47 protein-coding genes and 1 tRNA gene are annotated in these 42009 nt (G+C 61.1%); 16 read left to right on the forward strand and 32 right to left on the reverse strand.

From position 1 onward, the window contains the following. Positions 1 to 5: 5 nt before the first annotated feature. Positions 6 to 221: a hypothetical protein gene (locus GJA_RS20135; protein ID WP_038495842.1), complete on the forward strand. Its 216-nt coding sequence runs from the start codon at positions 6 to 8 to the stop codon at positions 219 to 221. 10 nt (positions 222 to 231) lie between these two features. On the opposite strand, the gene GJA_RS20140 is transcribed toward GJA_RS20135, so the two are convergent. The 5 genes from GJA_RS20140 to GJA_RS20160 form a co-directional block, all read right to left on the reverse strand. Then, on the reverse strand, positions 232 to 1047 hold the full coding sequence (locus GJA_RS20140; protein ID WP_051781184.1) for a competence/damage-inducible protein A: 816 nt from the start codon (positions 1045 to 1047) through the stop codon (positions 232 to 234). A 318-nt stretch (positions 1048 to 1365) separates the two neighbouring features. Continuing rightward, positions 1366 to 2193: an EI24 domain-containing protein gene (locus GJA_RS20145; protein ID WP_038495845.1), complete on the reverse strand. Its 828-nt coding sequence runs from the start codon at positions 2191 to 2193 to the stop codon at positions 1366 to 1368. Next, complete coding sequence (locus GJA_RS20150) at positions 2193 to 3188, reverse strand: sterol desaturase family protein (RefSeq protein WP_038495848.1); 996 nt, start codon at positions 3186 to 3188, stop codon at positions 2193 to 2195. Before GJA_RS20150 ends, GJA_RS20145 begins: the two co-directional genes overlap by 1 nt. Beyond that, complete coding sequence (locus GJA_RS20155; RefSeq protein ID WP_051781466.1) at positions 3185 to 3946, reverse strand: polysaccharide deacetylase family protein; 762 nt, start codon at positions 3944 to 3946, stop codon at positions 3185 to 3187. Before GJA_RS20155 ends, GJA_RS20150 begins: the two co-directional genes overlap by 4 nt. Positions 3947 to 3993: 47 nt before the next feature. Beyond that, positions 3994 to 4965: a YVTN family beta-propeller repeat protein gene (locus tag GJA_RS20160; RefSeq protein WP_038495853.1), complete on the reverse strand. Its 972-nt coding sequence runs from the start codon at positions 4963 to 4965 to the stop codon at positions 3994 to 3996. Between the two features lie 213 nt (positions 4966 to 5178). On the opposite strand from GJA_RS20160, the gene GJA_RS20165 reads away from it, so the two are divergent. From GJA_RS20165 to GJA_RS20175, 3 genes are all read left to right on the forward strand, one after another. Then, positions 5179 to 5535 carry an FKBP-type peptidyl-prolyl cis-trans isomerase gene (locus GJA_RS20165; RefSeq protein ID WP_038495855.1) on the forward strand — a complete coding sequence of 119 codons (357 nt, stop codon included), beginning with the start codon at positions 5179 to 5181 and terminating at the stop codon, positions 5533 to 5535. Next, complete coding sequence (locus tag GJA_RS20170) at positions 5535 to 5741, forward strand: hypothetical protein (RefSeq protein WP_242404588.1); 207 nt, start codon at positions 5535 to 5537, stop codon at positions 5739 to 5741. Before GJA_RS20165 ends, GJA_RS20170 begins: the two co-directional genes overlap by 1 nt. 215 nt (positions 5742 to 5956) lie before the next feature. After that, on the forward strand, positions 5957 to 6211 hold the full coding sequence (locus GJA_RS20175) for an acyl-CoA-binding protein (RefSeq protein ID WP_038495860.1): 255 nt from the start codon (positions 5957 to 5959) through the stop codon (positions 6209 to 6211). 73 nt (positions 6212 to 6284) lie between these two features. On the opposite strand, the gene proX is transcribed toward GJA_RS20175, so the two are convergent. From proX to GJA_RS20195, 4 genes are all read right to left on the reverse strand, one after another. After that, positions 6285 to 7316: a glycine betaine/L-proline ABC transporter substrate-binding protein ProX gene (gene proX, locus GJA_RS20180; RefSeq protein ID WP_038495863.1), complete on the reverse strand. Its 1032-nt coding sequence runs from the start codon at positions 7314 to 7316 to the stop codon at positions 6285 to 6287. A gap of 14 nt (positions 7317 to 7330) precedes the next feature. Then, positions 7331 to 8455: a glycine betaine/L-proline ABC transporter permease ProW gene (gene proW, locus GJA_RS20185; protein WP_081905509.1), complete on the reverse strand. Its 1125-nt coding sequence runs from the start codon at positions 8453 to 8455 to the stop codon at positions 7331 to 7333. After that, the gene (gene proV / locus GJA_RS20190; RefSeq protein ID WP_038495866.1) at positions 8452 to 9687 is read right to left on the reverse strand and encodes a glycine betaine/L-proline ABC transporter ATP-binding protein ProV; all 1236 of its coding nucleotides are present in this window, start codon (positions 9685 to 9687) and stop codon (positions 8452 to 8454) included. Before proV ends, proW begins: the two co-directional genes overlap by 4 nt. A 530-nt stretch (positions 9688 to 10217) precedes the next feature. Further along, positions 10218 to 10502, reverse strand: coding sequence for a polyhydroxyalkanoic acid system family protein (locus GJA_RS20195; RefSeq protein WP_038495869.1), 285 nt, complete (start codon positions 10500 to 10502; stop codon positions 10218 to 10220). Between the two features lie 234 nt (positions 10503 to 10736). Here GJA_RS20195 and GJA_RS20200 point away from each other — a divergent pair, with 234 nt between their 5' ends. From GJA_RS20200 to GJA_RS20220, 5 genes are all read left to right on the forward strand, one after another. After that, a complete protein-coding gene (locus GJA_RS20200) occupies positions 10737 to 12284 on the forward strand; it encodes a gluzincin family metallopeptidase (RefSeq protein WP_242404589.1) in 1548 nt (515 codons plus the stop codon). A 30-nt stretch (positions 12285 to 12314) separates the two neighbouring features. Further along, complete coding sequence (locus tag GJA_RS20205) at positions 12315 to 12605, forward strand: protealysin inhibitor emfourin (protein ID WP_038495872.1); 291 nt, start codon at positions 12315 to 12317, stop codon at positions 12603 to 12605. Between the two features lie 256 nt (positions 12606 to 12861). After that, complete coding sequence (gene fdxA, locus GJA_RS20210) at positions 12862 to 13185, forward strand: ferredoxin FdxA (RefSeq protein ID WP_038495875.1); 324 nt, start codon at positions 12862 to 12864, stop codon at positions 13183 to 13185. A 134-nt stretch (positions 13186 to 13319) separates the two neighbouring features. After that, on the forward strand, positions 13320 to 14375 hold the full coding sequence (locus GJA_RS20215; protein WP_038495878.1) for an NAD(P)/FAD-dependent oxidoreductase: 1056 nt from the start codon (positions 13320 to 13322) through the stop codon (positions 14373 to 14375). 225 nt (positions 14376 to 14600) lie between these two features. Then, positions 14601 to 15821 carry a polyhydroxyalkanoate depolymerase gene (locus GJA_RS20220; RefSeq protein WP_038495883.1) on the forward strand — a complete coding sequence of 407 codons (1221 nt, stop codon included), beginning with the start codon at positions 14601 to 14603 and terminating at the stop codon, positions 15819 to 15821. Positions 15822 to 15871: 50 nt separating this feature from the next. On the opposite strand, the gene GJA_RS20225 is transcribed toward GJA_RS20220, so the two are convergent. Both GJA_RS20225 and GJA_RS20230 read right to left on the reverse strand, forming a co-directional pair. Then, positions 15872 to 16567 carry a DOPA 4,5-dioxygenase family protein gene (locus GJA_RS20225; protein ID WP_038495886.1) on the reverse strand — a complete coding sequence of 232 codons (696 nt, stop codon included), beginning with the start codon at positions 16565 to 16567 and terminating at the stop codon, positions 15872 to 15874. Between the two features lie 239 nt (positions 16568 to 16806). Continuing rightward, entirely contained in the window at positions 16807 to 17595 is a 789-nt protein-coding gene (locus GJA_RS20230; RefSeq protein ID WP_242404590.1) for a substrate-binding periplasmic protein, read from the reverse strand. Positions 17596 to 17811: 216 nt separating this feature from the next. On the opposite strand from GJA_RS20230, the gene rsxB reads away from it, so the two are divergent. Together rsxB and nth are read left to right on the forward strand one after the other, a co-directional pair. After that, the gene (rsxB, locus tag GJA_RS20235) at positions 17812 to 18522 is read left to right on the forward strand and encodes an electron transport complex subunit RsxB (RefSeq protein ID WP_081905511.1); all 711 of its coding nucleotides are present in this window, start codon (positions 17812 to 17814) and stop codon (positions 18520 to 18522) included. After that, positions 18519 to 19166: an endonuclease III gene (gene nth, locus GJA_RS20240; protein WP_038495892.1), complete on the forward strand. Its 648-nt coding sequence runs from the start codon at positions 18519 to 18521 to the stop codon at positions 19164 to 19166. The genes rsxB and nth overlap by 4 nt, the downstream gene beginning before the upstream one ends. A gap of 16 nt (positions 19167 to 19182) precedes the next feature. Here nth and proB read toward each other — a convergent pair whose 3' ends face one another. The 5 genes from proB to rplU form a co-directional block, all read right to left on the reverse strand. Then, positions 19183 to 20301, reverse strand: coding sequence for a glutamate 5-kinase (gene proB / locus GJA_RS20245; protein WP_038495896.1), 1119 nt, complete (start codon positions 20299 to 20301; stop codon positions 19183 to 19185). A 13-nt stretch (positions 20302 to 20314) separates the two neighbouring features. Beyond that, positions 20315 to 20746: a DUF4345 family protein gene (locus GJA_RS20250; RefSeq protein WP_051781185.1), complete on the reverse strand. Its 432-nt coding sequence runs from the start codon at positions 20744 to 20746 to the stop codon at positions 20315 to 20317. A 34-nt stretch (positions 20747 to 20780) separates the two neighbouring features. Next, positions 20781 to 21890: a GTPase ObgE gene (gene obgE / locus GJA_RS20255; RefSeq protein WP_038495898.1), complete on the reverse strand. Its 1110-nt coding sequence runs from the start codon at positions 21888 to 21890 to the stop codon at positions 20781 to 20783. Positions 21891 to 21998: 108 nt separating this feature from the next. Then, positions 21999 to 22271 carry a 50S ribosomal protein L27 gene (gene rpmA / locus GJA_RS20260; RefSeq protein WP_038495901.1) on the reverse strand — a complete coding sequence of 91 codons (273 nt, stop codon included), beginning with the start codon at positions 22269 to 22271 and terminating at the stop codon, positions 21999 to 22001. A 41-nt stretch (positions 22272 to 22312) separates the two neighbouring features. Beyond that, complete coding sequence (gene rplU / locus GJA_RS20265) at positions 22313 to 22624, reverse strand: 50S ribosomal protein L21 (protein ID WP_038500602.1); 312 nt, start codon at positions 22622 to 22624, stop codon at positions 22313 to 22315. Positions 22625 to 22926: 302 nt separating this feature from the next. Here rplU and ispB point away from each other — a divergent pair, with 302 nt between their 5' ends. Further along, positions 22927 to 23916, forward strand: coding sequence for an octaprenyl diphosphate synthase (gene ispB, locus GJA_RS20270; RefSeq protein WP_038495904.1), 990 nt, complete (start codon positions 22927 to 22929; stop codon positions 23914 to 23916). Positions 23917 to 23994: 78 nt separating this feature from the next. Here the strand turns inward: ispB and arsH are convergent, their stop codons facing one another. Genes arsH through GJA_RS20285 form a run of 3 tightly spaced genes read right to left on the reverse strand, consistent with a single transcriptional unit; the run spans position 23995 to position 25463 of the window. Beyond that, positions 23995 to 24738 (reverse strand): arsenical resistance protein ArsH, encoded by a 744-nt coding sequence (arsH, locus tag GJA_RS20275; RefSeq protein ID WP_242404591.1) that lies wholly within the window; start codon positions 24736 to 24738, stop codon positions 23995 to 23997. Then, positions 24686 to 25117, reverse strand: coding sequence for an arsenate reductase (glutaredoxin) (gene arsC, locus GJA_RS20280; protein ID WP_038495910.1), 432 nt, complete (start codon positions 25115 to 25117; stop codon positions 24686 to 24688). The genes arsH and arsC overlap by 53 nt, the downstream gene beginning before the upstream one ends. 25 nt (positions 25118 to 25142) lie before the next feature. Next, positions 25143 to 25463: an ArsR/SmtB family transcription factor gene (locus GJA_RS20285; RefSeq protein WP_038495913.1), complete on the reverse strand. Its 321-nt coding sequence runs from the start codon at positions 25461 to 25463 to the stop codon at positions 25143 to 25145. A 142-nt stretch (positions 25464 to 25605) separates the two neighbouring features. Here GJA_RS20285 and GJA_RS20290 point away from each other — a divergent pair. After that, a tRNA-Pro gene (locus tag GJA_RS20290) sits at positions 25606 to 25682 on the forward strand. Between the two features lie 121 nt (positions 25683 to 25803). Here GJA_RS20290 and GJA_RS20295 read toward each other — a convergent pair. Further along, positions 25804 to 26238, reverse strand: a complete 435-nt coding sequence (locus GJA_RS20295; RefSeq protein WP_038495916.1) for a GNAT family N-acetyltransferase — start codon at positions 26236 to 26238, stop codon at positions 25804 to 25806. Between the two features lie 115 nt (positions 26239 to 26353). Here GJA_RS20295 and GJA_RS20300 point away from each other — a divergent pair, with 115 nt between their 5' ends. After that, positions 26354 to 26830, forward strand: a complete 477-nt coding sequence (locus GJA_RS20300) for a hypothetical protein (RefSeq protein ID WP_144241603.1) — start codon at positions 26354 to 26356, stop codon at positions 26828 to 26830. A 257-nt stretch (positions 26831 to 27087) separates the two neighbouring features. Here GJA_RS20300 and GJA_RS20305 read toward each other — a convergent pair whose 3' ends face one another. Further along, complete coding sequence (locus GJA_RS20305) at positions 27088 to 27981, reverse strand: alpha/beta fold hydrolase (RefSeq protein WP_038495922.1); 894 nt, start codon at positions 27979 to 27981, stop codon at positions 27088 to 27090. Between the two features lie 106 nt (positions 27982 to 28087). On the opposite strand from GJA_RS20305, the gene GJA_RS20310 reads away from it, so the two are divergent. Beyond that, positions 28088 to 28990, forward strand: coding sequence for a LysR substrate-binding domain-containing protein (locus GJA_RS20310; protein WP_038495924.1), 903 nt, complete (start codon positions 28088 to 28090; stop codon positions 28988 to 28990). Between the two features lie 11 nt (positions 28991 to 29001). Here GJA_RS20310 and GJA_RS20315 read toward each other — a convergent pair whose 3' ends face one another. The 11 genes from GJA_RS20315 to GJA_RS20365 all read right to left on the reverse strand — a co-directional run bounded on the left by GJA_RS20315 (position 29002) and on the right by GJA_RS20365 (position 40728). Next, positions 29002 to 29388: a hypothetical protein gene (locus tag GJA_RS20315; protein WP_038500605.1), complete on the reverse strand. Its 387-nt coding sequence runs from the start codon at positions 29386 to 29388 to the stop codon at positions 29002 to 29004. Between the two features lie 26 nt (positions 29389 to 29414). Next, positions 29415 to 30029, reverse strand: coding sequence for a PqiC family protein (locus GJA_RS20320; protein WP_038495927.1), 615 nt, complete (start codon positions 30027 to 30029; stop codon positions 29415 to 29417). Beyond that, on the reverse strand, positions 30026 to 31645 hold the full coding sequence (locus tag GJA_RS20325) for a PqiB family protein (protein ID WP_038495929.1): 1620 nt from the start codon (positions 31643 to 31645) through the stop codon (positions 30026 to 30028). Before GJA_RS20325 ends, GJA_RS20320 begins: the two co-directional genes overlap by 4 nt. After that, positions 31638 to 32939, reverse strand: a complete 1302-nt coding sequence (locus tag GJA_RS20330) for a paraquat-inducible protein A (RefSeq protein WP_081905512.1) — start codon at positions 32937 to 32939, stop codon at positions 31638 to 31640. Before GJA_RS20330 ends, GJA_RS20325 begins: the two co-directional genes overlap by 8 nt. A gap of 98 nt (positions 32940 to 33037) precedes the next feature. Next, a complete protein-coding gene (locus GJA_RS20335; protein WP_038495932.1) occupies positions 33038 to 34369 on the reverse strand; it encodes an amidase in 1332 nt (443 codons plus the stop codon). 4 nt (positions 34370 to 34373) lie between these two features. After that, entirely contained in the window at positions 34374 to 35051 is a 678-nt protein-coding gene (locus GJA_RS20340) for a DUF2848 domain-containing protein (RefSeq protein ID WP_038495935.1), read from the reverse strand. Between the two features lie 25 nt (positions 35052 to 35076). Further along, positions 35077 to 36369 carry an MFS transporter gene (locus GJA_RS20345; RefSeq protein WP_038495938.1) on the reverse strand — a complete coding sequence of 431 codons (1293 nt, stop codon included), beginning with the start codon at positions 36367 to 36369 and terminating at the stop codon, positions 35077 to 35079. Between the two features lie 88 nt (positions 36370 to 36457). Then, positions 36458 to 37129, reverse strand: coding sequence for a hypothetical protein (locus tag GJA_RS20350; protein WP_038495939.1), 672 nt, complete (start codon positions 37127 to 37129; stop codon positions 36458 to 36460). Positions 37130 to 37227: 98 nt separating this feature from the next. After that, positions 37228 to 38148, reverse strand: coding sequence for a LysR family transcriptional regulator (locus GJA_RS20355; RefSeq protein ID WP_038495942.1), 921 nt, complete (start codon positions 38146 to 38148; stop codon positions 37228 to 37230). Positions 38149 to 38230: 82 nt separating this feature from the next. After that, a complete protein-coding gene (locus GJA_RS20360; protein ID WP_038495945.1) occupies positions 38231 to 39466 on the reverse strand; it encodes a M20/M25/M40 family metallo-hydrolase in 1236 nt (411 codons plus the stop codon). Between the two features lie 26 nt (positions 39467 to 39492). After that, a complete protein-coding gene (locus GJA_RS20365) occupies positions 39493 to 40728 on the reverse strand; it encodes a urate hydroxylase PuuD (protein ID WP_038495948.1) in 1236 nt (411 codons plus the stop codon). A gap of 184 nt (positions 40729 to 40912) precedes the next feature. On the opposite strand from GJA_RS20365, the gene GJA_RS20370 reads away from it, so the two are divergent. Then, complete coding sequence (locus GJA_RS20370; protein ID WP_038495951.1) at positions 40913 to 41845, forward strand: LysR family transcriptional regulator; 933 nt, start codon at positions 40913 to 40915, stop codon at positions 41843 to 41845. The last annotated feature ends 164 nt before the right edge of the window (positions 41846 to 42009 follow it).

Here is a 42009-nt window from a genome sequence, read left to right on the forward strand (position 1 = left end):
AGGAGATGGAGGCGATCGATCCGGATCCGACCGGCCGCGAAAACGGATACATGGGCGGCGGTTATCTGCGTTTCCGGCGTATCTACATGGGCTCGGACAGCTTCAAGCCGATGGGCGCGCAATATGCCGGACTGGCTCCCGCCGGACATGAGGCACAGCGCGGGGAGGCTATCGCCGGCCGCTATCCCCATCCGCAGCAAGAAGCACAAAAAACCGCATAAACATGCGAGGCTAAGGACTGATCCCAGTAGGGACAGGTTCTTGGATAGTCTGGTATTCAGCCCGCAAACGGTCGAGTTCTGCCCGCATCGCAGCGAACGCCTGTGCGGCCTGCCGTGGTTCGCCCTTGACGCCCAATTCGATATGGCGGCGCGTGACGGCGTCGCCGACGCTCGGCAAACTGAACACTTTCACCAGCGGAAACTGGGCTTCCAGCGCCACCATCAGCGGCGTCAGCGCCGACTCGGCGGTTTCATACACCAGCAGCGCATGTTCGGCATGCGGCACCCGGTTGAACAGCTGCGGATACTTGGTGTCGAGCACCCATTCGATCATCGGCCACGCCATCACCGGGAAACCCGGCACGAAATAATGTTCTTTCAGCGAAAAGCCGGCGATCTTGTTATACGGATTCGGGATCAGCTCGGCGCCTTCGGCGAATTCCGCCATTTTCAGGCGGTGCAGGTTTTCCGGCGTATTGAGATCCGCGGGAATGCCCGCTTCCAGGCCCATCTCGGTGATGCGCTGCTGGATGTTGCGTTTGCCCTGCTCATGCAAGACCAGCGGCAAGCCGAGCGCATCGGCGGCCGCCTGGCGGGTATGGTCGTCCGGCGTGGCGCCGATGCCGCCAAACGAGAACACGATATCGCCGCTGGCGAAGGTGCGTTTCAGCGTAGCGGCGATACCTTCGGTATCGTCGCTCAGATATTGCGCCCACGACAATTGCAAGCCGCGCGCGGCCAGCAATTGCACAACCTTGGAAAAGTGCTGGTCGGCGCGCCTGCCCGACAAGATTTCGTCACCGATGATCAAAATACCGATAGCCATAGCCGCCCTTGTTATCCTTGTTTATTCCTGTTGATGACACTGCCTGATGAAACGATACAGCAGAAAAATGACAGCATCGTATCAGGAAACCTCGAAAAACCTGCTGCGCAGCGCACGTAGAGCCTATTCCAGTAGATGAATAGCCCTCTTCTGGCGCTCCTCAGGAACGGGGACTGCGTTGATCGTCGTCGCGTGGCGCGCCACGCTTGCTCCTCACGCCTGGTCCGCGCTCCTGATGCGCGGCCAGAACAAGACGCTCACTATTGGGATAGGCTCTTACTGGCCTGCATTGCTCGCGACAGTTTTCCGCAGTCCTCATCAGGCATCGGCGGCGGGCACATCCATCATGCTGCTCACGCCGCGCAATGCGGCCAGCGCGTCGAGGCAATAATATTGAAACCATAAACCGGTAAAGATGAAAATCACCACGTACAGCCAGATCGCCAGCGCCGCCAGGAATGGAAACAGCACCACCGACATCACGCCGCCCATCCACAGCAAGCCCGGCGCCGCGCCGGCCGCGCCGGAAATCATGCCGATCGCCAGCAAGGGCCAGCGCCGTCCGCGCAAGATGGCGCGCCGCTCGTCGTCGCTGGCGTAATCGGCCAGCGCATCGTAGGCCACCACCCGATAGGTCAACCAGCCCCACAACACCGCATGTGCGGCCAGCGCCAGCGGCGGCACGGCGTACAGCGGCAAGGTCAGCAGCCAGGCCAGCAAAAATACCAGGAAGGCGAAAATCGCAGTGACAAAACTGCCGAGCAAGCTGCCGCCGCGTTTTTTTTCCAGCCACGGAAAATGGCGGCCGCCGACATGGCGCGCGATCGCCGGCATCGCGGCGATGCCGATGAAGATCAGCGCCGTCAATATCATCAGCGGCAACAGCACCAGCATCGCGATCAGCGGCACGATCACGGTTTTCAGCATGCCCAGCCCGAAACTGGACAACACGCTGCCGCTGATCTTGAACCACTCGTGTTCGACGAACAACGCTTGCAAGCTGTCGACCAACGGTTGCAAGCCCCACCACAGCAAGCCGCCCCACAAGACCACCGACAATAAAAAAGGAATCAGGCTCAATAGCAAGATCCGGCCATGCAGTTGCGACAACAGCGCCCTGCCATAGGCGTTCAAGACGGCGCGCATCAGTTCGACTTACGTTTCATATATTCACACATCCTGGTCAATCCCAGCCATTGTTGTTGCCAAAAACCGCAGCCATAATCGCGCCCCGGCCGCGTTACGCCATCCTTGCCGGTGCGCGGCAATTGATCGCGGATGCCGGTAGCGGCAAAATTCTCGGAAAAATTGGCGGTGCGAAACAGCATATCCCACAGCGGCAGCACCACCCCGAAATTGCAGCCACCCAGGGTGCCCTTGCCGGCCGATTCGTGGCCGACGCCGATCGCGTGATGGGTGCGGTGAAAACGCGGCGAAATCAGCAGCCGCTCGCCAATATAACCGAAGTGCAAACGGATATTCGAATGCTGCAAGCTTTGCAAGATGCGCGACACCGATACCAGCAGCACATATTGTCCCGGCGGCACGCCGATGGCCAGCGCGATCAAGGCCATGTAAATGTCGCGGATGACATCGTCGAGCACGTGGTTGCGGTCATCGCTCCACAAATTCATGTTTTGCTGGCTGTGATGCAAGCTGTGCAAGCCCCACCACCAGCCGAAATGATGCGACGCGCGGTGATACCAGTAATCGAAGAAATCCAGTACCACGAAATACAGCAGGAAACTGGCTATCGGACTGATATCCGGCCACAAGGTTTCCAGGTTGACCGGGTGGATATTATCCAGCCGCAGCCAGCCGGCCAGGCTGTCCGTCAACGGGTCGAGCGTGAAAAACACCAGCACCGAAAACAGGCCGATGCGGTGCAGCACGGTGTAAATGAAATCATTCCAGCGGGCGCGCGGATCGGTCATCTTTTGCGCCGGAAACCAGGATTCCAGCGGCCGCAGCACGATGAACAGCAAGACCAGTTCGCAGATGCCGATCAGCAGCCACTCGGTGCCTTCAAACGCTTCTTCGGTATATTCTCCGAAGCCCAGGTGGTAGACCAGCGGATTGACGATGGTTTGGAACAGCCAGCCTTGCGCCACGCCAAACCAGTCCGCAAAAAATTGCATCATGGATGGGTCACTTTGGAAGAGTAGTCAGGATGTTCCCGCATGGTAGCAAAACAAAAGCCTTTTTGCTCTAAACCAACAATCAACGCCTCCAGGTTGGCCGGCGCCCATGGGTCCTTGCGCGACCAGATGCCCATGTGCGCAATGAAAATATCGCCGTCGCGCAAATTGGCCAGCGCGCGTTTGAGCAGCATCGCGTTCGGATATTTTTCACTCGACAATTCATCGCCGGAAAAACCGGCCGGCGCCCACGCCACGTGCTGGTAGCCGCAAGCCTTGCCGGCCGCCAATGTCAGCGGCGATATCTTGCCGCCCGGCGCGCGCCACAGCGGATCGAGCTTGCTGCCGGTCAATTGCTGGAAGCGCTGGTCGACCCGCTGGATTTCCTCGCAATACTGGGCGGCGCTCCATTGCTGCTGCTTGCCGCCATCCTTGCCGAATTGCGGTTTGACATTCATCAAGCCATTCGCTTGATCGCGTTGCCAATACACATGATCAAAGGTATGCGAACCGAAGGCGTGACCTTCCGCGACGCGCGCTTTCCAGTAGGGCGCCCACGCAGGATCGAGCGAATAATCGCCACGCGTGGTTTTTTCATTGGCCAGGAAAAACGTCGCCTTGATGTGGTGCCGCTTCAAAACCTCGGCGATCAAGTCCGCCTGCGACTGGCTGCCGGTGTCGAAGGTCAGATAAATCGTGCCCTTGCAGGCCGGGCCGGACTGGGCCGAGGTGGCCGCCTGGGCCGGCAACAGCGCGGCCATGACCAGCAGCGCCAGCGCGTTTTTTTTGAATAAGGACATGGCCAGCCCTACATGCGCGGCGAGTGGTTCGCGAAATACACGCCATGCGGCGAGCGGCCCACCGGGATCAGCTTGATCACCTTGCGGCCAGGAATATCGATCACCGCCACTTTTTTAATCCAGCGCAAGGTCACCCACATGGTCTTGCCGTCCGGCGTAATTTCCATGCAGTCAGGACCACCCGGCACATTGATGGTGCCGACGTTTTCCAGCGTTTGCTGGTCGATGATATTGATGGTGTTCGAGACCCGGTTCGAGACGAACGTCATGCGCTTGTCGCCCAGCGCGCGGAAATTGTGCGTGCCGGCGCCCGCCTTGATGCGCTTGACGGTTTTCTGGGTCTTCCAGTCGATCACTTCCACGTAGTCGCTGCCCATGATGCCAACCAACAAATACTTGCCATCCGGCGTCATCGTGATGCCGGCCGGCGCGGGGCCGACCTTCATGGTCCACTTGACGGTCTGGGTGGTCAAATCGATCGCGCTGACTTCATTGCTGCCCTGCTGGGTAATGAATACCATCGTGCTGCTGTCATTGAACGCCATGTGGCTCGGCAACTTGGCCAGCGGCAAGCGCTTGGCCAGCGTCAGGTTCTGGCCGTCGTAGCGGTACAGGTCGACCCGGTCCAGGCGCAGCGAATTCGACACAAACCATTTTTGATCGGGCGAAAAGCCGATCTGGTACGGGTCCAGGATATCCTTGATGCGGCGCTGGATCTGGCCGGTCTTCGGATCGAGGAAAATCAATTCATTGCCTACCGAGCTGGCGACGATCAGCGACTTGCCGTCCGGCGTTTCCATCAAATGATGCGGCTCCTTGCCGACCGGGAAAGTCGACAGCACGCCATAGGTATTCTGGTCCAGCAATTGAACCGTCGCATCGCGCGAATTAAGAACCACCACCACCTCCGCGTGCGCCGTATTGATCGCGGAGATGAGGCAGATACTGGAAAAAACAAGGCGGCGTAGACTGCGGAACATGGGCAAAACCAATGGTAAGGAGGAAAGCCGTATTTTACGTGCAAAGCAGCACACGATTGAAGTTATTGAACACCTTATTGGCAACAATGTTGCACACACCAGAACGCCGGTGCCCGCAAACCGCGCATTTCTGGCGCGACAGCCGCATCGATGGCGGTTTCGCGGCGCTTGGACTACAATTCCAGGTTCTTTATGACACAAACAAGGAACATCATGTCCATCATCACTACCGAAACCGGCCTGCAATACGAAGAATTGACCGTTGGCGAAGGCGCCGTGGCGACCGCGGGTCAAAACGTGGTTGTGCACTACACCGGCTGGCTGCAAAACGACGACGGCAGCGCCGGCGCCAAATTCGATTCCAGCAAGGACCGCAACGACCCATTCGAATTCCCATTGGGCGCCGGCCGCGTGATCCAGGGTTGGGATCAGGGCGTGCAAGGCATGAAAGTCGGCGGCAAGCGCAAGCTGATCATCCCGGCGGCGCTGGGCTACGGTTCGCGCGGCGCCGGCGGCGCGATTCCGCCAAACGCCACCCTGATTTTCGACGTCGAACTGCTGGGCGTGTAATGCAAGCGGCGACTGTTACAGGGATGCGCGGCGCCCTGCTGCTGGCGGTTTGCCTGCCGGCATTGGGCGGCTGCACCGCGATCGCGGTCACCTCGACAGTCGTCGGCGCCGGCGTTTCGGTGGCATCGACCGCGGTCGACGCCACCGTGCTGGTCGGCAAAGGCGTGGTCAAGGCAGGCAGCGCCGTGGCCGGGTCGGGTAACTGAGCCTGGCAACTGCTTGAGTTCTCAATTCTCAGGCAAGAATACTTCCCGTTTTATCCTTCCCTTTCAAGAAACTCCACCGCTACACGGCAAAAACCGGCGCGGCGCCATATTCGAGTATCTCCTCTACTGTTTTATAGCGTTTTAACACTGTTTTATTACTATGATGTCGGACGTTCCTCGATTTCAGAGCAATATTTCATCCAACAGGAGACTCCATGAGTTTACAAGAGCAATTCGAGCAAGCGCAGCTTGACTCCAAGACCCTGTCCGAGCGTCCGGACAATATGACTTTGCTGAAAATGTATGCGTTGTTCAAGCAAGGTTCCAACGGCGATGCGAGCGGTGACCGTCCCGGCTTCACCGACATGATCGGCCGCGCCAAGTTCGACGCCTGGGCCGCGCTGGCCGGCACCTCGATCGAAGATGCGCAACAACAATATATCGACCTGGTCGACGACTTGAAGGACTGATGCCCCAGGCACGCTGCGCATAAAAAAACGGCTATCCATACGATAGCCGTGGTTGTTTCAAGCCCGATTCAGCTTACTTTTTCGCCGCCGCCAGGGCCGCCGCGATCCAGCCGTCGAACGTTTCCTGGTGCCACTTGATCCAGCCATCGGTCTGCCGTTCGATATCTTCCGGACGATTCTGGCCGTCGCGCATGCGCTGGTTTTGCGCATTGATGTCGGCCACCGGCAATTGCATCACCTCGAATAATTTGGCCGCCGCCGGATTATGGTCGGCGAAAATCTTGTTGGACACGATGCGCGCGGTATTCACCGGGAAGCCGTAATTGCTCCCGTCCGGCAAGGCGGTATCGACCTTGCCCTGCTCGCCCGGCAAGGCCGAGAACGGCACTTTCAGCCACACCACATCCTTGCCCGGCACCAGCACGCCACTCACCCAGTACGGGGTCCAGGTGTAATACAAAATCGGTTCGCCGCGCTGGTAGCGGCCAATGGTGTCGGCCATCAACGCCGCGTAGCTGCCTTGCACGTGGGTCACGGTTTCGCGCAATTTATAGGCCGTCAACTGGTGTTCGATGACCGCTTCGCAACCCCAGCCAGGATTACACCCCGTCAAATCAGCCTTGCCGTCGCCGTCATGGTCGAACAATTTGGCCAGGTTAGGATCGCGCAACTGATCGATATTGGTGATGCCGTATTTGTCGGCGCTGGCCTTGTCGATCAAATAGCCTTGCGCGGCCGGCCCGGCGTACTGGCCGGTGCGCGACAGTTTGGCGTCGCCGCCGGCGTTCTTGTAAAAGTCGGCGTGCATCGGGTCCCAATGCACCGCCATGAAGGTGGCGTCGCCATTGGCGATGGCGATGTGGGCGGTCGGGTATTCGACTTCCTTGATCGGCGCCACGTCGTAGCCCAGCTTTTGCAGCGCACGGCTGACCAGCAGGGTCTGGAAGGTTTCTTCGGCAATCGAACTTTGCAGCGGCTGCACCGCGATGCCTTTGCCGGGCAAATTATTGACAAGCACTGCTTCGGCGGCGCTGGCCAGGCCGACGCTGAAGAACAGCACGGCGCCGGCGAATACATGACGCAAATACGCATTTTTTATTATCATGAAATTCCTTTTAATTATTGGGCGGCCAACGCGGCCCGTGCTTCGGCCGGATTGTCGTTGCGGCTGCGCTGCCACAGGCGGCTGACAAAACCGGCCGGGCCGGTTTGCCACCAGTGGCGCACGCCGCGGCGCGGCTGGCCCATCGCTTGCGTCAAGCGGTCCAGCGTGATCGCCAGCAGCACGATGCCAAGACCGCCAACCGATGCCAGGCCCATGTCGAGACGGCCGATGCCGCGCAATACCATTTGACCCAGGCCGCCGACCGCGATCATCGACGCGATCACCACCATCGACAGCGACAGCATCAGCGACTGGTTGATGCCGGCCATGATCGATGGCATCGCCAGCGGGAATTGCACCTTGGTCAGCAATTGCCATGGCGACGCGCCATACGCGCGGGCCGCCTCGATCAGGTCGGGACGCACCTGGCGAATGCCCAGGTTGGTCAGGCGCACCAGCGGCGGCAGCGCAAAGATGATCGTGACGATCACGCCCGGCGCATTGCCGATACCAAACAACATCACCACCGGCACCAGATAGACAAAGGCCGGCGTGGTCTGCATCGCATCGAGCACCGGGCGCATCCAGCGCTGGGCCCGGTCGCTACTGGCCAGCAATATCCCTAAAGGCAAGCCTATGGCAAGACAGAAAGCCAGCGAGGTCAGCACCAGCGACAGCGTCACCATCGCTTCCGGCCAAATGCCCAGCATAGCCACCAGCAGCAGCGCCAGCACGGTGCCGACGGCCAGCGTGCGGCTGGTGAATTGCCAGGCCAGCAAGCCGATGATGGCGATCACGGTCAGCGACGGCGCGCTTTGCAGCAAGCCGTCGACGCTGGTCAGGGTGCTGTCGATCGGCGCGCGCACCGCCTGGAAGAATGGACGGAAATGCTGCACCACCCAGCCCAGGCCGTGGTTGATCCAGCTTTCCAGCGGCAGCGAGCCATCGAATAACTGGTGCAGCTGGAAACCGCTGCCGGCATCGACCGGCGCCGCCGGCAAGTCCAGCCAGCGCGTGTCGGGCACGCTGACGGCGTCGGTGGCCCAGGGATTGATGAAGGCAGGCGCGGCGGGAGCAACTTGCGGTATCGTCGCGGCGCTGTCGATCACGGTGTGTACCGCGCTTGGGGAGGTCATCATGCTTGGCCTTTCTGCAATTGAGCTTCGCTCAGTGCGGGAGTGTCGCGGTCGAGGAATTTAAGCAAGGTAGTCTTGCTGATGGCGCCGCTGAAACTGCCGTCATTGGCCACCACCGGCACCGCGTACGGCGCGTGGGCGACCTGGCCGAACAGGCCGGCCACCGGTTCATCGGCGCTGATCGGCTGCACGTCCGGCAAGTAGGCGTGGACCAGGCCCAGCGGGCCGACATGGCCGTCGAGCGCGCTGCGCAGCGAATCGGCCGACACCACGCCGAGGAATTTGCGGGCCGGACTGACTACATAGGCAAACGCCCGGTCCTGGTCTTCCAGCATGGTCAGGGCCGCGCGCGAACCGCGGCTCGGGTGTTCGTCGACCACCACCTGGCTCTTGCGGGCGATATCGCCGGCCTTGAACACGGCCGCCGCATCGACGCCGCGCACAAAGTTACGCACATAATCGTTGGCCGGCCGGCGCAGGATTTCTTCCGGCGTGCCCACTTGCACCACATGGCCATCCTTCATGATCGCGACCCGGTCGCCGATGCGCATCGCCTCGTCGAGGTCATGCGAAATGAAGACGATGGTGCGGCGCTTGACTTGCTGCAAGCGCAGCAGTTCAGATTGCATCTCGGTGCGGATGATCGGGTCGAGCGCCGAAAACGCTTCGTCCATCAGCAGGATCGAAGGGTCGCAGGCCAGCGCGCGGGCCAGGCCGACGCGCTGCTGCATACCGCCCGACAATTCATCGGGATAACTGGCGCCCCAGCCTTTCAAGCCGACTTGCTCCAGCGCCTGGTTGGCCAGCGCATGGCGTTCGGCGCGCGGCACGCCGGCCAGCTCCATGCCGAACGCGGTATTGTCCAGCACCGTGATTTGCGGCAGCAATGCAAACGACTGGAACACCATGCTGATGTCCTTGCGGCGCAAGGCGCGCAGTTCGCTGTCGGGCAAGGTATTGATGTCCTGGCCGTCGATCAGGATGCGGCCGGCGGTCGGTTCGATCAGCCGGTTCAGCATGCGCACCAGCGTCGATTTGCCGGAACCGGACAAGCCCATGATGACGAAGATTTCACCGGCTTCGATGGTCAGGCTGGCGTCGAAGACGCCGATGGAGCAATCGGTCCGGGCCAGGATGTCCTGTTTGCTGCTGCCCTTGCGGACCAGTTCCAGCGCCGCTTGCGGCGCGTCGCCGAAGACTTGGAACACATGGTCGATAATGATTTGTTTAGCCACGTCGTGGTTCTCCCTCGATAAGACGAATGGAACGAAACCCGGGCAGGCGCGGGCCCGCAGCGGGTATCATGAACCCTGCTCAAGGGGGTCGCGCAAGGATGCTGAATAGCACGCGATGGCGACCACGGCCGCAGGAACAGGGTGTGACACGCGTCAGGCGGATGGATCAATCATTCCGCCGGAAACGGGGGTGTCGTGCGCGTCAAAAGAGGCTGGGTTCAGGACTTTTGAATCACGCTGGCGACATGCAAAACATGCCACCGATATTTTTGTATAGCCGAAGATTCGGCAAAGCTACGGACGCCAGGCCCGATGGATGATTTGTCGCTGGCCGTGAGGCACCAGGAAGACAAATTACTGCGTTGCAGGTTGTGAATTAGACAGCCATTATAGCGTTCAAGGGCAAAAAAGTCTATTCGCCATTTCTATCGAACTGTGCTACAGCGCACATATGGGCTGCTGTGCACGAGGAAAAACAGCTGGGCGGAGCGGCGGCTGTTCGGCGGCCGCCCGCGTTGCATGCGGCGCAATCAGGCCTTGTCGCCAAACACTTTTTTCATGTTTTCGGCAATCTTGCTTTCAATCCTGGAAGAGAAAGCGCTGAACAAAAAGCCCAGCTTGAGCTGCATCTGCGCCTGCGTCTTTGCCAGCGTCAGCGAACCTTCGACGCCACTGCGCTCGAAATGCAAGACATCGCCTTGCCACTGGCATGCCAGCTCGTATTCCTCGGCCAGCTTGTCGGCTACTTTTTGTGCCGCTTCGCGGGCCTTTGTCGGCGTCAGGTTATGTTCCTGAACGATATTAATATCAGCCATCCAGCTATCCTTTTTTGTCAAAACGGGTCATCCCAGCCGCAATCATGCCAGTTGCCCCTCGAGTGCGCCAGTGTTGGCGCCACCAGACCGTCGCACTTGAAGTTTGCTACAGATCAAACGAATCGACAGTCATAGGCGGACTATTTTAGTTCGATGCGCGGCGCATGCGTGACAAAAATCCGGCGTCCCATCGATGCAGCGGCAAAGCAGCCGCGTCTTTTATGGAGTATCAACATGGACCAAAAAGTTATCGTACCGGTCGAAGCAGTCCTGACGCAATGCGCCTCGCTGCCCGTCAGCTACGTCCCCACCCCATCGGCGCCCTACCGCCAGCACCGCAAGAATGTCCAGTTGACCTTGCAGCCCGGCATGCCGCGTCCCAACGACATCATCAGCAAGGACAAGACCGTGGTGCCGCTCGGTTCGCGCGTGCTGATCTGGAAACAGGATCCGTCGGTCAGCGAACTGGGCACCCGCAAGGCCTTCTTGCCGGGCCTGATCCTGCAAGGGCCGCGCGACGCCCGCATCGTCAACGGCGTGCCGGGCATTCCACCAGTCAGCCCGAACGCCTTCGGCGACTTCATCATGTCGCCCAATACCGACCAGTTCGACGCGATCCACACCTTCGCCGTGGTGCGCCAGACGCTGACCATGTACCAGCGCGCGCTGGCCAGGAACCAGCAAGGTGCGCCATTGCCATGGCAATGGAACAACGCCAGCAATACCGACCCGCTGAAGGTCTTCCCGCATGGCTTGCCGAACGTCATGAATGCGTATTACAGCCGCAGCGACAAGGCGCTCAAGTTCGGCGATTTCGTGCCCAGCGGCGGCACCGAGCGGGTCTACACTTGCCGCTCGTTCGATATCGTGTCGCATGAAACCGGCCACGCGGTGCTGGATGGCTTGAAACCGCAATGGCTGCTGAGCAACAATCCGCCGCAAACCGGCGGCTTGCATGAATCGTTCGGCGACCTGACGGCGATCTTCCTGGCGCTGTCGCAACTCGACCAGGTCGAAGCCGTGATCGCCCAGACCAAGGCCGACTTGCACGACAAAACCTTCCTGGCCGACCTGGCCGAGCAATTCGGCCTGGCGCTGGGCCGCGCGAACGGCTTGCGCAACGCCGACAACGATTTCAAGCTGTCGCAAGTGAGCGACGAGGTGCATGCAATTTCGCAAGTGTTCACCGGCGCCATCTACGACATCCTGGCCGATATCTTCGCCTACGAACGCAATATCCGTATCGAAGACGATGCGGCGGTGCTGCACCGCTGCGGCGACTACCTGCGCAGCCTGGTCTTGCGCGCGCTGATAGGCGCGCCCGATGTCGCCGCGACCTACGCCGACGTGGCCAACCAGATGCTGCTGCTGGCCGCCCAGGACGGCAAACCGCAGCAATACCACGACTTCATCTACCAGCGCTTCAATGTCAGGGAAGTGCTGGGCAATGCGCCGCTGACGGCGCAGGCGGGGCAACAAACCTTGTATGAAGCCGGCGTGCAAGACCATCAAGGCCTGGTGCAAGACCGGCGCGGCTGCTGCGGCACGATGACCAATGCCGAATATTTTGAACCGGAAAATATATTCGATGAGGAACGGGAGGCGCTGGCGGCCTGGTGCCGCGACTATGGTGCCCACCGCCAGCCCGCGAACGGCCACGCGAATGGCAATGGTAACGACCTCGGCAGCGATCTCGCTCAAGGCGCCGGCGGCAACTTGGTGCATGATGGGCAGGGCCAGCAATCGCGCGGCGCGGCGGGACAGGAAAAGCGTCCCAATTGATCCCTGCAACACAAGTTAACAGGAGACTTGATGAAAATATCGGCAACCAGCAGCGGTGGCTTTGCCGGCCTCGGCGAGCATTATGAAATCGATACCCAGCACAGCGCCGCCGGCAAGGCGCTGGAAGCGGCCCTGGCCGACACGGGCTTTTTTAGCGCGGCGGGCGACAACGGCGAGCCAGTGATCGGTGCCGACATACCGCGCTGGTCGATCACCGTCAGCAGCGACGGGCAACGGCACAGCGTGTCGTTTGCCGAAGATGGCAGTCCAGCCTCTGCGCGCTGGCAAAATTTGCTGGCGCAAATACGCGCCGCCGCCTGACCCAGGGCGCTTGGACCGGCCCGCGCCGGTGCAAGCGCCTTTTCAATTAAACAAGAGAAAAAGCACGCGACAAGCGTGCCGCCAGCGCGGAGCAGGCCGCCGCCGCCCTCTCCGAAATGAATTTGCTTATATGTATTGTATATAAGCTGGATTTGTGAGAAATACCGAATTGCCTTAAAATACCATGCTTTGCATTAGTGAGCGCCACCGTTTATCTTCAGGCGCTACAGCACCTCCCAATATTGATAGGACTGTTATGACCCACGTTGTCACCGAATCCTGCATCAGCTGTCGCTACACCGACTGCGTCGATGTCTGCCCGGTAGATTGTTTCCGGGAAGGCCCGAATTTTCTGGCGATCGATCCGGATGAATGTATTGATTGCGCGGTTTGCGTAGCAGAGTGCCCTGTCAACGCGATTTACGCCGAAGAAGACGTGCCGGACGACCAGCAAGCCTTTATCAAGATTAACCTCGATCTCGCCCGTAACTGGCCTTCGATCACCAAGACCAAGCCAGCATTGCCGGAAGCCGAGCAATTCAAGGACGTCAAGGACAAGCTGCAGTTGCTGGTACGCTGAAAACCAGGCTGCATTTTGATGGCGTGCGGCGCCGGGCAGGCGCAGGCACAGGCGGCAATATGGCAAACCCCGGTGGCCGGATCGTGCCGGCATCGCCATACTATCAATATTGAAATATACAGGAATCAAATCGTATGAATACCAACCACAACGTCATCGAAACCGATGCAGTCATCATCGGCGCCGGTCCGGTCGGTCTGTTCCAGGTGTTTGAACTGGGTTTGCTGGAAATCAAGGCGCACGTCATCGACTCGCTGCCGGCCGTCGGCGGCCAGTGCGTGGAACTGTATCCTGACAAGCCGATCTACGACATTCCAGCCGTGCCAGTGTGCACCGGCCAGGAATTGACCGACAACCTGCTCAAGCAGATCGAGCCGTTCGAACCGACCTTCCACCTGTCGCAGGAAGTGACGCTGGTCGAGCGCCGCGAAGATGGCCGCTTCAATGTTGAAACCAGCATCGGCACCCGTTTCTTGACGAAAACCATTTTCATCGCCGCCGGCGTCGGTTCGTTCCAGGCGCGCACCTTGAAAGTGGATGGCATCGAAGCGTTCGAAGGTTCGCAACTGTTTTACCGCGTCAAGCAGCCTGCGCTGTTTGACGGCAAGAACATCGTCATTTGCGGCGGCGGCGATTCCGCGCTGGACTGGGCCTTGAACTTCGTCGGCAAGGCGGAATCGGTGGTGCTGCTGCATCGCCGCGACGATTTCCGTGCCGCGCCAGCATCGGTCGCCAAGATGAAGGCGCTATGCGACGAATACGAAATGCAATTGATTATCGGCCAGGCCACCGGTTTTGAAACCAAGGATGGCAAGCTGAGCGAAATCAAGGTCACCGGCGCCGATGGCGTAACCCGCCGCTTGCCGCTGGACATGCTGCTGGTCTTCTTCGGCCTGTCGCCGAAACTGGGTCCGATCGCCGATTGGGGCCTGGATATCGAGCGCCGCCAGTTGAAAGTGGTCGATACCGAAAAATTCGAGACCAATGTCCCGGGTATTTTCGCGGTGGGCGACATCAACACCTACCCAGGCAAGAAAAAGCTGATCCTGTCAGGCTTCCATGAAGCAGCGCTGGCCGCCTTCGGCGCCGCGCCTTATATCTTCCCTGACAAGAAGATCCATATGCAATACACCACCACGTCGCCGAAACTGCACAAGATCCTGGGCGTCGAAACCCCGACTTTCGATTAATCCCAGGCAACTTAGTTATCACAAAAGCAGCGGCAACGCTGCTTTTTTTTCGCCTTGCAACCTTGTTTTTTCCATCATTTTCGCTCTTTTCCCGGCAAGTGTCGCGAAATCGCACAATTTTAATCAGAAACCGTAAAGGCCAATTCTGCCGCAAGCAAATATCCTATAATTGGATTATGATATTTGTGCCGACATTGGCGCTGGGAACCACACAAGGACTTCACTATGCTTTACCAACTGCGCGAAATGCAACGTTCATTCCTCACTCCAGTGATGCAATGGGCCGATATGTCCTCCAAGTTACTCACCAATCCAGTATTCCCGCTGGCGCACACGCCTTTTTCGCAACGTATCGCCGCAGGCTACGAGCTGATGTATCGCTTGGGCAAAGATTATGAAAAGCCGCAATTCGACATCACCACCACCGTGGTCCATGGCGACACCATCGCCATCACTGAAGAAGTCGTCATCGATAAGCCATTCTGCCGCCTGATTCACTTCAAAAAAGACAGCAAGGGCTTGCAACAGCCTAAAGTGTTGCTGGTTGCCCCGATGTCCGGCCACCACTCGACCTTGCTGCGCGACACCGTACGCGGCTTGCTGCCCGAGCATGACGTGTATATCACCGACTGGACCGATGCGCGCATGGTGCCGCTGAGCGCAGGCCCGTTCCATCTCGACGATTACATCTTTTACGTACAGGAATTCATGCGCCTGCTGGCGCCGAATCTGCACGTCATTTCCGTGTGCCAGCCGACCGCGCCGGTACTGGCGGCGATTTCGCTGATGGCGAGCGCCAAAGATAAAAAAATGCCAAAGACCATGACGATGATGGGCGGCCCGATCGATCCGCGCAAATCGCCGACCAAGGTCAACAACCTGGCGACCGAAAAGAAATTCTCGTGGTTTGAAAACACGGTGATCTATGCGGTGCCGCCGAATTACCCGGGTTTTGGCCGCAAGGTCTATCCGGGCTTCTTGCAGCACGCCGGCTTCATCGCGATGAATCCGGGCCGCCACGCACAAAGCCACCGCGAATTTTATATGCACCTGGTCACCGGCGATTGCGAATCGGCCGAGAGCCACCGCCAGTTCTACAATGAATACAACGCGGTGCTGGACATGCCGGCGGAATGCTACCTGGACACCATCAAGATCGTGTTCCAGGACTTCAGACTGGCAAAAGGCACGTGGGAAGTGGCGGGCCAGCTGGTGCGTCCGCAAGACATCACCAATGTCGCGCTGTTCACGGTGGAAGGCGAACTGGACGATATTTCCGGCGCCGGCCAGACCCAGGCCGCGCATGATTTGTGCAGCGGTATTCCAGCCGATATGAAGCAAGACTTCGTCGCGGCGCAATGCGGCCACTACGGCATTTTCTCGGGTCGCCGCTGGCGCGAACTCATTTGCCCGAAAATCGGCGAATTCATCCAGAAACATTCCTGATTCGGCGCATGCCGGAACACCAGCCCGCGCAACCTGCCGCGCGGGTTTTTTTACGTCTCCAGCTTGACCGTCGGCCGGGTATTGACAAAAATCTGCTCGACCCGCGGTTCGCCGGGGCCGGGATTTTTCATGCCGTACGCATTCACCGGTTGCGAGCGGTTGACCCACAGCGCGTAATACAAATGGTCGGCGCGCGGGTCTTCGGTATTCGGATGGATCAGGATCGTCAATCCCAGGCTGTTCAATTGCAGCCACGGCACGATCACCGGCAACAAGTCATTGGTGAAACCGAAATAAAACGACGGCGTCACGTGCGGGCCGCGCGGCTGCACATTCCAGTCGCCCAGCTCAACCTTGAAACGCTCGGCCACCCATTGCCGTATCAGCGCCGCCTTTTGATAATTGTCTTCGTCAAAATAGATATGCGCATGGTAACTCTCGATATCGGTATAAGCCCGCGGCGTGGCCGGCAAGGGGTTTTCGCCGGGACGCACATTCGGCGGACGCGGCGTCGGCGCCTTGTCGGTCTCGTAGCCCCACGGACTTTTCCCCACCGGCGCGGCCGAGGCGGCAACTGTGCCGGATGCGGCCGGCGCGCCCTGCGCCAACGCGGAACCGGCCAGCGTGCCGCCAGCCACCAGCGCGGTGGCGGCGAAACCGCCCAGCACCGAGCGGCGTTGCGGCGACAGCAAATTGGCCCATTCCTGGTCTTCCGCGTCGCTAGTCAAGGTAAAACGTTCAGTCATGATGATCTCCAGTGCTCGTCAGTATAAGTGGTGGAATGCAGCAATAGCATGAGGATCAAAACCGCAGAGCGGCGGCCGGCGGTGCTGCCGCGCCGGACCAGAGGATGCCTTCCCCATCAACGTGATTCCTTTCTCAACTTTTTTGTTATTGGATAGCTCAGGCAGACTACTGCCGGCACAAAAAAAGGAGAACGAATCGTTTCGCATTTGTATAGTCGTTCTGAAAACAACGGCGAAAATCAGTGCGCTGACAATGGCTCCGCCGACTGGCCCAGTTGTTGCCAGTAATCGCGTTCCAGCCTGACGATATCGACCTCCCTGGCCGCGTCGTTGAATTGTTTCTGCAATGCCAGTCCTTCAGCATTGCGCTTGAAACAGACATGCAAGGGGCGCTGCTTGAAGACCGCATCATTGACGGCGATCCGTTCGCGTTCCAGCTTGGTGATGTCGGTCTCCATCAAATGCTGCAGCACACGGCGTTCAATGACGATGGCCCGGAAACGCTTGAGCAATAACTTCTTCAAATTCATCGCGTCGCTGACTCCTGGCTCGACCGTCAATCCGCCGCGCGCGGCCAGCTCGTCGAATTGCTCGTCGTTGGCATAACCGGAGACCGTGCCGATTTTCATGTTTTTCAGGTCGGGCACACTGCTGGCCCGCAGCGGCTGGTCTTTCAAATACGCCAGTACCAACTGGCTGCTGGAGAGCGGGACCGAAAAATGGCAGAGCTGTTCCCGTTCCCGGTTGCGCCATACCGGCAAGAAGCCTGCGTAGCGCGCATCGCCGAGTCCCGACTCGATCACCCTTTTCCATGGAAAATAATTAAAGATGACCTGATAGCCGATACGCTCGAACACCGCGCTGACGACGGCGCCGGACAAGCCTTCGGACGGCGATTGTTTTGAAATGAATGGCGGCCAGTCTTCGGCCGCGAAACGTATCAGCGGCGCAGCGGTGACAGGCTGGCACCAAGCAGCCCCCTGGCAAATGGAGAAAGCAACGATACGCAAGATGCTTGATACGCTCACTACTTTCCTCCGGGCCAGCTTACACGATGACATCAAGTTGCGAATTAGTCATGCTCCCATAGATTGCCAATATTTCAAAGTTGTATTTACATCCTCTTGTCCGGCGCCTGTTCGACTGATGCTTGACAGCCGCGCCATCCCCACTCGGGACGAGGTTTTTTACTTATGCCGCCCGCATATATCGGATAATGACGTTTTCGTGTATTCAAGATCACCGTGCCGCATCCAGACCCCAAATCACTTGCCGACAAGATTGAAGACCTGCTGCCGCAAACGCAATGCACCAAGTGCGGCTTTAGCGGCTGCCGGCCGTATGCCGAGGCGATCGCCGCCGATACAGCCGACATCAACCAATGCCCGCCCGGCGGCGCCGAAGGCGTGGCCCGGCTGGCCAATCTGCTCGGCCGCAAGGTCATTCCGCTCAATCCGGTCAACGGCTACGAACGTCCGCGTTCGCTGGCCTTCATCGACGAATCGCTGTGTATCGGCTGTACGCTGTGCATCCAGGCTTGCCCGGTCGACGCCATCATCGGCGCGGCCAAGCAGATGCACACCATCGTGCCCAGCCTGTGCACCGGCTGCGACTTGTGCGTGGCGCCGTGCCCGGTCGATTGCATCGTCATGTATCCGGTAACGGACGCACAGACCGGCTGGGATGCGTGGAGCGCCGGACAGGCTGCCGACGCCCGTGCGCGGCATGATTTCCGCGCCATGCGGCTGCGCCGCGACAGCGCCGAAAACGACGCCCGGCTGGCGGCCAAGGCGGTCGCCAAGATGCAGGCGGTGCAGGAATTGAACCCGGCCACGCCGGAAGAACTCGCCGAAAAAGAACGCAAGCGCGCCATCATCGCGGCCGCCATGGAACGGGCGCGCCTGAAAGCCGCCGCCAATGCCAGTAGTGACAACAACGAGAAAAAAGACGCATGAACGCCGCCAAACGCCTGGAAATCTTTACCCGCTTTCGCAACGCCAATCCCAAGCCGGCCACCGAACTCGAATACACCACGCCGTTCGAATTATTGATCGCGGTGCTGCTGTCGGCCCAGGCCACCGATGTGTCGGTCAACAAGGCGACCCGCCGCCTGTATCCGGTGGCAAACACGCCAGCCGCCATGCTGGCGCTCGGCGTCGATGAATTGATGACGTATATCCAGACCATCGGCCTGTTCCGCACCAAGGCGAAAAACGTCATCGCCACCTGCCAGATCCTGCTCGACCAGCACGGCGGTGACGTGCCGCGCGAGCGGACCGCGCTGGAAGCGTTGCCCGGCGTCGGCCGCAAGACCGCCAATGTGGTAATGAATACCGCGTTTGGCGAACCGACCATCGCGGTCGATACGCATATCTTCCGGGTCTCGAACCGCACCGGCATCGCGCCGGGCAAGAATGTCGATATCGTCGAGCAAAAACTGCTCAAGTTCGTGCCCACGGAATTCTTGCTGGACGCGCATCACTGGCTGATCTTGCATGGCCGCTACACCTGCATCGCGCGCAAGCCGCAATGCTGGAATTGCATGATCGCCGATGTGTGCGACTACAAGAGCAAGTCGCCGATGCCGGCGGTGGTGTAGGTCAATAGCGCAGGCCTTACAACAGCACCATATTGTCGCGGTGTATCAATTCCGGGCCTTCCATGAAGCCGAGGATCGCTTCGATTTCGGCCGATGGCTTGCGCATGATGCGCCGCGTTTCGGCGCTGGTGTAATTCGACAGCCCGCGCGCCAGCGGATTGCCCGCTGCATCGACACAGGTGATCACCGCACCGCGGCCGAATTCGCCGGTAACGCCGGTAACGCCGATCGGCAACAGCGATTTACCCTCGCGGCTCAGCTTTTGCACCGCGCCCGCATCCAGCACCACCACGCCGGCGGTATGCAAATGATCGGCCATCCATTGCTTGCGCGCCGTCAAGTGGCCGGTCAGCGCGCGTAATTCGGTGCCGATCGCCTCGCCCTGTGCCAGGCGGCTCAGCACGTCGCTGTCGCGGCCCCAGGCGATGATGGTATGGGCGCCCGACTTGGCGGCGCGCTTGGCGGCCAGGATCTTGGTCAGCATGCCGCCCCGTCCCAGGCTGCTGCCGGCGCCGCCGGCCATCGCTTCCAGCGCCGGGTCGCCGGCCTGGCCTTCGGTGATCAGATAAGCGTTCGGGTCCTTGCGCGGGTCGGCCGAGAACAGGCCGTGCTGGTCGGTCAAAATCACCAGCGCATCGGCTTCGATCAGGTTGGCGACCAGCGCGCCGAGCGTGTCGTTGTCGCCGAACTTGATTTCATCGGTGACCACGGTATCGTTTTCATTGATGATCGGCACCACGCCGAGACGCAGCAAGGTGGTCAGGGTCGAGCGGGCGTTCAGGTAGCGTTCGCGGTCGGCCAGGTCGGCATGCGTCAGCAGCACTTGCGCGGTGCCCAGCTGGTGGGCGCGGAAACTGCTTTCATAGATTTGCGCCAGGCCCATCTGGCCGACGGCGGCGCAGGCCTGCAATTCGTGGATATCGGTCGGGCGCTGCTCAAAGCCGAGGCGCAGCATGCCTTCGGCAATCGCGCCGGAACTGACCAGCACCACTTGCTTGCCGAGTGCGCGCAAGCCGGCGATTTGCGCCGCCCAGCGGGCGATGGCGGCATGGTCCAGGCCGCGGCCATCGTTGGTGACCAGCGAAGAACCGACTTTGATGATGATGCGGGTGGCGTTTTGAATCACGGAATTCATGGGACGACGGCTCTTATCTGTTGGCGTGCGGCCGCAGCAGCAGCAAGACCAGCCCGCCGACCACTTCGACTCCGCACATGACTAACAAAAAACCCTGGGGCCAGCCAAACGGGATCAGCGCCAATAAGCGGCCAACCGGCTGCGCCAGGACAAACATTGCAGTGATATCGCCGAGGATGGGCGGTTGGCCCGGCCTTGCCGCCAGCAGCGCCAGTCCCGCGGTGGCGAGCCAGACGCCGACATAGATCGCGTAAAACTGGCTGTAGCCGTTAACGCCATTCAAAAAAAAGCCCAGCCCGGACGCCATGTCGTCGGCGAACAGCAGGGAAAAGAACGCGCTCAAGCCGTAGCCGAGCGCGATCAGGCGCAGCAAGCCGCGCCGCAGCGCCAGCTTGCGCGCCGCCATGGTGGTCTTGGCCGCAGCCTTGGCCAGCACGGCACTCATGCCGGAATCCGCATCGGGAGGGCTGCTTTCACACTCAATCGAGGATCTTGAAACGCGGATCGTCCGGATCGATCGACGAAATACCGCGCGCTTCTTCGGTCATCTGGGTTTCTTCGGCACGGTGTTCGCTGTGCTTTTTCTCTTCCAGGTGCTGGTAAATCGCGTTGACCAGTTCCGGGCAACCGTTATGGTTCAGCGCCGAAATCTCGAATACCGGACCTTTCCAGCCGAAACGCTTGATGAAATCCTTGACGATTTTCACGCGGGTTTCATCCGGCACCATGTCGAGCTTGTTCAACACCAGCCAGCGCGGCTTGTCGACCAGCGACTCGTCGTACTTCTTGAGTTCCTTGACCAGCGCCTTGGCTTCCTTGACCGGATCGACGTTGGTTTCGAACGGCGCCAGGTCGACGATGTGCAGCAGCAAACCGGTGCGCTGCAAGTGGCGCAGGAATTGATGGCCCAGGCCGGCGCCTTCGGAAGCGCCTTCGATCAAGCCGGGAATGTCGGCGATCACAAAGCTCTTCTCGTGCGACACGCGCACCACGCCCAGGTTCGGGTGCAAGGTGGTGAACGGGTAATCGGCAATCTTCGGACGCGCATTCGACACCGCCGAAATGAAGGTCGACTTGCCGGCGTTCGGCATGCCCAGCAGGCCGACGTCGGCCAATACCTTCAATTCCAGGCGCAGTTCGCGGCGTTCGCCTTCCTTGCCCTCGCCTTTTTGGCGTGGCGCGCGGTTGGTCGAGGATTTGAAGTGGATATTGCCCCAGCCGCCCTCGCCGCCCTTGGCCAGCATTTCAGTCTGGCCGTGTTCGGTCAGGTCGGCCAGGATTTCGCCGCTGGCATGGTCGACGATCAGGGTGCCGACCGGCATGCGCAGGTGAATGTCGTCCGCGCCCTTGCCATAACAATCGGCGCCACGGCCCGGTTCGCCATTCTTGGCTTTGTGCATTTTGGAAAAACGGAAGTCGACTAGCGTGTTGATATTGCGGTCGGCGACTGCCCAAATGGTGCCGCCCTTACCGCCATCGCCGCCATCGGGGCCGCCGAAAGGCCGGAATTTCTCACGGCAGAAAGAGGCGCAGCCGTTGCCGCCATCACCTGCGATGACTTCGATTTTTGCTTCGTCGATAAACTTCATAATTTGCCGCCATAAAACTAAAAAGGCTCTACCTTGGGCAGAGCCTTTCGATTGAAGGCTTGCGCCTTACGTCATGCGATCACAGCGGAGCAAACGCCCCGCGATGAATTACGCTGGTACTGCTTCGTGTGGTACAACGGTCACGAATTGCTTCGAGCCAACACCTTTGACCACGAACTTCACTTTGCCCGCGACCAGCGCGAACAGGGTGTGGTCCTTGCCGGTGCCTACGCCTTCGCCGGCGCGCACTGGGGTGCCGCGTTGACGAATGATGATGCCGCCAGCATTGATCGTTTGACCGCCATAAACCTTGACGCCGAGGCGTTTTGATTCTGAATCACGGCCGTTGCGCGTTGTGCCGCCGCCTTTTTTATGTGCCATTTAAGACTCCTTGATAGCTGATTTAATTCAAACAGCGGCGATTAGCCGTTGATCGAAACGATTTGGATTTCGGTAAAATTCTGGCGATGGCCTTGATGCTTTTGGTAGTGCTTACGACGACGCATCTTGAAAATTTTGACCTTATCATGGCGACCATGCGCCACAACCGTAACCAGTACCGTTGCACCTTCGACCAATGGCGCACCAAACTTGATGGTGTCGCCCGCGCCTACTGCGAGAACTTGATCGATGGTGATTTCGGAACCAATGTCTGCCGGTATCTGTTCTACTTTAAGTTTTTCGCCAGCGACAACTTTGTATTGTTTGCCACCGGTTTTTATGACCGCGTACATGATTTGAAACCTCATCAAATGTTGAAAGAATTTGTCCCACGGAACCGCAAAGCAAGCTGTACTGATCCGGGAGAACCTGCGATTATACATGGATGACAAAAACGCGTCAAAAACTATTCACAAAAAAGTTTTCTCGTGGTATGTCGGCAACTGGACGGCAGCGCCAATTTGCCCAAAAAAGCGGCAAAAAAACGTGATTTTGCGCGAAAACGACTCAAAAAGTCGTCCGTCATGGGCAAACGTCACGCAGTCACTAGGCTTGTCGTATAATCGCGGCACCCACAATCTAATGCAGGTTCGCCTTGTCTGACGCTAACACCAACGCTAATCAAAACCTCATCGCACAAACGATTGCCGCCGACATGGACGCAGTCAACACGGTGATCCGCCAAAAATTGCATTCCGAAGTCAGCCTGATCAACCAGATCGCGGAATACATCATCAGCGCGGGCGGCAAACGCATACGCCCCGTGTTAGTGTTGCTGGTCGCCAACGCACACGCGTATCGCGGCACCGAGCACCACGAATTGGCGGCGGTGGTCGAATTCATCCATACCGCGACCCTGCTGCACGACGACGTGGTCGACGAATCGTCGATGCGCCGCGGCCGCCAGACCGCCAACGCGCTATTCGGCAATGCCGCGTCGGTGCTGGTCGGCGACTTCCTGCATTCGCGCTCGTTCCAATTGATGGTAGCGCTGGATAATATGCGCGTCATGCAAATCCTGTCGGACGCCACCAACGTCATCGCCGAAGGCGAAGTGTTGCAGCTTCTTAATATGCACGACCCGGACGTGACCCAGGAAAGCTATCTGCGCGTGATCCGCTCCAAGACCGCCAAGCTGTTCGAAGCGTCGGCGCAACTGGGCGCGCTGATCGCCGGCGCCAGCGAAGCGGATATCGCCGCGGCGGCAGAATATGGCAACTCGCTGGGCACCGCCTTCCAATTGATCGACGACGTGCTCGACTACGCCGGCGACGCCGCCGAAATCGGCAAGAACGTCGGTGATGACTTGCGCGAAGGCAAACCGACCTTGCCATTGATTTACCTGATGGAAAACGGCACGCCGGAACAACGCGAACTGGTGCGCAACTGCATCGAGCAAGGCGATGAACAGCATTTCGAAGCGATCCTGGCCGCCGTCACCAGCAGCGGCGCACTCGACTTCACCCGCCGCGAAGCGGAAGCCGCCGCCCGGCGCGCCGCCGATGCGGTATCCGGCTGGCCGGACAGCGTCTATAAACAGGCGCTGCTGGGATTGTGCAGTTTCGCGGTCGACCGCAACCACTGATGAATGCCAGTGAAGTCAGGAAGTAAATAGAACGGCGCTTCGGGCGCCGTTTTTCATGCCCGCCAGGCTGCACGCATTTCAGATCGGCGCCGCCGCCATGTTCGGCTGCGTTTCCTTGCGTTCGCTGTAGCGGCTGGTCAGATAATCCGACCGGTCGCGCACCAGCAAGGTGAACTTGTACAGTTCTTCCATCACATCGACCAGCCGTTCGTAATAAGCGGACGGCTTCATGCGGCCTTCCTCGTCGAATTCCTGGTAGGCCTTGGCCACCGACGACTGGTTCGGGATCGTCACCATGCGCATCCAGCGGCCCAGCACGCGCAAGCCATTGACCGCATTGAACGATTGCGAACCGCCCGACACTTGCATCAGCGCCAGCGTGCGGCCCTGGGTCGGCCGCAGCGCGCCGATTTCCAGCGGCAGCCAGTCGATCTGCGACTTGAACACCGCGCTCATCGCGCCATGCCGTTCCGGACTGCACCACACCTGCCCTTCCGACCAGCCCGACAAGGCGCGCAACTCCTGTACCTTCGGATGGTCGGCCGGCACGCTGTCGACCATCGGCAAGCCGCGCGGATCGAACACCCGGGTCTCGGCGCCGAAGCGCTGCAGGATGCGCTCCGCTTCCAGCGTCAGCAGCTTGCTGAAGGATCGCTCGCGCAGCGAACCGTACAGCAGCAAGATGCGCGGCGCATGGGACGATAGCGCGGTCGGCTCCAGCTTGGCCAAGGTCGGCACATCGAGGTGCGCCAGGCTAATGTTCGGCAAGTTATCCATGCTTGCCGACACGCTGGCCAGTGGCGTCGATGACCACCTCGCCATCTTCCTTGCTGAACGGCGCCGCTTGCGGCGACGGCAGGATATCGAGCACCAGTTCCGACGGACGGCACAGCCGCACGCCTAGCCCGGTGACGACGATGGGACGGTTGATCAGGATCGGATGCGCCATCATCGCATCGAGCAAGGCGTCATCGCTCAGCGCCCGATCGGCCAGGCCCAGCTCGTCATACAGATCGCCCTTGTCGCGCATCACGCCGCGCACCGTCAAGCCGGCTTGCGCGGCCAGGCTGGCCAGCAATGCGCGCGAGGGCGGCTGCTGGACGTAATCGATGATCACCGGCTCGATGCCGGCATTGCGTATCATCGCCAGCGTATTGCGCGACGTGCCGCAGGCGGTGTTGTGATAGATGATAGTTGTCATGTTGCGATCCTTGTGTGATGCCGGTTCAGCCCGGCGTGCAAACCGTGCCGGGTGTACAGGCGACGCCGCCACAGCAGTTTTCAGTTAAAAAAGCCAGCAAGCCGTTCATGCTGTCGTAATTGGCGGAATAAATGATCGAGCGGCCAGCCTTGGCCGCCGTCACCATATTGGCGTGCGCCAATTCCTTCAAATGAAACGACAGCGACGACGGCGCGATATCCAGCGCCTCGGCGATCTTGCTGGCCGCCAGCCCCTCCGGCCCGGCTTGCACCAGCAAGCGAAATACCGCCAGACGCGATTCTTGCGCCAGCGCGGCGAGGGAGATGATTGCAGTTGAAGTTTCCATACTTCGATAATAGTCGAAATATTTGATGTTTGCAAGCGATATGGACTGCCTGGATGCAACGCAAGGAAGCATCGCTTGGGCGGGTCGGAGCATGCGGCGCGCTTGAAAAACCGCGCGCCATCTGCTGTAATCATACCAGGAGCGGGGTGTGGCTCAGCTTGGTAGAGCGCTGCGTTCGGGACGCAGAGGCCGGAGGTTCGAATCCTCTCACCCCGACCAGAAACATCAATGAGCGCACGATGCCGCAACAATACTGCAGCCATCAACTACGGCAGTCAAGCCGAAAACAAAGCGTCCATCAAGTCAGGGGCGAGCGCCGGCCTGTTCGGTACAGTCCCAGTCATGCATTCTCGCCACCGCAACGCAGCAGGGAATAGCGGTCGATATCGGTCCTGAGCTTCCAGCCCTGGCGCTGCCAATAAGCGTGCGCTTGCTGATTGCCTTTGATAACGTCGAGATGGACCTTGGCGATGCCAAGGCCTTCCAGCGCGGCCAGGCATTTCTCGACCAGCGCGCTGGCGATGCCCAGCCGCCGGTGCTCGGGCAGCACCACCAGGTGCTGGAGATAACCACGGCGGCCGTCATGGCCGGACATGATACAAGCGACAGTACGACCTCCAAGCTCGGCAACGAAGCTCAGTTGCGGATTGCGGTCGAGATAGCGGCGGGTCGCCGCGCGCGAGTCGGCGTCGCGCAGCGATATACCCGGCGTGTTCCGCATCAGGTCCATCACCGCATCGTAGTCTTCAATCAGCATCGGGCGAATTATGTACATCCATTTTCCTCATCGAGTAATCTGCGCGGCAAAAGCCAGACATGGCTTCGCGACAAAGTTTAATATAAAGTAAGCTCCCGTCTCCGCAAGACACGTATTGATCCACGAAGGCCCGATGAAAGCCCTGCCGATACTCCTGCTGCTGTTCTATTCGCACTCCGCCCTCGCCGCCAATTATTGCGACTCGCCCCAATGGTCGATCGTCCACAACAAGAGTTACGACGACGTGCTGAAAATCGCCAAGGCGCGCGACAGGATTATCGATGTCGAATGCAGTTTCACCGATGCGATTGTCGGCATCATGAACGATGAAATCGGCATCGACCACTATACCGGGAGCCTGCTGATCGCCGATCACCGCGACGAGCGCTTCGTCGTGACCAGCCGCGTCGGCGCCTACACGATCTTCACCTATCGCTATAACGACAAGCGCTTGCTGCAGTTTGCGATGAAGGACCATAGCTGGGCCGAAGGGGAAGAGTTCCAGGCCGGCGCCTACAAGATTACCGGCGTCAAGGAATTCAAGTCGCAAACCGGCTTCCCGGTCAAGTTGCTGGTGGCCCAGACTTTTCAGTTTTATGGGCCGAAATAAAGGACACCAATCCTCAATCCCTAAAAAAACCGCGCCATCCCGGCGGACCAGCCGCAGCGCTTCGAACACGCGGCTAAAACGCATCTCGGCGGCGGCTTAGAGCCTATCCCAGTAGTGAGCGTCTTGTTCTGGCCGCGCATCTGGAGCGCGGACCAGGCGTGAGGAGGAAGCGTGGCGAGCCACGCGACGACGATCAACGCAGTCCCCGTTCCTGAGGCGCGCCAGAATAGGGCGTATTCATCTACTGGGATAGGCTCTTATTCATCGCCGCCGGCCAACGACAGAATCGCGCGCGCCACCGCCAGCGGCGCCTCCCTTTGCGGGAAATGACCGACGCCGTCGAGCACCAGGCGCCGGTACGGGCCGCTGAAGAAACGCTCGCGGTCCTTCGAGCTGTCCGGATGGTTGCACGTGTCGACGCCGCCGTGCAGCACCAGCGTCGGCACGGCCAGCAGCGGCGCAGGATCGAGCATCGCGTTATCGTCGGCGTAGCGCGCATCGCCATCGGCAAAACCCCAGCGGTGGCGGTAGGAATGCAGCACCACCGCGGCCCAGTCGGGACCGTCGAAGGCACGGCTGGCCACGTCGAAATCCTGTTCCCGGTACCAGCCCTGCGGCGCCCAGGTATCCCACATGGTGCGCGCAAACGCATGGCGCTCGTGTTCCACGCTGTGCTGGCCGCGCGGCGTGGCCAGCCACCAGTGATACCAGTAATTGCGCGCCTGCTGGTACGACAGCGCCTGGTGCGGGTCGTTGGTGCCATAACCGACCGACAGCATCACCAGGCCGCAAGCCACTTGCGCGCGCAGGCCGCAGGCGTTGGCCACCGCCCTGGCGCCCCAGTCGTGACCGACCAATAACGGACGCTCGAGCGCCAGTGCATCGATGAAGTCGAGCAGGTCGCGGCCCAGCGCGGCCAGTTCGCCGCTGCGCCGGGTCGCCGCCGCGCGAAAGGTGGTGGGCGCAAAACCGCGCAGCGCCGGCGCCAGCACGCGGTAACCGGCCGCGGCCAGCAGCGGCGCCGTGCCGGCCCAGCTCTCAGGACTGTCCGGCCAGCCATGCACCAGCACGGCCGTACGTCTGCCTTGCGGATTCCACTCCAGGTAGCCGATGTCCAGCAACGGCGTCGTCACGAAACGATATTCAGGCATCATGCACTCCTTTTGAATTGACTTGCAGCGATGTTAGCGCGATCATTCAGCTTGATTCATGATCAATTCAGTTCCACTCCCAATTAATCTCACTGAATAAAAGACGATGGATAGCACCGCAAGCGCCCACTCGGCCACGCTGGAAATCGTGCTGTTGCGCAGTTTTCTGGAAGTCGTCGACCGCAAGGGCTTCGCGCCGGCGGCCGAGCGGCTGGCGTTGACCGCCTCGGCGGTCAGCGGCCATATCAAGCGGCTGGAAGACAGTATCGGCAGCCGTTTGATGGTGCGCACCACGCGGCGCATGGAATTGACGGCGGCCGGCGAAACCTTGTACGCCTATGCCCGCAATATCGTCGAGCTGGAGCGCGAGGCCAGCGCGCGCCTGCGCGGCGGCGCCATCGGCGGACGGCTGCGCATCGGCGCGTCGGAGGATTTCGCCGCCGCCTGGCTGCCGCAGGTGCTGGAGACCTTCCAGCGCTGGCATCCACAGGCGTCGATCGAATTAAAGGTCGGCATTACCGCCGAGCTGCTGCGCCAGCAAGACCGGGGCCGCCTCGACGCCGTGTTCGGCAAGCAGTGCCGGCGCATGGACGATATCGGCGAACTGCTGTGGCAAGAGCCGCTGGTGTGGGCGTATGCCGACAGCCGCGCGCTGGATGGCCAGGCGGCGCTGCCGCTGGCGGTGTTTCCGGAGCCGTGCATCTACCGTGAATCGGCCATCGCGGCGCTGGGCGGCGCCGCCCGGCCATGGCGCATGGCATTTGAAAGCAGCAGCATGGCCGGCTGCCTGTCGGCCGCGCTGGCCGGTTTTGCCGTGACGCCGATCGCGCGCAGCCAGTTGCGCGACGGCTTGCGCGAACTGGGCGCGGCCGACGGCTTGCCGCCGCTGCCCGAGGTGCGCTTTTATGCTTTCCTCAGGAAGAAGACCGAGGCGACGACGGCGCTGCTCAGGGCCGTGCATGAGGCCGGCAGCCGCAAACGCTTCGCGCGCGGTTCCCAGGCCGCATAACGGTTCAGCCGCTACAGGGCGGCGTCGACCAGCAGCTCCGGCCGCAAGGCCCGGATCCGCAAGTCGGTGAAATAACCGCCCGCTTCGTTATAGCGCAGATAGCAGCGCCGGCAATCGATGCAGCGCGCCACCTGGCTGCGGTTATACGGAAAATAGCGCGGCGCGATCGGCGCATCGATACTGTCGTAACGGCTGCCGTGCGGGTGGTATTCGGCGAAGGTCGCTTCGGCATACGGATCGGCGACCAGCGTGCCGATCTCTTCGAAGGCGCCGAGTTCCAGCGACAGCGGCAAGCTTTGCCAGGCCGCCAGCGATACCTTGCTGCAGCCGCATGGTTGGGTGATGCCCGCCGAGGCGACGGCCAGCGCCGATAATGCGGAAAAATCGAGTAATGACATGGTGTCCTTGACGTCAAAAAAATCGCTCAGCAAGCGCGATTTCCATTATTAAAACTCCGTACCGCCGTGGCCATCGCCGCGGCGATTTCCTGCAGCGCCTTGCGGTGGCCGGCCACCAGCGCATCGTAGCCGGGTCCATCGACTGGTTGATTGATGAGACTGCGGCAGGTCAGCACCTTGTTGGTCGACAACTGGCGCACGCTCCACACCGCGTCGATCAGCGCATACTGGCCCGGCACGGATTCAAAACGCTGCACATTGGTACTGATGCGAAACACCGGCAAGGTATCCGGATACGGCGTGCGGAATACATCGATCGCGCCCAGTTCACCGGTCAGAGCGGTCGACAGCGCCTGGCCGATTTCCCCCGCCAGCGGCCCGGCCCAGCGCTGCTGTTCCAGCAATTCGATCTGGCCGGACGGCGCCGTCACCACCAGCTGGTTGCGCATCACTTGCTGCGGCACGCTGACGGCCAGCACCTCGACATAATATGCGACCGGCTTGACCGGCGCGGCAGCGACGGCGGGACCGCCGTTCAGCGTATAAAAATACTCGGGCCGCGGCGTGGAACAGGCGCCCAGCAGCAAGGCGGCGCTGGTGACCAGCGCGCCCCATCCGGCGCGGTGCAGGAATCGGCTCATTTTTCATCTCCTTTTTTACCGCGGATCAGCGATTCCGGGTGGCGTTCCAGGTAGTCGGACAAGGCGTTCAGCGACTGCAGCGTTTGCGTCAATTGCTGCAAGGCCTGGCGCACGTCGGATTGCAGCGGCGAATCTTTCTGCAAGACTTGCTCGGCCGTGCCAAAGGTTTGCCTGGCGGACGACAAGGTATCGCGCATTTCCGGCACCACCTGGCCATCGAGTTGCTTGAACAAGGTGTTGGCGTTTTTCAAGGTCGTGTTCAGGTTGTTGCCGATATCGGCATACGGCACCTGGTCGAGTTTGCGGACGATGCTGGCGATTTGCGATTGCAACTCGTCCAGGCTGTTCGGCACGGTCGGCACCACCAAAGGATATTGCTTGAAATCGACCTTGGCCGCCGGCGCTTTCGGGAAGAAATCGAGGGCGATGTACAACTGGCTGGTCAGCAAATTACCAGTGCGCAATTGCGCGCGCAAGCCACGGCCTACCATGCGTTCCAGCATTTCATTGCCGCCGCTGCGGTCTTTCTCGGTCAAGCTGTTCTGGAAACGCTTGCCCAATCGGCCAGGATACAGTTCCACCGTCACCGGCATGCGGAAGTTTTTCTTGACCGGATCGAATTCGACGCCGACCGAGCGCACCTCGCCCAGCACGATGCCGCGGAAATCGACCGGCGCGCCGACCGACAGGCCGCGCAGCGACTGGTCGAAATAAAACACCGTGGTAGTCGCTTCGCCATCCGGTTCGCGCATCGCGCTGGCCTCATCGGCCGCCAGCAGGAAGGCCGAATTGGCCGGCGCCACCGCGTCCGGCCGCTGGCCGTTTTGCGATTCGAAGGCGATGCCGCCCACCACCAGCGCCGCCAGCGACTGGGTATTCAATTTGAAGCCGTTCGAATCGAGCCGTACGTCGATGCCGCTGGCATGCCACCAGCGCGAATTCTTGCCGACGAATTGTTCGTATGGCGAATTGATGAACACGCTCATGGTGATGCCGTTGCCGGCCTTGTCCAGCGAAAAACCGATCACCTGGCCGACCTGCACCCGGCGGTAGAAAACCGGCGAACCGATATCGACCGATCCCAGGCTTTCGGCGTGCAAGGTGAACTGGCGTCCCTTCTGGTCGCCGGTCACTTGCGGCGCGTTTTCCAGGCCGATGAAATTCTCTTTTTTCTCTTCCGACTTGCCGGCGTCGACGCCGATGTAGGCGCCCGACAGCAAGGTGCCCAGGCCGGACACGCCGCTGGCGCCGACGCGCGGCTTGACTACCCAGAAACGGGTATCGGCGGTGGCGAAGCGGCGCGCTTCCTTGCTCATGTCGATGGTGACCTTTACCTTCGACAAATCCGGGTCCAGCGTAATCGCCCGCACCTGGCCGATCTCGACATCCTTGAACCTGACCTTGGTCTTGCCCGGCTCCAGCCCTTCGGCGCTGCGGAACGTGACGGTCACGGTCGGCCCCTTGTCGAGCACCGACTTGGCCGCCAGGCCGATGCCGATCAGCGCCGCCAGCAACGGGATCAGCCAGACCAGCGACGGCAGCCAGCGGCTGGCCGGGTCGATGTCGGGTTCCGCCAGGTCGGCGCTTGCGGTGATGTCGCCTTTGTTTTCAGGCATGTTTTTCTCCAGGAGCCAGGACGGGGGTTGCTGCTTGCGGCGTCGTGCCGGGATGGCGCTGCGGGTCATCCCAGATCAGGCGCGGATCGAACTGCATCGACGCCAGCATGGTCAGCACCACCACCGAGCCGAACGCCAGCGCGCCCGGTCCGGCGGTGATCACCGCCAGCGACTGGAAGCGCACCAGCGCCACGGTCAGCGTCACCACGAAAATATCGAGCATCGACCAGCGGCCGATGAATTCCACCATGCGGTACAACCTGGTGCGTTGCAGCGGCCGCCAGCGCGACTTGCGCTGCGCGCTCAAGGCCAGCAAGACCAGGATCGCCAGCTTCAGCATCGGCACCACCACGCTGGCGATGAAGATGATGATGGCCAGGCCCATGGAACCGCTGGTCCAGAAGAACACCACGCCGCTCATGATGGTGTCGTCTTCGGTGCCGAACAGCGAATGGGTGTACATCACCGGCAGCAGGTTGGCCGGGATATACAGGATCATCGCGGCGATCAGCAGCGCCCAGGTGCGGTTGATGCTGTCCGGACGGCGCCGGTGCAGCGTGCTGCCGCAGCGCGCGCAATGCAGCCGCTTGCCGTCTTTCAGCGCCGGCGCAACCAGGCCGCAGGCGTGGCAAGGGAGAATCTCGGCGCCGGGCGGAATCGCCTTGTAGCGCAGGCCGGGCAAGTCCTGGCGCCGCAAATCGTCGCCGATATTCCACAGCGCCTTGGGATCGAACGACACCACCACCGCCAGCATGATGGTCAGCGCGCCGAACGCATACAGCCCCGGCTGCGGCACCACGCGCGCCAGGCTGGTCATCTTGATCACGGTAATCAGGATGCCGATCATCAAAACCTCGGTCATGCCCCACTGGCGCGCCGCCTGCACCGCGCGCAGCACCAGGTTAAAACCGGGCGCCTTGAAACCGGCCCGCAAGCCAAGCGCAATGTAGAGCAGAGAGCCGAGTTCGAGCGCGGGAAAGAAGATGGTGAACAGGAATACCATGGTCGCCACCACTTGCATCTGTTCGCCCCAAAGGACGCGGATGGCGCCGATCAGCGTGGCGCTGGAACTGAGTCCATTGATGTCGAGTTCGACGATCGGGCAAAACTGCGCGATCAGGAACACCAGCGCCGCGCCCAGCGTCAGCGCGACCACTTTACTGAGGGTAGCGGAAGTGCCGCGGTATAAAACCGAGCGGCAACGGGTGCAGCGCGCCTTTTCGCGGGGCAGCAGCGGTTTTTTGCGATAGAGCAAACCACAGTCATGACAGCTGATCAGGTCGTATCGATGCACAGTGTAGGGTTTAGCAACTTGCTTTATATCAATTTGCCTATCATACGACAAACTGCGCTTCGTTCCGCACCGCAACAACACGCTGTAACAATATTATTTTAAAACAATGCCTCCAGCGCGCGGCCGATCGCCAGGATGTGCTGGTCCTGCCCGGCCAGCCCGCAAATTCCCAGGCCGACCGGCAATTCGCCGGGCGCCTGGCAGGGCAGCGACAAGGCGCAGCCATCGAGGAAATTGATCACGCTGGTATTGCGCAAGACCAGCCCGTTGGTGGCGAAGAACGCCGCATCGTCCGCTTCCAGCGGCGCCAGCGGGGGCGCCACGATCGCGACACTCGGCATCAGCCACGCGTCGAAACCGGCCAGGCGCTGCCGTGCCGTCGCGATCATGCGGCGCCTTGCATCGAGCAAGTCGATATAGTCGGCCGCGCTTTGCTGCGCGCCGCGGCGGATGCGCGCCGCCACGCGCTGGTCGTACCTGGCGCCCTGCCGCTCCAGCAATTTCCGGTGCCAGGCCCACGCTTCGGCCGCCACCAGCCCGCCGCCGCCATTGATCGCCGGCAGCTCCAGCAATTCCGGAAAGGCGAACTCCTCGACCGTGGCGCCGGCTTCGCGCAGTCTGTGCAACGCGCGCGCGAAGTTGCGCCGCACGCTATCGTCCAATCCGGCACCGACATAATCGCGGCTAACGCCGAAGCGCAATCCGGCCAGCGCCGGCGCCGCCGCTTGCGCCAGCGGCGTCGCCGACAGCACGCTGTACAAGATCGCGCAGCAATCGACGCTGCGTCCGATCGGGCCGGCCGAGTCGAGCGACGTCGACAGCGGCACCGCGGCGTCCAGCGGCACCGTGGCCGCGGTCGGCTTGAAACCGGTCAAGCCGCAAAACGCCGCCGGTATCCGCAGCGAACCGCCGGTATCGGTGCCCAGCGCGCCGGCCGCCATGTCCAGCGCCACCGTCAGCGCGCCGCCGGAGGTCGAGCCGCCCGCCACCCGGCTGCCGTCATGCGGATTCAGCGGCGTGCCGAAATGCGGATTCAGCCCCAGGCCGGAAAAGGCGAACTCGCTCATATTGCTGCGGCCCAGCAGCACCGCGCCCGCCGCGCGCAAACGCGCCACGACCGGCGCGTCTTGCGCGGCGGGCGCGGCATGACCCAGCACCAGCGATGCGGCGGCGCTGACCTGGCCGCGCACGTCGAACAAATCCTTGACCGACAGCGGCACCCCGGCCAGCGGCGAGGCGGCCAGGCCGGCCGCGCGCGCGCCATCGCTGCTGCGCGCATCGGCCAGCGCCTGTGCCCGGTCGATGCTGACATAGGCCGCGCCGCCGTCGCCGATATGGGCGTCGATGCGGGCCAGCATTTGCTCGACCAGCGCCAGGCTGCTGATGCGGCCGGAAGCCAGCGCGGCCGCCAATTCCCTGATGGTATTCATGCTTTTATCCTTCCACTGGCAGCGGCTGAACCGCATAACGGTGATGCAAGCGGCGCTGCAATACCGGATCATACAGTTCCAGTTCGAATGCGTCGCCAAAACCCAGGTCGCCGATCACCGGCTGGGTGCCGCAAAACATCGCGCTGCCGACTGGCAGGTGCGGCGCGCCGGTGTAGCGCAAGATTAAATCCTCGGGCGCCAGCATGCGCGTCACCGGGCCATCCTGGTATAGCTCGGATACCCCATCCCGCACCCGCCACGAGCGCATGCGCAACTGGTCCCAGTGCGATGCCACGTCGGCATAGGCCCACAACTCGGCGCCGACCGGCTTGCCGCACATTTGCTTGGAAACGGTGACCCCGTAACGCTCCACCTTGCGGTCGGTATGGTCGGAGCCGATGCCGACCAATAAACCGTATTCGGTCGAGAACAGCACGCATTCCGCTTCGCCGGACGACTCGCCGCCCGCCACTTCGATAGCGCCGTCGCTGCACAGCAAGGCCGCCGCGACGCGGTAAAAAGTCGGCACGTTCTTCGGGCGCGCCACGCCGATCGCTTCCAGCTCGGCGATGTGATGTTCGACCATCGCGCTGTCGCGGCCGGTCCAGCCGGCGATGATCAGCTGGCTGATGTCGAAACTGAGCGGGCCGTGGCCGGCCAGCTTAAACGTAAAAGTAGGCATCGATTATTCCGTTCTTTCAATCAGTTTATGCTTCAAGCGGGCCACGGCCCGTTTCACGCGCGGCCAACACCGCCGCGCCGGTCACCAGCAGCGCCGCCGCGACATACAGCGACACGGCCAGCGTGCTGCCGTAAGCGCGGTACAGGCCGGCGATCGCCAGCGGCGCAAAACCGCCGCCGATGACGCCGGCCAGCGTGTAGGCCAGCGACGACCCGGCATAGCGCACCCGGGTCGGGAATTGTTCGATGACGAAAGCCGCCTGCGGCCCGTACATCACGGCGTGGATCACCAGCCCGGCCACCACCGCGACGACGATCGGGATCGGTTGTGCGCTGTCGAGCAGCATGAAAAACACGAATGCCCAGGCCAGCGCCAGCAGCGCGCCGATCGCATACACCGGACGCCGGCCGATGCGGTCCGACAGCGCGCCGAACAGCGGCACCGTCAAGGCATTGCAGGCGGTGCCGATCATGATCGCGGTCAGCGCCAGCGTCGACGACAGGTGCAGCACCGTCGTCACATAGGTCAGCGTAAACACCACCACCAGCGCATACAGCACATCGGAGCCGATGCGCACGCCGCCGGCGATCAGCAGGCGCCGCCAATAGAGGCGCAGCACGTCGCCGATCGGCGCCTCGGCCTTGGCGCCGCGCTGGTCCAGCTCCGTGAACAGCGGCGTTTCCTCGATGCCGCGCCGTATCCACAGGCCGAAGCCGACCAGCAGCAGGCTGGCGATGAACGGGATGCGCCAGCCCCAGGCCAGGAAATCGCGCGCCGGCAGCAGATAGGTGATCAGGCCGATGCAGCCGGTGGCCAGCAAGGTGCCGAACGACGGCCCGACCTGGGTCCACGAGGCGTTGCGGCCGCGCTTGTCCGGCGCGCCGTGCTCGACCGAAATCAATACCGCGCCGGCCCACTCGCCGCCCAGCGCGATGCCTTGCACGAAACGCAGCGCCACCAGCAGCATCGGGCTGGCGATGCCGGCCGTGGCGTAGGTCGGCAGCAATCCCATCAGGCCGGTGGTCAGGCCCATCATCACCAGCGTTGCCACCAGCACGAAACGGCGTCCCAGCTGGTCGCCCAGGTGGCCGAAAATGACGCCGCCGATCGGCCGCGAAACATAGCCGACCGCGTACGTCGAAAAAGCCAGGATGGTGCCGGTCAGCGGATCGAACGATGGAAAGAACAGGTGGTTGAAGATCAGCGCCGCCATGGTGTTATAGACCGTGAAGTCATACCATTCCAGCGTCGTGCCGACCATGCTGGCGGTAGCCAGCCGGCCGGTGTTGGCCTTGCCGGCCATCGAGTGAGTGTGCATAGGATGTCTCTTGATGATTTTATGGTTGTGCGCGCCGCGGCGTGAAGGCGCCAGAGGCCATGGCGCAGGCCTGGTCTTCCCGGGCAGCCTAGCGCAAGTCGCCGTCGCGCAATTGCCACGACAATTGCAGGATCGCCGCGCCGCTTTCAGCCAGCCCCAGTTCCCGCGCCGCCAGCTGCGCAGCGAACAGCGCGGCGGCATGCGAGGAAGCGTCGACCAGCAAGATCGGATCGAGCACACGCCCGTCCAGTTGCTCGGCCGACAGCGGACCGGATAAAGCCGCGTCCGGCGTCAGCAGGCGCGACGACATCACGCCGTCGAGGTCCAGCAGGCGCCGGCCCAGGGTGGCTACGCTGGCGAGCGCCGCGCCCTGCTGGCCGGCCGCGCCGGCGCCGAGGCGCAGCAAGGCCAGCCATGCGCCGGTGCCGGCGCCGTTCTCCGCCTCGATGGCGCAGACGCGGCGCATCGGGTCTTGCATGCGCGCCAGGTTGGCCAGCGACCAGGGCGTTTGCTGCTGGAAGGCCCGGTGATACTCGGGCGTCTGGAACGCCAGCAAGGAGGTGGTGCGGTACAGGCCCAGGTATTTGCGCGGACCGCTGACGCTTTGGTAGCGGGTGCCGCTGACGAAGCCGGGAATCCGCACCCGTTCCTCGACGTGTTCGCGGTCGTACCAGCGGTTGAAATCGAGATCGTGCGCCGCATCGGCGCCGGTCCAGACGAAGAGCATTCCAGGTAAATTGTGCGAGCTGGGCGTATCCATGGCTATCCGTTCCGAGGTAAAAGTGACGTGCCTCAGGATAGGTTCCGCATCGCAGCCTGGCAAACGAGTTATTTTTACCGCTACCGATAAGTTTTTCTTTAGGGTGGCGGACAATACACGCCGGCCAGCCCCTGCGCAAACCGCTCGGCCTCCTCGCACGCCAGCAGCGCCACCAGCTCGATCGCATCGGAGGTCAAGTCTTTGCTGTAGCTGATGACGATGCGCTGCGGCCTGAGCTGGCTGGCGCAGCGGATCAGCGCGATGTTGCCCTGGTCGATTTCGTCGCGCAGCGGCGCCAGCGGCAGCACGGCGATGCCGAAGCCGGCCTTGACCAGCCGTACGATGGCGGAAATCGAACTGACGTTATGGATGCGCTGCGGTATCACGCCCTCGGTCTGGCACAAGGCTTTAAGCGCGGTATCCGGCTGCGAACCGCGGTTCATCGTGACGATGGGGCGCTCGGCCAGTTGCGCCACCGAAAAAACCGTGTCGGGATCGGGCCAGCCGGCGGCGCAGCCTACCCAGCCCATCGCGATCGCGCCGCTGCTCGTGTTGCGGATATGCTCGCCGGCCAGCATATCGGTTTGCAGCGCGATATCGAGTTCGCCCTGCTGCAATTGCTCGTGCAGGCGGCGCGTCGATTCCGACGTCAGCTGGATTTCGATGCCGGGATAACGCTCTTGCACCCGCTGCAGGAACGGGATCAGCCAGGTGTGCACCACCGTTTCGATGGCGCCGATGCGCACCTCGCCGACCACGTTCGACGGCGCCGCGCTGGCCGCGTACATGTCGCGGCACAGCTCCAGCATGCGTTCGGCATGCACCAGCAGCTTGCGGCCGGCGAAGGTCAGGCGGATCTCGCGCGTGTCGCGGTCGAACAGGCGCGTGCCGAAATCCTGCTCCAGCGACGCGATGCGGTTTGAAATCGCCGCCTGCGTGATGTGCAGTTTTTCAGCCGCGGTACGGAAACTGCCCAGCCGCGCGGCCCAGACGAATGCTTCGAGAAAACGGGTGTTCAAGGTGCGGGATCTTTCTCAGGAAATGCGGCTCTGCCGGATTGTACCCCAGTGAAAAACCCCGCTTGCCCGAGCAATCGAACGATCAGGCCAGGAAGTCGAGCAGGGTCAGCGCCACCACCTTGGTCGCCTTGCGCAAGTCTTCCAGCGCCAGCTTTTCATCGGCCTTCTTGGCGTTCGATTCCGGCACGCTGCGCGGACCTGCGCCATACATCACGATCGGAATCCCGTGTTCGCCATACAGCCGCGCATCGGCGTACAGCGGCGTGCCTTGCGCCGGGATCGATTCGCCAAGGATACTCTGCGCATTCTTTTGCAGGCTGTCGACCAGTTTTTCGGAACCCGGCAACGGCCGCAGCGCATGCGACAACAGCAGCCGTTTGATGTCGATGCTGATGCCCGACTCGCCGCTGACCGCTTGCTCGATCAAGGCGCGCAACTGCCGTTCCACCTCGGCGGTATCTTCTTCCGGAATCATGCGGCGGTCCATCTTCATGCTGACCTTGCCCGGCACCACATTGGTATTGGTGCCGCCGTCGATGCGGCCCACCAGCATGGTCGGGCTGTCGATGCCCGGTACCTTGGACTTGATTTTTTTCAGCTCCGGCAACTGGCCGTAGATCGCATTCAAGATCTTGTTGGCGGCCTGCAAGGCGTCATGGCCGGTTTCCGGCATCGCGCCGTGGCCGGATTTGCCGTGCACGGTGATTTCCAGTTGCAAACAGGCATTGTGCGCGGTAACGATGTTGTAGCTGAAACCGGCGGCGATGGCGAAATCCGGCCGGGTCAGCTTTTGTTCCAGCAGCCAGCCCGGCCCCAGCAAGCCGCCGAACTCTTCATCGTAAGTGAAGTGCAATTCCAGGCCGCCTTTCAACGGCAGCCCCAGCGCTTCCAGCGCGCGCACGGCGAAGATATAGGTGGCGAAATCGCATTTCGACACGGCCGCCGCGCGGCCATGGATAAAGCCGTTCTCGACCACCCCGCCATACGGCGGATAAGTCCAGTTGTCGCCCGGCGGCACCACGTCGCCATGCGCATTGAGCGCGATGGTCGGGCCGCCGGCCTGGTACGGACGGCGTACGATCAGGTTGGTGATGCTTTGCATGCCGTAATCCTCGACCGCCTGCCGCGGCACCACGTGTTTTTCGGCGCTCCAGCCAAAACCTTCGACCAGCGCCGCGACGGTGTCGGCATGCGGTGCGTTGTTGCCGGGCGGCGTGTCGGTCGGGATCTGTATCAGTTGTTGCAGGAATGCGACTTCCTCATCGAAGTGGGCATCGATCCAGTGAGTCAGTGCGGCGCGCGGGTCTTGAGTCGTCATAGTGTCTTTCCGTTTGAAGTTACAGCTTATTTTGCACCGGCGGCGAACCAGGCGCCCAGCATGGCGCGTTCGTCTTCCGTCATATTGGTCAGGTTACCGATCGGCATGGCCTTGAGTTGCACCGCCTGTTTATAGATTTGCGCCGCATGCTGGTGGATCGCCTCCGCGCTGTCGAGCATGATGCCGGCCGGCGCGGTGGCGAAACCGGGCTGGCTCGGCTGGGCCGCATGGCAGGTCGCGCAGCGCTGCGCGATGACCGCCTGCACTTTCAAAAATTGCGCGGCCGGATCGGGCACGCCGGCGCCAGCCACCGGCGCCGGCGGGGCTTTCGGCGCCGGCGGCGCGATCGCGACGGCAACCGCCAGCAGCAAGGCCACGCCGAGCACAGGATAGCCCCACACCACGCGGCCCTTGTGGCGCAAATTGAAAAAGTGACGGATGAATACGCCGGCCGCCATGATGAAGGCCAGCACCAGCCAGGCATGCTGGTGGCGATAGGTCATCGCGTAATGGTTGCTGATCATGATGAACAGCACCGGCAGCGTGAAATAATTGTTGTGCACGCTGCGCTGCTTGGCTTTGCGTCCATGCTCGGGATCCGGCAGCTTGCCGGCCGACATGGCCTCGACCATCTTGCGCTGGCCGGGAATGATCAGCATCAGCACGTTGGCCACCATGATGGTGCCGATCATCGCGCCGACGTGGATGTAGGCCGCGCGGCCGCTGAGGAACTGGGTCAGCACCCAGGCCGCGCCGACCAGCAGCGCAAAGATCGTCACGCCAAACCACAATTCGTATTTGGCCAGCCTGGAGCGGCACAAGGTATCGTAAACCACCCAGCCCAGCACCAGCGCGCCGATGCCGATGCCGATCGCTTGCCAGCTGCCGATGTCGGCCACCGCTTTGTCGACCATCATCGCCTGCGCGTTGAAATAATAGGCGATGGTCAACAGCGCGATGCCGGACAGCCAGGTGGTATAGGCTTCCCATTTAAACCAGTGCAAATCCTTCGGCAGCTCGGCCGGCGCCACCAGATATTTTTGCGGATGGTAAAAGCCGCCGCCATGTACCGCCCATAATTCGCCCGACACGCCCTTCCTGGCGAGGTCGGAACCGGGCGCCGGCGGACGGATCGAATTATCGAGCCAGACGAAATAAAACGAAGCGCCGATCCAGGCGATGCCGGTGATCAGGTGCAGCCAGCGCACGATCAGGTTGAGCCATTCAAGGCCGTACGGTATCAGATAGGCAAAAACTTCCATGGATTTCCTTCAAGCGGGACGGCAAAGATAGTGGATAAACTTACTGCATTATTGAGCAAACAGCCGAGCCAAAGCGTAGGCTCGAAGCTGCCCTAAGTTAGGCAAGATAAACTGAATTGTCTCTGGCCACATGAAAAATCACGTATATTTGACATATTCGTTTTCATATACACCCCAGCCAGCCATGTCCAGCCTGCCACAACATCTCGATCTGCACCTGATCCGCATCCTTTATCTCTTGTTAGTCGAGAAAAACGTCTCGCGCGTGGCGCTGAAGCTGAACCAGCCGCAGCCGTCGATTTCGGCGTCGCTGCGCAAATTGCGCGAATTGACCGGCGACCCGCTGCTGGTGCGCGGCGCGCGCGGCATGGTGCCGACCCAGCATGGCGAAAGCTTGCTCAATCCGGCCAAGCGCATCCTCGACCAGACCGAAAGTTTGTTTGTCAAAAAGACCCCGTTCGTGGCCCAGGAAGAGGCGCGCACCTTCCATATCGCCGCCCCCGATTATCTCGACAGCCAGTTCCTGCCGAACGTGGTGGCGCTGCTGCGGCGCGGTTCGCCGAAAAGCCGGGTGGTGATCCACAACCTCGGCGCCGGCGTCGATTACATCCGTTTGTTGTCAGATGGCGACATGGACCTGGTGATCGCCAACTGGGACGAACCGCCGGCCCACCTGCACATTTCCAAGCTGTTCGAAGATCCGATCATTTGCACCATGCACGCCGAAAGTGCCTACGCGCGGCGCACCGCCAGCGATGCGATGACCGTGGCCGACTACCTGAGCCTGCCGCATATCGCGCCGTCGCAAATGCTGCCCGGCTACCACGGCGTGATCGACGCCTTCCTCGAACGGCATAACCTGCAGCGCAACGTGGTGGTCGAATCGTCGTACTTCGGCCTGATTCCCTATATGCTGACGCAAACCGACCTGGTGCTGACCACCGGGCGCCAGTTCATGCGCTTTTATGAAAAGACGCTGCCGCTGAAAAGTTATGCCGTGCCGCTGAAATTCCCGCCGATGCGCTTTTATCAATTGTGGCACCAGCGCGTACACCAGGCGCCGGAACATAAATGGCTGCGCGACCAGGTCAGCGCCGCCGCCAAGGCGCTGCGCTAAGAGCCTATCCCAGTAGTGAGCGTCTTGTTCTGGCCGCGCATCTGGAGCGCGGACCAGGCGTGAGGAGGAAGCGTGGCGAGCCACGCGACGACGATCAACGCAGTCCCCGTTCCTGAGGCGCGCCAGAATAGGGCGTATTCATCTACTGGGATAGGCTCTAAGAG

It is taken from the genome of Janthinobacterium agaricidamnosum NBRC 102515 = DSM 9628, from assembly GCF_000723165.1.
Taxonomy (GTDB): domain Bacteria; phylum Pseudomonadota; class Gammaproteobacteria; order Burkholderiales; family Burkholderiaceae_D; genus Janthinobacterium; species Janthinobacterium agaricidamnosum.

Bases quoted from the DNA above. Each gene is read 5' to 3' on its own strand.
- GJA_RS20135 (WP_038495842.1), top strand. From the start codon at position 6: ATGGAGGCGATCGATCCGGATCCGACCGGCCGCGAAAACGGATACATG.
- GJA_RS20140 (WP_051781184.1), bottom strand. From the start codon at position 1,047: ATGGCTATCGGTATTTTGATCATCGGTGACGAAATCTTGTCGGGCAGG.
- GJA_RS20145 (WP_038495845.1), bottom strand. From the start codon at position 2,193: ATGCGCGCCGTCTTGAACGCCTATGGCAGGGCGCTGTTGTCGCAACTG.
- GJA_RS20150 (WP_038495848.1), bottom strand. From the start codon at position 3,188: ATGATGCAATTTTTTGCGGACTGGTTTGGCGTGGCGCAAGGCTGGCTG.
- GJA_RS20155 (WP_051781466.1), bottom strand. From the start codon at position 3,946: ATGGCCGCGCTGTTGCCGGCCCAGGCGGCCACCTCGGCCCAGTCCGGC.
- GJA_RS20160 (WP_038495853.1), bottom strand. From the start codon at position 4,965: ATGTTCCGCAGTCTACGCCGCCTTGTTTTTTCCAGTATCTGCCTCATC.
- GJA_RS20165 (WP_038495855.1), top strand. From the start codon at position 5,179: ATGTCCATCATCACTACCGAAACCGGCCTGCAATACGAAGAATTGACC.
- GJA_RS20170 (WP_242404588.1), top strand. From the start codon at position 5,535: ATGCAAGCGGCGACTGTTACAGGGATGCGCGGCGCCCTGCTGCTGGCG.
- GJA_RS20175 (WP_038495860.1), top strand. From the start codon at position 5,957: ATGAGTTTACAAGAGCAATTCGAGCAAGCGCAGCTTGACTCCAAGACC.
- proX (WP_038495863.1), bottom strand. From the start codon at position 7,316: ATGATAATAAAAAATGCGTATTTGCGTCATGTATTCGCCGGCGCCGTG.
- proW (WP_081905509.1), bottom strand. From the start codon at position 8,455: ATGATGACCTCCCCAAGCGCGGTACACACCGTGATCGACAGCGCCGCG.
- GJA_RS20195 (WP_038495869.1), bottom strand. From the start codon at position 10,502: ATGGCTGATATTAATATCGTTCAGGAACATAACCTGACGCCGACAAAG.
- GJA_RS20200 (WP_242404589.1), top strand. From the start codon at position 10,737: ATGGACCAAAAAGTTATCGTACCGGTCGAAGCAGTCCTGACGCAATGC.
- GJA_RS20205 (WP_038495872.1), top strand. From the start codon at position 12,315: ATGAAAATATCGGCAACCAGCAGCGGTGGCTTTGCCGGCCTCGGCGAG.
- fdxA (WP_038495875.1), top strand. From the start codon at position 12,862: ATGACCCACGTTGTCACCGAATCCTGCATCAGCTGTCGCTACACCGAC.
- GJA_RS20215 (WP_038495878.1), top strand. From the start codon at position 13,320: ATGAATACCAACCACAACGTCATCGAAACCGATGCAGTCATCATCGGC.
- GJA_RS20220 (WP_038495883.1), top strand. From the start codon at position 14,601: ATGCTTTACCAACTGCGCGAAATGCAACGTTCATTCCTCACTCCAGTG.
- GJA_RS20225 (WP_038495886.1), bottom strand. From the start codon at position 16,567: ATGACTGAACGTTTTACCTTGACTAGCGACGCGGAAGACCAGGAATGG.
- nth (WP_038495892.1), top strand. From the start codon at position 18,519: ATGAACGCCGCCAAACGCCTGGAAATCTTTACCCGCTTTCGCAACGCC.
- proB (WP_038495896.1), bottom strand. From the start codon at position 20,301: ATGAATTCCGTGATTCAAAACGCCACCCGCATCATCATCAAAGTCGGT.
- GJA_RS20250 (WP_051781185.1), bottom strand. From the start codon at position 20,746: ATGAGTGCCGTGCTGGCCAAGGCTGCGGCCAAGACCACCATGGCGGCG.
- obgE (WP_038495898.1), bottom strand. From the start codon at position 21,890: ATGAAGTTTATCGACGAAGCAAAAATCGAAGTCATCGCAGGTGATGGC.
- rpmA (WP_038495901.1), bottom strand. From the start codon at position 22,271: ATGGCACATAAAAAAGGCGGCGGCACAACGCGCAACGGCCGTGATTCA.
- rplU (WP_038500602.1), bottom strand. From the start codon at position 22,624: ATGTACGCGGTCATAAAAACCGGTGGCAAACAATACAAAGTTGTCGCT.
- arsH (WP_242404591.1), bottom strand. From the start codon at position 24,738: ATGGCGAGGTGGTCATCGACGCCACTGGCCAGCGTGTCGGCAAGCATG.
- arsC (WP_038495910.1), bottom strand. From the start codon at position 25,117: ATGACAACTATCATCTATCACAACACCGCCTGCGGCACGTCGCGCAAT.
- GJA_RS20285 (WP_038495913.1), bottom strand. From the start codon at position 25,463: ATGGAAACTTCAACTGCAATCATCTCCCTCGCCGCGCTGGCGCAAGAA.
- GJA_RS20295 (WP_038495916.1), bottom strand. From the start codon at position 26,238: ATGTACATAATTCGCCCGATGCTGATTGAAGACTACGATGCGGTGATG.
- GJA_RS20300 (WP_144241603.1), top strand. From the start codon at position 26,354: ATGAAAGCCCTGCCGATACTCCTGCTGCTGTTCTATTCGCACTCCGCC.
- GJA_RS20305 (WP_038495922.1), bottom strand. From the start codon at position 27,981: ATGCCTGAATATCGTTTCGTGACGACGCCGTTGCTGGACATCGGCTAC.
- GJA_RS20310 (WP_038495924.1), top strand. From the start codon at position 28,088: ATGGATAGCACCGCAAGCGCCCACTCGGCCACGCTGGAAATCGTGCTG.
- GJA_RS20315 (WP_038500605.1), bottom strand. From the start codon at position 29,388: ATGTCATTACTCGATTTTTCCGCATTATCGGCGCTGGCCGTCGCCTCG.
- GJA_RS20320 (WP_038495927.1), bottom strand. From the start codon at position 30,029: ATGAGCCGATTCCTGCACCGCGCCGGATGGGGCGCGCTGGTCACCAGC.
- GJA_RS20325 (WP_038495929.1), bottom strand. From the start codon at position 31,645: ATGCCTGAAAACAAAGGCGACATCACCGCAAGCGCCGACCTGGCGGAA.
- GJA_RS20335 (WP_038495932.1), bottom strand. From the start codon at position 34,369: ATGAATACCATCAGGGAATTGGCGGCCGCGCTGGCTTCCGGCCGCATC.
- GJA_RS20340 (WP_038495935.1), bottom strand. From the start codon at position 35,051: ATGCCTACTTTTACGTTTAAGCTGGCCGGCCACGGCCCGCTCAGTTTC.
- GJA_RS20345 (WP_038495938.1), bottom strand. From the start codon at position 36,369: ATGCACACTCACTCGATGGCCGGCAAGGCCAACACCGGCCGGCTGGCT.
- GJA_RS20350 (WP_038495939.1), bottom strand. From the start codon at position 37,129: ATGGATACGCCCAGCTCGCACAATTTACCTGGAATGCTCTTCGTCTGG.
- GJA_RS20360 (WP_038495945.1), bottom strand. From the start codon at position 39,466: ATGACGACTCAAGACCCGCGCGCCGCACTGACTCACTGGATCGATGCC.
- GJA_RS20365 (WP_038495948.1), bottom strand. From the start codon at position 40,728: ATGGAAGTTTTTGCCTATCTGATACCGTACGGCCTTGAATGGCTCAAC.
- GJA_RS20370 (WP_038495951.1), top strand. From the start codon at position 40,913: ATGTCCAGCCTGCCACAACATCTCGATCTGCACCTGATCCGCATCCTT.